The sequence below is a fragment of the Vibrio sp. A37 genome (genome assembly GCF_059777565.1).
The window spans coordinates 115,343-173,013 of the sequence record NZ_JBLNLI010000002.1 but is presented as its reverse complement, the minus strand read 5'-3'; the positions used below and the strand labels follow the sequence as shown (position 1 = coordinate 173,013).

Genomic DNA, 57,671 nt, shown 5'->3' with positions numbered 1-57,671 from the left:
GACGTTATTTTGAAGAAGCATTTGAAAATGAGTGGGTAAAAGCAGACAAAGGTATTCAGCCCCTTTCGCTATTAATGCTTGATTTGGACCATTTTAAGCGGTTCAACGATAACTACGGTCACGATGCGGGAGATTATGTACTCAAAGAAGTCTCTAACCTATTACAAAACGCCATAGGTGAAAACCACGTCGCATGTCGATTAGGGGGAGAAGAGCTGGCAGTAATTTCTCCAAATTGCTCAGTGGAAGAGTCTTTAGAACTAGCAAATAAGCTCGTCCGAGAAGTAAGAGAATTACACCTAGATATGAATGGATTATCCCTCGGTCAACTGGGTGTATCTATTGGGGTTACCACTTACCCAGATCTTCATGGCCAGCCGCAAGCGTTAATAAAGGCAGCAGATACAGCTTTATACCAAGCGAAAGCAAAAGGTCGAAATCGCGCCATTCATACACTTTTAGATGAAGAAAGCTCTCCGAGCAAACCAATGAGCTCTGATAATTCTTCAAGCCATATCCCTGAGATTTATAGTCCAGAAAATGTAGAACCCCTACATGCTCCAAACTCAAAATAGGCTGTTACCGTTGTTTAGTAGTAATCAACGGTAACAAACGATTATTTCGCTTTAATTGATAGATAATATAAATAAAATTATGGGAAATAAATTTATATTGTATATTGTTCAATTTTTTTCATTATAAGCTTATTAAATAAATGAGAACCAAAACAGTGCAATATGCATGTACGATCTCTTTTTATTTATTTTATACATTTCTCATTTACAAATTGCACAATAAGATTTCACATAAACAACACATTTATCATAAACATTTTTAATGTTATTTTTTGATTAAATATCAATATCTTACAAAAATAATCATTTCCACTTTATTTCAAAACCATTGTCTAGCATTGATAAATAACCATATCAATCTCACTATTTTGGAACATTATTGTTGCAGAATAGTGCCCCGTATAAACATGAGCAATGTATATTGAACGATTTATTAATTTAATATAGTTTTCTTGTAGCGGACGACAAAGAAACACAGCTTCTTGTTGAATACTTTCAAATGGATTTGAACTAAATTGCCAAACAACTTAAGAGTGTTAGTTGTATTTTACGTAATAACTTGGAGGCGACTGCCGTTTCAGCGTTCTAAACATCGTAAATTTAGGCCTAAATAAATGATAACAATATTAAAACTAATCGTTTATTCCGCAAATTGTAGGGAGCGAATATATAACGCTTGGCAAACATTACACAAATACAAGTTGCCTTTTCGCGTTAGATTTTGATTAACTTGGGAAGTTTTATGTCAACTCTATCTGCAAACACAGTGGAAACCTCGGTTTCCAATACAACATCAGCAACGTCACCCAAACGAATGGTTGGACTAACAAGTTTGACCATGATTTCAGTCGGTTCAATGGTAGGATCAGGATGGTTATTTGGTGCATACCGAGCCAGTGAAATTGCGGGGCCAGCCGCTATTTTCGCTTGGATAATTGGCGCATTTGCCGTCCTACTCACAGCGCTCACCTTTATGGAAGTGGCAACCGCATTACCTGTATCTGGAGGCCCTGTAAAATACCTAGAAAAAACACACGGCTCTGTTGTAGGTTTTATCGCTTCATGGGCAATTTGGCTTTCATTCGTTAGTGTTATACCTATCGAAGCGGAAGCTTCCGTGCAATATATGGCCTCTTGGCCTTGGGAGTGGGTGAAGCCATTAACCTCACACCTTTTTAACCCAGCAACAGGCGCGTTAACTTGGGCAGGTTTAAGCATAGCGGTAGTTTTAATGCTCGTTTATTTTTTCCTCAACTTCTGGAGTATCAACCTATTTACCAAGAGCGTTAATGCCATTACAACATACAAATTAGTAGTGCCTGTACTAACTGTTGCGCTCATTATCTACGCTGGCTTTCACCCTGGTAACTTTGAAGCAGTTAACCACACAATTGCACCCTTTGGCTGGGCAAGCGTGTTTACTGCCGTGGCTATTTCTGGAATCGTTTTTGCCTACAATGGTTTCCAAGCCGCACTATTTTTCTCAGGGGAAGCAAAAAATCCTGCGAAAAGCATACCTCGAGCCCTTATCTACTCTATCGGGTTCTGTGCAGTACTCTACGTTGGCCTGCAAATAGCGTTTATCGGCGGTGTCGACCCTTCAAAGCTTGCAGTAAACGGATGGCATTTAAATTTCAGTTCTCCTTTTGCAGAACTGGCGCTAATTTTAGGGCTTCACTTCTTAACGCTACTTTTATTTATCGATGCATTTATTTCCCCATCGGGTACTGGTATTGGTTATATGGGGACAGTTTCTCGTCAACTGTTTGGTATGAGTGAAAACGGATACATGCCTAAAAGCTGCAAGAAGTTAGACAAAAAATATGGTGTTCCTCGTACGGCAATGGTGATTAACTTCATTGTTGGCTTAATATTTTTAGATATGTTTCGTGGCTGGGGACAACTAGCAGCGGTGATATCTGTTGCGACGGTAATATCCTTTATGGTGGGCCCACTTACGTTTGGCTCGCTTCGTAAAATAGCACCGGATCTAAAACGTCCTGTTTATCTAAAGTGGGGGCACATAATTTCTCCATTAAGCTTCGTGATCTCTTCAGAGCTATTCTATTGGTCCACTTGGCCACTAACAGGAAAGGTCGTATTCGTCATTTTGATTGGCTTCTTATTGTTCAGTTACTTCCAAGTTAAAAAAGGCTTCGGCGGATTAGGACAACACTTACGCTCTTCTATTTGGATTATCGCGATGTTCGCCACCATGACTTTTATTTCCTATATAGGCAGCAGTAAGTTTGGTGGTCTCAACATACTGCATTACGGTTGGGATATGGTCGCTGTCGCCGTTGCCGCTTTGGTGTTTTACTACTGGGGAATCAACAGCGCTTGGGTAACGCCGATGCTACAAGAGACATTAGAAAAAGACCTACAGGCGAATCTTCATTAAATATACCAATCAGTTCAGTACTATAAAACAACGATATGGCTCAATACGGTTATTTATTCGACGCTTATTTTGTAGAGAAATTGAAAAGAGGGCCCTGCCCTCTTTCTTCCGTACAAGACGTTACTAACTCTCGTTTGATCAGATGATCTCCATTCTGAATTACTTTAATCCCCCTTGAGTCGTCAACACCTTGGTTCCCTCCCATACTGACAAATTCACCAACTTCGTATTTACGTCCATCAAATTCAAATATCTTCTTTTTAAGTGTTGCTTGAAACAAATACAGAATGGTAGATTTTAGAGTGATAATTATCGCTATGAAAACAATCTGTCCTATAGTTAATGTGCTGTCAAAGCAAACAAATCACCGACAAGGTAACTAATTCTTTCTAAAACCCAAAATATCAGTAAGGACGACGCAAATAATGTCAATAAATGAAGATATTGAAGAATGGAAACAGCAGATTGATTGGGGCCTAAAAGAGCGGCCGCTGGGTGGAGATATCATTCGACACAATATTGCCATACCAATCGGAACTGATTCTCCCGAAGACATGTCTAGCACCAAATCAGAGCTCCAAAAATATTTTGAGCAAAAGGGCTATGCTGTTGACTTCAAAGATGAAGAGCAGGAAACATTTAGTATTGTCATTTCAAAAAAACCCGCATAAGCGGGTTTTCTTAAATTAAGTCATTGCGTTTGAGTTTAATAGTAAACTCTGTGGTGGCGGGGAATAACTACTACTGCCCTCGGTCTGCGCTCTACAACCACAACGTGCCTTGGACGATAAGGGTGTACTGGCTTAACTACTACCAATGGAGCCGGACGTACCACAACTACCGGGGCTGGCTTCACTACCACAACAGCAGCATTTGCATATGCGGAACCGAAAATCATACTCATTGCCAATGCCACTACACTTAAAATTGTTTTCTTCATAATCGTTATCTTGCCTTACCAGTTGAAGAGCTCATAGTCTATTCCTTGGCATTAAAAAAAGGAATGGTTAAGAAGTAATCTTGACCAAAACCTGAAGAAATGAACACTGTTTTTTTACTTAAAACTGAAGTTGGTAACCTCGAATAACAATGAGAAAGTAGAATTTTTTACTGCACTTCAAACAATTATAATGTCTCTCCGTACGATCAAATCGTCAAAAAAATGCAGAGCTCCGAAAAGAGTTCTGCATTTTAAAACTTCGAAATTATGTACTAGATACTTAGCGTATCCGCCAAAACATAGTTTTTCTACTACTTGACTACGACAACCTTTGGCTCTCTTTTAACAACGACAACTTTTGGTTCTCTTTTGACAACCACGACCTTTGGCTCTTTCTTAACGACAACAACCTCTGGCTGTTTCTTAACTACGACGACTGCTGCATTTGCATAGGCAGAGCCCAAAATCATACTTAAAGCGAGTACAGCAGTACTTAGTATTGTTTTTTTCATAATCATTTTTTTCTTTAATAGTTCGAGAAGCCTGAGTCTATTCACTCGGGTCTAAGAAAGGAATGGCAATTCATTAATCTTGACTAAAAATTAATAAAACAACACTACTTAGACTCCCTATATCCAAGAAAAATTGCTAACAAGATGCCAAATTTAAGAAGAGTATACTGCACAACATAACGTTAAAATCTTCACACCGAACTGACCTATAGTAAACCCTACGAAAATAGAACAGCACCACGAAGGTATTAAAAGAGCCTGATAGATCAATTATCAGGCTCTTTACAACTATCGGTGATGCTTAGCTTCCGTTAAATGTCACCCGAGTTGAACTTTCTAAAGCTGGGCTTTTCGAGCTGCTAAATGACTTCTTCTCACCTTGAATAAAGAACACTTCTAAATGCTGTTTCTGTGCGACTTCTTTACCCTCTTTCGGCCCTAGACAAAGCATCGTTGTCGCCCAAGCATCACTGACGATTGGGTTGTGACCAAACACGGATGCTGACACCAAATCATGAGTCACTGGGGCTCCTGTTCTTGGGTCTAATATGTGAGAGTACTCTTTTCCTTTGTCGTCAAAGTAGTGATGATAAGTGCCAGATGTATTCAACGATACACCTGTTTCATCATTGATTGTCACTATACGATATGGTTTTACACCATCTTTTAGTGGTATAGGATCTTCAATAGCGATACGCCATTTTCCACCTTCCGGTTTGTGGCCTTGAATTTTCATATCACCACCAAACTCAACTAAGTAGTTTTTCACACCATCGGACTCTAATACTTGGCTTAACTTAGTAATTGCATACCCTTCACCCATAGATGATAAATCAAGCTGTAGCTTAGGTATCGTTTTTCGAATGCGCATGTGCTCTTGGTCGATTTCTATTTTATCGATACCCATGTCCGCTTTGGCTGCGGCAATTTGCTTTGCTGTTGGCACGTGTAAAATGTCTTTCTGGAATCCCCATAGCGCAAAAAGTGGTTCAATCGTTGGGTCATAGCAACCGTTGCTCTCACGATGCACTTTCTTGGCAATTAACAACATATCGATAAGGTCTTTCGAAGCTGGTTGCCAATCAGTCGACGTACTACGATTAAACTTGGAAATATAAGAGTCATCTCGATAGGTAGAAAATTCGAGGTCAATTTTGGCTAACGTCTGATTAAATTGCTGCTGCACTTTTTCAGTTGGCACCGCTTGCTTCGACCACCAGCTAACGTGGTAGCTAGTTCCTTCTGCAAAACCAGATAATTTTTCTATTTGTGGTGGCTTGCTACAACTCGTGAGCAATAAAGAAGTAGAAGCGATAAATGCTATGGCAACACCGCTTTTAAAAATTCTACCGAATGTTTTTGAAGGCATGTTCTTCATCTAATGTAACAAAAATTTGCGGCAGTTTATCAGTAGAATTTGCACAATACTATAGAGCTACTGAACTTTAAATCTTACTAGTACACGCAGCTAGGCTATGTCCTGCCAGCCATTGATGAGACTGATATTAACGGCATATTAAGCTCTACTATGAGATGATATTTTGCACCCTATCCTCAATTGCCTTAGCTGCCATTTTAACGGTTAACGGCAGGTGCGTTCGGTATGGATGAAGCAAATATATTGAGTTGGCTAACGTTGGTTTCACTTCTTCAATTGCTTCTATCCTCTCACAGTCCTTTAGTATAAAGTCTGGGACCAAGCCTACACCAAGATCCATTTCTAACATGGTAACCACATCAGAAACGGTATTGGCTTTGTGTTTTGCCACAAAAGTGAATGATTCTTCTAAATCCCCACGCACTATTTGGTGAACAATTGGATCAGCCTGCCAGTGCTGAGCAATATATGTACAGGATTCTAGCTTTGTAGATAGGTGTTTCGAACGGCACAACACGTCGTGAAATTGACCAATTTTTCGTTGTTTCAAATTTGAGTCTTTCGATGCACCTACACGGATAGCCAAATCGATATCTTGGTGCATAATATCGACATGTTGATCATCACTAATAAAGTTCAAGCTAACTTCAGAGTATGGGGAAAACAACTCAACTACAGCAGGTAATACAATACTTTTCATCAGAAGATGTGGAGCAGTGACGGTGATCTTTCCTGCAGGTTTTAAATTTGTATCAGCAGCAGTGAGCCAAGCCTCTTCCGCTTGCTTTGTCATTTGAGCACATTGCAAATAAAAACCTTCACCGACTGACGTTAATGACTGCTTTCTTGTCGTCCGTTTTAGTAAACACGTACCAAGTTCTCTTTCCAACTGTTTTAGTGCAGAGCTAATGACTGACTTCGACACGTCAAGTTTATCCGCTGCTTTGGAAATGGACCCACTTTCTACGATCTCAACAAACAAGGACATTAGGCGTAGCTTATTCATCTTACTCTCCGCAACATTTCTTTGTTCTATTATAGCGAACACTCTTTTCTTATTTGTTTGTTTTTCTCTGCTAATTGTCACTCTATGATGAATTTGTAAACTAATAAATAAGCAAAGGAAATCGAGATGACTCAATCAACTCTTAAAAGTGCTCAACAAGGTATTTCTGCTTGGCAAAACTCATTTAACAATCAAGATGCGGCCAGTTGCGCAGCTCAATATGCTGAGGATGCAGTGATGATTGCAAAGCCATTTGGCAAATTTGAAGGCAGAGAAGCAATCCAAGCTTTTTGGCAAAATATCATCGATCAAGGCTTTAACAATGTAGATTATACCGATGTTGAATGGCAGCAAGATAGTGAGAAAGGCTACATCCTATCTTCGAAGTGGACGATGAATAAAGCATTTGGTGTAGTGCACAAAGAGCTATGGGAGATGCAAAGCGATGGACTTGCTCGCTTAACTTACGACGAGTTTGAAGTGCTGGGTGAAAAATAGTTCCGGCTAATTTGGCAACGAAATAGCGAGAGAACAAGTTCATGTCTAAAAATGATTATGACCGTCAGTTTAATTTAAGGAAGCGGCATCCGTTTGCTCAGGTGCACCTTCTATCGAATGCAATACAAAGTAAAATTGCGAGGTTTAAACTAAAAAGCTCAATCGATATAAGCTACGGAGAGAGTCAAGGTGAGAAAATGGATATCTTCCCTGCCGATAAGCCAAACGCTCCTGTGTTTGTTTTTATTCACGGTGGCTATTTTCGCTCTCTTGATAAAAAACAGTACAGTTATATTGCAAAACCGTTGGTGAAACTTGGCTTTACCGTCGCAATCATCAACTATGATCTGGCGCCATCCGTTTCAGTGGAAACGATTACGAACCAATGTATCAACGCTTATTCATGGATACAGAATCACATTGGCGCTTGGAATGGAGACGCTCACAATATGATCTTATGTGGGCATTCGGTCGGGGCATTTTTAGTAGCTAAAGTCGTTGAATTTTCATGTAGTCGTGACAAGATTGATTCAATCACCAAAATCGTACTACTCAGTGGCTTATATGATTTAAGCAATATGAAAAAATCCTACCTTAACCAAGACTTAAACCTGTCAGATCATGAGGTGAGAACATTGAGTCCTCTACTTTCTAAATCCTATCAATTTCCAAATACCCTTGTCGCTGTAGGAGACAATGAAACAGAAGAGTTTTTACAACAGTCAGAGCACTATGTGAAAAAGTTAAAAAAGGCTGGAACACCCTGCGAGCATTTAATCTTAAAAAATAAAAACCATTATACGGTTTCTCGAATGCTTGCTACTCATAACAACTGTTTAATATCTAAGATACCGTCGATATACTCGGTTATCTAAAGCTGTTAGCGCAGACTTGGAAGATAAAATAATTACTAAAAACACCGCCCCGTTTATAGGGCGGTGTGGAATAGATAATTATTCAAAAGTGTAGCGGGCACCTACAAGGAAGCTGTCACCTACTGGGGCTTCATGGCTGCTGTTAGCATCAGCTGAAGTGGTACCAAAGTAATGCGTATAAGTTGTTTGAAGGCTCAGATCTTCATTTACTTTATAGTCCACACCAGCGCCTAGCAACGGCTTATATGCTGTTTCGGTTACTCCATTTGCCTCTGAGTGCATGTATGCCATACCGCCTTTACCAAACACCGCCCACTTTTCTGTAATGTGGTAAGTCCCCACACCTGCAAGATCAATAGTTTGGGTTTTTATTTTAAGCCCATCGATATCTGGGTTGCCTAAATAATTATAGCTAAGTTCGCCGCCAGCATCCCAATCAGAATTGATCGCTTGGGTATACCCAACACCAATATTTGCTGCTGCGTCAGTTTTACCTGATGAATTTGGCATCTTCTGTTGTGCAACACCCACGCCACCATTCACATAGATATTTCCAGCAAATGCAGACGCTGTTCCTGCAATAGATAATACTGAAGCTAATGCAACAAGTTTGGCAATATTTGTCTTTTTCATAAAATACTCCTGCTAAATACTTTTTAATTCAATTTATTAGTGAAATTTTTTATTCATTCACTTCACTGGTTACGAATAATAAAAGTGAAATATTACACTTTGATTTCACTTTTATTAAAAATAAAACAGTGTTCAATTGCAAGTGTTTTTTTAAGTTCTTTATTATTCGCCTCTACACCAATGAGTATTTGGACCAAAAACGACGTTTTTCTTGAACTAAAGAAGTCTTTTTATTTCACATGCAAGTAGTCTGTATGGCAATTAAATAAAGGCTTGAAGCTGAACGTACACTCAAAGAAAATACTGTATTTTAATAGCGTGTATTATGTATGAAATTTCTATATTTAATAGTAGTAAAACGATCTTTTATCTATCTAAAAACGCAAAATGTAAATCTAATGTTTCATTTATACCTTATCAATGTGAGAGTTGTTTGTTAATTAACTACCAATCTATAGACATCTAGAAGTTTGGATATGAAACATGACCCTGCTACTGTCAAAATATTAATAGCAATCATTTCTTTTTAGATAGGGATAAATGAAAATATGACTCTAGTGTTTAATTTTAAAATATTCACCAAGCGGTTGATTTGTAAGTTGAAACATAACAACTGATTATTTAATGATAAAAAATACTGCAAAATAAATTTATAAAACATTCATATATTGATAAGCCTCTGAAAATAAAAAGCCCGTCTAGACTCCATACTGATTATAAGGATAATCAGGCAAGCAATTGGAATAAAAATAAAAGGATTTTTCAATGACGCCATACAAGCTAAAACGTTGCTTCATATTATTGGCGTTTTTGAGCTTTAGTAGTCTTGCTCAAAGTAGCCTAATGCTTACTAGTCCCATAGCAAAAGATAACGGTATTTTACCAGATACATATACTTGTAAAGGTGATGGTATCTCTCCACCAATAGAATGGTCAGGTGTACCTAATAATGCCAAGTCAATAGTTGTGATTATGGATCACATCCCCTCACCCAATGCCTTAAAATGGTATTGGATAATGTACAACGCTCCAGCAAAAGATACCGTACTCCTCGCTGGAAAATCAGTCGGACAACTTGGAAGTAATGGAGAAAACCCAAATTTAAGCTATGCCCCTCCGTGTTCTAAAGGCCCTGGATATAAAAAATATACCATCCATGTCTACGCTCTAGATCAAAGGCTAAAGATTAACAATCCTCGACAGCTCACCCCCAAAAAGCTAAGAGATCAGATGAACGGAAAAGTTCTAGACCAAGCTTCACTGACTTTTTATTTTGAAAGAACCAAAGGACCGACAGACCAAAGAGACTTGCCACCTACTGTGACTAATAATACTGATTCTCGCCCTTCAAGACCGGATGACGGACATCGCCCCCCAAGACCTGGAGATGGAAATCGTCCACCAAGGCCCAGTGATACCTTTTGGGCTCATGGTAATCCTAATCAGGGGCCTCCTCCTCATGACGATGTCAAATTAACATTACCGACCCCTAGTGTTGATAGCCAAAGGTGTCTTGATATTAAAAGTTCGTTCTACGATGCTGGCTTTAAGAATATTCTTATATCTTGTGACCATGAGTATGCATACGTTCAATCCAACACTTACCCGAACCATGTTCTGATGGACGGTATTACTAGCACCAACGAGCAAGTCCCAGTGCCAACGTTTAATTATGTCGTACCTATTAAACTTCAACCAAAGCTTGCACAGAAGAAGACCACACGAGATGCAGCATTGGGTGTCGCCATCAATGGTGTACCAATCTATGATTATTCGTCTCAGGGTGAATTGAACATCAATCATTACGACCCGAAAAAAGATACAGTTCTATTAGGCCAACTCGATGAATGTGGTGGTCACGCAGGACGCGGGGATGATTATCATTACCACGCTAAACCGACCTGTATGATCAACGCCATGAAAAACAAGTCAGATGCGAGCATCATTGGTTGGGGCTTTGATGGCTTTCCTTTGTATGGGGACAACAACCCGAATGGAACAGAAATAGCAAAAGGTGAATTAGATGTGTGCAATGGTATAAAAGACCGCAACTTTGGCTATCGATACCACACGTCTAACTACGAGCCATATATTTTTCAGTGTCTCGTAGGTGAAGTGAATACATCAATATTACCTCGGGTCCCACCACTTAAAGGCAGCAAGATACGATCTGATTTGAGACCTCCGAGAGGCCATGTGCAAGACTTGAAATTTACAGAATCGAACGATGGCACTCGAACTCTTAGCTACCAATATAAAGGTAAAGCTTACTACACAAAATATACACCAACTGATGGCAAGTGCTTCCATTTCGAGCAGAAAACAATCAGCAATGGCGGGGCAATACAATCGGGTACATTTTGTCGATAAAGCCGATTTAATCTACAAACAAAATCATGCAGCAACTTCTCATAAAGCATTGGAGCCATACTTTGAAAACTTTTATAATCATCATCGTCAGCTTTTTTTGGACAGCTTTTGCTTGGTCACATGAGTTGCATGAAGCCAAGTCCAATATAATTCTTAGAGATGGCCAAGTAGAAATGAAGCTATATGTACCACTTGAACATTGGTTAGAAGTGGTACAAAACCCCGAATCTTGGTTGCTTCATAAATCTGATATCGTGATTACCAATGAAGATTTAGTTAACCCAAATAAATTAAAGATTTTTTCAGATAAAATAGCTAACCATATAATAGTTAAGCTAAATCACAATCAATCAACATTAATCTTTCACACTTATCGAATCAACGAATTAAGTGGCGGCATGGTTGAGTTTATATACTCTGCAAAAGACACCGTTGCCGACATAAGTTCCATAGAAGTGGCTTTTCCAAAGTCACTTGGCAACGTTCATCTATCATTAGTAAAGCCTGTATATCGGTATATTCGCTCAGGAGAGACCCAAAATATTCGTCTCAACTAATTACTGAATGCATTAACTCGTGGACGAGTAAAAACTTCAGCATACACGTTAATAACACTTCAACGACATTCATGTTCTAAGCCTGACATATCATGAGTTTGAATTTGCTATTAAATAGAGCGCAAATTATCTAGTTAAAAATATAGGAAGTAAAAATGAAACTTAGATTTGTGTTAACTGTAGCTCTCGCATCTCTCTCAGCAACCGCTATGGCAGCAACGGAAACAACTACACACTCCTCAGGAACACAAGCAATTCAGTTATCATTACCCAACAAAAACTTACCTGAAGGCAACGTAAACGGTGGACGACTAGCACTACTCTACGGCAAAACTGATAAAGTCACGGGCGTAAACTTAACTATCTTGGGTCTATCGGATGTAAATGAGTTTAAAGGTGCTCAGTTTGCCTTCTTGGGTGCGAACAGAAACCGAACAGATATGCAAGGTGCTCAGTTCGGTCTGGTCAACTGGAATGACAACAATGCATTAGGCGCAAGTTTTGGTTTATTAAACTATACCGGAGGCAAGTATACTGGTGCTCAATTTGGTTTAGTTAACTTCAATAAAGGACCGATGGAAGGTGCTCAGTTTGGCTTTGTTAACTTTGCCAATAACCTGACAGGTCTTCAGTTTGGTTTTGTCAACGCAACAAACCACATTGATGAAGGCGTACAAATTGGCCTAATCAACTACGATAAATCTGGTACTTTTGTAAGTAAAGACTTACCTGTATTCCCTATCATCAACGCTCGTTTCTAAATTTTAATATTACCATTCTTAGTAATATGGCAGCCAATTGGCTGCCATATTTTTTTATCATTCTTGATTTGGGTATAAACTAAACAGATAACCCTGTGTAAGAGGTTTAAGTGTTAATGGCCACGTTCAAGATGAATACGCTACAACTTTCAAATCACCACTTCCATATAAGTTCTTCGAAAAGTAAGCTTATTGTGGCTGTTTCCATATTGGCTGCGATAACTCTTATCCTTATGTCTCCAAGCCCGCAAACGGCTGTAATATCAGTGATTATCATCCTTGCCTTGGGCTGTTATGGCTACTATGTTGCCCTAAAGAGTAAAGTTTCTTACACCCTAACGGCTACCCATTTCCAACAACATTTATTCAAGGGTGGCTGGGTCGTTAAGTGGAACAACATTAGTAAAATCGGCTTATGCACCTACAATCAAGATGGCTGGCTTCAACCTTTACCTTGGGTCGGCATCAAACTAAAACACTACTCACCTTATATTGATAGCATTTGCCCACGTATCATATCTGAAATACTCATGAGTCAACGCTCACTGTTATACCTAGGTGCAAAACAACTTGGACGTGAGAACATTTTTGAAGACATAGTCTTAGACTCCGATCCTTACAAAACCGAGGATGGTACAAAATATCGTGGGCTACTGGCGATGCTTGCTAATAGAATGCAGCACCAAAGAGAGTTTCACGAGTACGATATATTTATTGCTGTGTCGGACTTAGATAGAAGCGGAGAAGAGTTTGTTGGACTGGCTCGACGCTATTTAGCCGCTGCCGAACCAGAACCGTGTCTAGATGAAGACTAACCCTTAGTACAAAGGCATTTCATCAGCAACAAATGGGTTTGATGCCCGTTCACGGCCAAATGTTGATTCTGGACCATGACCCGGAACAAAGCGTACTTCATTTCCTAAAGGCCATAACTTTGTTTTGATTGACGTAATTAGCGTATCAAAATCGCCCTTCGGAAAATCAGTGCGGCCAATACCACCGCTGAACAGGACATCTCCTACAAACGCCAATTCTGCTGATGAACTGTATAGAACAACATGCCCAGGTGTGTGACCAGGTGTGTGAATTACCTCTAACGTCTCATTACCAAATATTACTTTGTCACCCTCATTCAGCCATTTGCTAGGCTCGAATGCTTGAGTTGGAGGAAAACCAAACATCTGACTCTGACCATTGAGACTTTGTAACCAGAATCCATCATCTTCGTGAGGTCCTACGATTTCGATGCCGCCTAGAAGCTCAGCTAAAGGTTCAGTGCCACCCACGTGATCAAGATGACCATGCGTTAACACTAGTTTCTCAATTTGAATACCGTTGCTATCAATAGCCTTTTTCAAGGTTTCGATATCGCCGCCCGGATCAATCACTATGCCTTTAAGGGTTTCATCACACCACACAATGGAGCAATTTTGAGCAAAGGAAGTGACCGGAATAACTTGATATTTAAGGGACATATAAAACTCGTTAGCTTCTCAACAATTGGATGAACTATGACACTACTAATACGAATTTACAACTTCAGGCTAGGAAATCAAAGCTTCTGAGACCAGCTTCGAACAGGCCCAGTATCGATATGCACAAAGTTGCTTCTTGGATAGTACCCGACGCCACCTTGCTCTAACGCCAGCGCAGCCTCATGCACGTCAGCTAATGGCACTCCTTTGAGCCTGAAATCTATTGCTTGCCCTCGAGTATGATAGCTATGTTTTGCTACTCCACGAGAGTGAGCCCTAAGCGTATTATTGGTCACAAGAGAGCGATAACCTGATATCAGCTCAACTTCCGCGTCAGTCGCTAACAAAAGCTTTATTTGGTATATCAGGTCAAACAACTTTCTATCCATCACATAAACTTCATTACGCCGAAAATCGCGACAGAAATGGTTTAAATTGGTCAATACACTTTCAACATAGTTATTACCATCAAAGTAACAACAATCAATTCTTTCCTTGGTATGAAGGTTATAAAAAGCGATTGAACGAGGGTCAGTAGGACATTTGGCTACAGATAGTGTCTGAGCCTGAACTAAACGCGGCAATCCCGTCGCAAGAAGTAATCCACCAGCCGATAACTTTAAAAATTGACGACGAGAAAAAACCAATACTTTACCTATACTACATCATGGAACTAGGCGAGAAGATACAGAAGCAAAAACAGCTGGTCAATTAACCATGTTGCATATCAATTCGAACAAAAAAAACACTTTTATCGGTTAATATTTGAACAGTATAAGGAATTTAAATTTTGTGACATTAAAGCTTTTTGTTTAATTCTCAAAATTATCCTTTGGTATAGCTGTAACTATCGTGGTTATACACATCATCTCTGTACTGCACTTGTCCAGACTCAAACCAAACTGTTTGATAAATAATATGTACAGGAATAGCTTCCTTAAGAGGGATTGATTGATTTTCCATTTCTAAGTCACTTTTAGGCGTAGAAAGCACTTCTTCAACTTGAGTTTTGAGAAGCAAGTCAGCAAATAAGCTCGCTTTCTCTATGCGGACACATCCCGAGCTAAATGCTCGAATTTCTTTATCGAAAAGCTTTTTGCTTGGTGTGTCATGTAAAAAAATAGCCCTTGGGTTTGGAGTGTTAAATTTATATAAACCAAGAGCATTTACGTTTCCGGGCCTCTGACGCATTTTATATGGAAATTTATAAGGGTTAACTGTTGCCCATTGTATTTCTTCGGGACTAATGGTTTTTTCATCGGCCCACTCTTCTACGATTTCGATGCCATTTTCTATCAAGTAGTTGGTGTCTTTTTTAACTTTTGGAATAATATCAGCGACCATGATTTTCCAAGGAACATTCCACACAGGATTTAAAACCAATGAGTCCAAATTCGTTTCCATCACTGGCGTTTTGCGGCTTTTTCTTCCGACCACCACTCTCGATTCAAAAACCTCAACACCAGACCTCCAATACTTCATCGCAAAATTTGGCACATTGACAATAATTACACTGTCTTTTTGCTCAGGCCATATTCTCAATCTTTCAGCATTTAAGGCCAACATTGATAGCCTCTCTCTTACTGGAACGTTCAGCCATTTAACAGTGACAGGATCAATTTTACCGTCATCTTTTAAGCCATGAGCTTTTTGAAACTGGCGTACAGATTTGACTAAGTGGCGATCATAAATGTTATTGCTAACGCTCCTCTTGTCTATTTTGATATCAAGAAGCTTGAGCCGTTCTATAAGAATTGGTTTATTCGGTAAATTGTCGCCAGCTTTTTTTATGCCAACTTGCTTGTACTCATCAACCTCTTTGTCTTCAAATTGCTCTAGGTGTGCATAAGATCTTAGTAGTTCCTTGTATCCACCACTCGTGGGTGTATACATATTAATAATATCGTCTAGTTGATTGAGGTTTACAGCTATATAGAGAGAAAGAACCGCACTTTCACTTGGTCGTGGCAAAAAGCTTGCAAACTGTTTTTCAAAAAACCATCGAGAGCCATTAAGAGGAGCTTGCTCCGCATAACTCATGTATAACAACATAGTATCGGTAGCAAGCAAGTCATATTCGAACCAACGATTCGCTTTACGATAGAACTGCAAATAACTGAGCTGGCTAGAAAATAATGGACTTATTCTCGCTCTCTTTATCATTTCGAGCTGAAATTCAAAGCGCATAGCTTGGTTTAAATCGTACCAGATTAGGTTGTCGTTATTTTCTCGATAAACACGCTCAACTAGCTTGGGAAACTGAATTAAACTTATCACTGAAGAATCAGCGCTAATCCATTTCAGCTTCTCAAATCTATCCATAGCGATACTAGGCATAGATGTGACTAGTAGGCAAAGTGCCATGAGTAATAGCTTTTTAACCATAACCAAAGTTCATATGCAAACAATTAAATTAATTATGGCAGAGAAATGAATAATTAGTGATGAATTGAGACGTGAAGCGTATTGTGGCTGGAGAAAAGAAACACAAATAATATAGTTATCAACAATATATTTTAACTGTTGTAAATCTAAATATTTTTATGGCTTACCCAAGCACGATTGTGTTGCTTGGGTAATATCAAAGAACGTCAATTAGAATGCAAAAAATTAAAGCTTAAGATTGTGCTTACCGTGAGATATCTTAGCTTGCAAGTATTTTTCATTACCCGACTTTAGATAAGCGGAAGTATTGATTACTTCAATAATTTCAATTCCCTTGCCTTCTAGGTCATTTATCTTTTTGGGATTGTTTGTGATTAATCTGATTTTGTTGATATTCAATGCTTGCAGCATTTGAGCAGCTTCGCAGAAATCACGTAAGTCATCGCCAAAACCCAAGTGATTATTCGCTTCATAAGTATTCAAACCTTCGCTTTGAAGCTTATATGCATCTATTTTATTATAAAGCCCTATCCCTCTTCCTTCTTGGCGCAAATAAAGCAATACACCACCTTTTTCGGCCATCGTTTTTATTGTTTCTTCAAGCTGCTCACCACAGTCACAGCGTGAAGAGTGAAATACATCACCTGTTAAACACTCCGAATGCATTCTAACTAAGGGAGGCTCGTTTACTTTGTCTGCACTTTTAAAAATGACGGCTACGTGTTCTTTATCTGTTTTTAAACCATTAAATGAGAGTAGCTCTGCATCGATATTACTTTTCGGACCCACTTTGAAGTCCACTCTGGCTCGTACTTCCGCCATAATATTACTCACTTGGATATTACTTATGCTGAAAGGCACATCTGCTTTCTTTACTTTTGATTCGATCTTGGGGCAAATATTCGATTTTCAATGTGTAAGTGCAAATGGTTTGAATTGTTACATTATAACAATATTTAAAAGAATGAAAACCGACAAATAACCACAAATTATTATGGGTTTATAACAATTGACAGTACTTATCAGTCCCAATGTGAGCACACTCCTAGCAGTATGCTGTTCGACATTCTAGCACACTAAACTACGATTGATTTTGCTTCCATATACATAGCTCAATCCACACTGCTTCAAGCTCCTTTAGCTCCTCTTTGGTTAACAAAGTAAGAGTAGGAAGAGATTCACCGTTATGAACTTGCAAGGAATCAATCTGTGCGTAAAAGTCTTTCCTTAATTGCAATTCTAGGGTTTCCACTGCTTTGTCCCGAAAGCTAATCCTATTATTTATTACTTATTATGGTATGAATATTAACATATGACATATTCATACAACCACTAGTATAGGTGATAAAATAATATTCACAATATAATTACTAGCACACGCAATCATAAATAGATTCTAGCTCTAAAAAATTGGGTAATATATAAAATTACCATGTGAATGAAAGCTCTAGCATACTAGAAAGATCACTTAGCGACTGCTCGGTTATAATCATGTTTATCGATTATAGTCATCAAAAATACTGCCTAGGATCCTCAAAGATCATTCACGCAAGAATAAGCAGCCCTAATTAATACGGTTTTTCCTTAAATTAAATCCGCGTTAATAGGATATAGATTCAAATTTACCATTTTTTATGCTGATGGCTAAGAATGCCAAAAAATGGTTTAACGGTTCCCTAATTTCACAAAGCCACTCGAATCAAACCAGAGAGATTGCTTTCTCCGTCTAGCGACCAAAATTGGCCCATCATCGTAAAATAAAAAATTCTTCCAATGCTTCTTAAAAATCAGCCACTTAGTCTCTACGATGTTGTATTTTTCATAACAAAAGTAAACCGTGACATCATCTTGCCAGTCGATATGATCGAGCACTTCTTCTGGCAGACCCAAATTATCATCTTCCCAAGACTGCATCCAATCGACTTCTTGCAACCAGCTAGACGTCTTTTTTGGCCAATCCTGAGAACTCAAACGTTCGGCGTCTGGGCTTTGGGGGCTGATATTCTCTTTCCAGAATTGAGCCGCTCGTTGCGCCGTCATCGGTTTAATACAGACCAGATCCTTCTCTGGTATTGGCATTGACTGGTGGGTAAAAATCCACTTTCTTGGGTAATCTTCCAAAGATAGGTACGACATATCTGTTCTTAACTCTTTAGCCAACCTTTCTCGGTGGCGTCATCAATAACTTGTTTTGCTTTTTGCCACAAAGTTAACGAGCCGTGCTCAATTTTACTATTGATCTTCAAAGCTTTTTCTCGCTCCACACCGTTTTCAACCCACGATTGGCCATCATTGTGACTATTGAGAAGCATAGGTAACAGTCTGTCGAGGGCTTTGGCAAACTGTGCTTCAGCGCTTTGAGACTGCTCAAATTCCAACCAAGTAGCCATTAACTGCTCGCCTTGCTCTTTTGGCAACAGACCAAACAACCTTTCTGCAGCTTCCAGCTCTTTTTGATATTGCGTCTCTGCGGCCTGCACATCATAGACAAATGTATCTCCCGCATCAATTTCTACAATATCGTGTAGCAAAAGCATCTTTATGACTTTTGCTAAATTGACAGGCTGATTCGCATGTTCTTCCAGTAGAATTGCCATCATGCAGACATGCCAGCTATGCTCCGCGCTATTCTCATAACGCCCATTTGCCGACTTTATCTTTGTTCTTCTCAGAACCGATTTGAGTTTATCCAGTTCGATAAGCAATTCGAGTTGCTGGCTCAGTCTATCCGTCATCTTCTCTCATTTTTCCAGTTTGGGTTGGTTAGTGCAGTAAGAACATGATCTTGCCATTTTCCATCTATCAACAAGTATTCTTCGGCATACCCTTCTTTCTTAAAGCCCAGCTTTTTCAGCACAGCAGCACTACGTTCGTTAAACGGTAAATAACCAGCATTAATCCGGTGCATATTCTGAATAGAAAACATATACTCGACCGCCATGGCTAACGCGCGACTCATGATCCCTTTCCCTTGTTGACTTTCTGCAATCGAGTACCCAACAGAGCACGAGTACATAGGAAATCGGGACAGGTTGCTAAATGAAATCGTTCCTAACATTTCATCGTTATTTTTATCGATGATAAGCATGTAGTAGCCAAGCCCCAATTTGTGCAGCTCATTGAGTTTAACTAATTTTTTTTGCCAACCAACGCTAGTATAAAACGCGTCTTCTCTCTTGGGCTCCCATGGTTTCAAAAACGCTTTGTTGTTATAAAAGTACTGAGCGATTTTCTCAGCATCATACACTTGGGCGGTACGCAACAATACATCGCCATCAATTTCATAAACTTGGGTAGGCGTACTGACTTTATTCATCAATTTTTTCTAATTCCGTAATCACGTAGTTTATTAGCAATAGAGGTATGGGAAACATTAAGGCGCTTCGCTAACTTACGACTTGAAGGGAAAGATTGGTAAAGATGTTCAAGTATTTGAGATTCATACCCTTTCATAATCTCATCAAGCGAGCCGTCTAAATTAATATTCAACCCTCCAGTTGATACATTTTCATATTGAGGTAAATGGAATTGTTCAACAGATAACTCACCATCTTGCAGTTCAGTTAGTGCTCTCAACACCATATTATCTAACTGACGCATATTTCCTGGCCATTGATATTCTGCAAGTTGTTCCAGTAATTTGCTGCCGATTGTCGGTTTCGCGATACCAAGTTGCTTGGCATATTTATTTATAAATAGGTCTAGCAGCGGACCTATATCGTTTGCTCGGTCCCTTAAAGGCGGGATACGAAGAGTTAAAACATTGAGGCGATAAAATAGATCTTCTCTAAATGTTCCTGACTCAGCGAGCGAAGCAAGTTTATATCGAGTTGAGGCGATAACACGCACATCGACATGCACTTCATGTTCTTCACCTACTCGACGAAAAGTCCCATCTTGCAAAAATCTCAGCAGCTTGATCTGCAAATGTGGACTCATTTCACCAATTTCGTCTAGAAATACAGTTCCGCCGTTGGCTTGCTCAAATATTCCAGTATAACCAGCTTCATGGTTGAATGATCCGGGAGCATGACCAAATAGCTCAGTCTCTGCGACATCATCAGGCATAGAGGCGCAACTCAATATCAAGAATGGTGAAGCGGCTCGATGGGAACGGTTATGGCAAGCTCGTGCGAGCATTTCCTTACCAGTTCCCGTCTCGCCCTCTATTAACAATGGCTGATCGAGCATGGCTAGTTTTTTTGACTGACTAATCAAAGCTTTGTGACGGTTTGACACTCCAACAAAGTGTTCAAAACCTAATTTATGCTGTAATGGTAATGAGTCCTGAAATTCACCTTTGCCTTGAAGAGAGCGAATGATCATCACCATGCTGGCTAGAGTAGGCTCGTTTGATTCCCCAGGAATGTATACGGGTGTCACTTCAACAGAGTAATCGAGGCCATCGATAACCAAATCTTCGCGGTGACGAGTCACTTTACCCTCTGCCCACTTAGACAAGTTTGATGCAGGTAAAATCGCTGAAATTTGCTCACCAATGATGTCTTGCTCAGTTGTATTAAATAAGCTCAATGCAGCATGGTTAGCCATATCAATCGCACCTTTTAGGTCGATAGCTAATACAGGCTCAGGCAAGTTATTCAGCAATGAGATTAGCTCAGTATTATGACGCTCCATCGGCATAAATTGAATTTTGCGTACATCTTTGACGCCGGGAATCAAGCGAATACCAGCCATCAGATCGCTAAAAGTGTCAAAATCTATATCTGGACAGTTGAGGTAAATAATCCCCGTGACATCAATTTCAATCCCCCTGAGATCGATGTTGCGAGAGACAAGGATATCCAATAGCTCACGAGTTAAACCCAACCTATCTTCACATAAGACTTCTAAACGCACGGCTCAATCCTAATCAAAGTGTCACGAAAAGTTGACAGTAGTTTCGCCCAAGCTTTGTTATGCGTCAAGGTGCTTGATAACACAATGATTAAGACTTTATGCTAATTGACGCAATTTTCTGCGCAATTTGCTTGCGAATTGTACTGAGCTTAACTGCTTTTTCTTTTCTCCAAGGGATTGGCCTCAGAAGAGACATCGCTTTAATGCCGAGTCGTGCAGTCAAAATACCAATACCAATACCCTGTCCTGCTCTGGCAGAAACTCGTTTAGCTAAATCCATAGACATTAAATCCATACTCGCATCAATCACTAAATCTGTAGCACCTATCGCTGCCATGTTGATTAAGACTGACTTGAACAGTTTGAGTCTCGACCAATAACCAAGCTCGACTCCATAAATTTCGGCCAACGCATCAATCATTTTAAAGTTACGCCAAGCCACCAACAGCATATCCGCAATCGCCAACGGACTTACGGCAACTAAGGTGGCGGCTTCGGTTGCGTATTTGGATACCAGTTTTGAGGCTATTTTATCTTGCTCACAGACCACCATGGAATCGAACATGTCAACAACTTCTGCATCACTATGGTTCGCATTGACACACTCTTGCCAACGTTGGTAACTTGCCGATTGCTTGTTGATGCGACTGTATTTAACCACCGATTCGCAAAACTCGACGCCTTTACCAATACTATCGCTATTGAGTAGCTTCTCTCCCTGCTCCTGAATGTCAAAATGATCTCGCAGCGATCTTAACTTCCATAACTCTTTAAATATCGCCCCTATGCCAAGTGAAGCAACCCCAGCAATAAACGCAGCCCACCCAAGCGCGAGCCAATCTCCAGCTTGAATAGCCGTTACAAATGAATCAATTGCTTGCCAGCCCACTAAACCTGCAAAAGTAACAACGGCTCCAGTAAACAACCATTTCTTTCCTTTCTTCGGCCTGATTACCAGCTCGACATCTTGCTCTACTTTGCTTGGCTCCTGATTCTCCTCGCTCTCTTGAACTACAAAAGATTCAGAGCCGTCAAAGACTTTCTGCACCGTCAATTCTTCTTGTTCGGTTTTTGATTCATTGAGCGGAACATCGAACACTTTTTTACTTTTCAAATCGCTCATTTCAATTTGTCTCCGATGAGATACTCCAAAGCTTTATCAACGCGAATATGATCAATTGGGCTGTCTGGATCGTGTAGCTGGGGTCGAAAAGAAGTAAATTCAAACCCTTGCTGCTGCCAGTAGGATTCACTGGGTAACTTTTCGGGTACTTCTCCAGGAAAAACCGTCAATGGCTCGCCACCAATATTGATACCTTGGATTGCAGGGCAAGCTTCACCATTCGATTCGATAAAGCCAGATTGGGTCGCTTTAATAGAAGCGAGGCTGATACAATTCATATCGATATTTTCATAAGACGTCGCTTGCCATGCCGGATGAACGAGCTGACGGAGTAATGAAGTTAAATTAGGGTGTTGCTCCGGCGTAACGTGATCGGCCTTGGTAACAGCAAATAACACCTTGTCGATCTTTGGCGAAAAAAGCCGTTTGAGTACATTGCTATGTCCGTACTTAAAGCTTTTCATCACTTGCTCTAACGCCACTCTCATATCATGAAAAGCTTCAAACCCTGCATTTAAAGGTTGTAGACAGTCCACCAGCACAATCTGTCTGTCAAACGTAGCAAAGTGATGTTTATAAAATACTTTAACGACTTTTTGTTGGTACTCTTCGTAGCGTTTAGCAAGCATCGCTAAATTACTACCATTTTCAATTTTTCCACCACTTGAAAACTGGCACGGAAAAAACTGTAAAACAGGTGCACCTTCAAGCTCTCCCGGTAACACGAATCGTCCAGGTTGCACATAATGCAATCCAGAATCCTTACATTTGTGCAGATACTCTGTATACAGATCTGATACATTCTTAAGATGGTTTTCGTTGAGTTCAGCTGTCAATTCTAGGCTTTCGAGCGCTGTCAGCCAATTTTTAGCTAGTTCTAAACGCTTACCCTTTAAGCTTTTAAATTGCTCTTCTGACCACTGCTGGAACGACATGTTGAGTAAAGGTAGGTCTAGCAGCCACTCACCAGGATAATCAATGATATCAATATCCATCACAGATGATTTGCTGACGAGTTTTTTGTACCGCTTGGTCGGTTTATATTTGAGAGAAAGCCGTACTTCACTCACATCACGTGTTGGTTCCGGCCACTGAGCTGGATCACTGTTTAAGTATTCCATTGCTTCATCATAGCCAAAGCTAGGAACAAGCATATTCGTTTGAGGGACACGCCTAGCACCAATTAGCCTACCGTCTCTCGACGCGATAAATAGGGGTAAATTGTCATGAGTAGATGCATGAAGAAGCTGATTCACTAACGAAGTAATAAAGGCCGTTTTTCCTGCTCTAGAAAGCCCAGTCACAGCAATACGGACGTTAGAATCTAGGCCTCGACTAATAAAATCATTGAATTCCTGTTTTATTTTTCTCATTGATGCTTCTCGTTATTAAGATTCTATAGCTTGCCAAAATCAACATTAATCGTGGATGAATAATTGTTAAAAGTGATATACGAGATACAAATAAGCCCCTGAATGTTAGTCAGGGGCTTAGAATTTTTACAGTTAAAGAAACGTTACTTAGCGGCTTCCGCTATTTTCACTTTCCATACATCAGGACCTGTTTGGTGCGCATTTACACCATCAGAATCAACCGCGACGGTCACTGGCATATCCTCGACTTCAAACTCATAAATCGCTTCCATACCTAAGTCTTCAAATGCAACCACGCGAGCTTTTTTGATGGCTTTGGATACGAGATACGCCGCTCCACCAACCGCCATTAAGTAAACGGCTTTATGCTTCTTGATTGAGTCCACTGTTGCTGGCCCACGTTCCGCTTTACCAATCATACCCATGATGCCTGTTTTTTCTAGCATCATGTCGGTAAATTTATCCATACGTGTAGAAGTCGTCGGTCCCGCAGGCCCAACGACTTCGTCGCGAACTGCATCAACCGGGCCTACATAGTAAATAAACTTACCATTTAGGTCGACACCATCTGGCAAGCCTTCCCCACTTTCTAGCATGCCTTGAATCCGCTTATGAGCAGCATCACGGCCAGTTAAAATTTTGCCGTTAAGCAGGATTGTCTCACCCGTTTTCCACTCCTGTACGTCTTCTTTAGTAATAGTATCTAAATTGACTCGGCGCGTATTTTCATCTGCTTCCCAAGTGATATTCGGCCAGTCTTCAAGTTTTGGTGGAGTCAGCTCTGCAGGGCCTGAACCATCAAGCGTAAAATGAACATGACGCGTCGCCGCGCAGTTTGGTATTAAACACACTGGTTTTGAGGCCGCATGTGTTGGTGCTGTTTTAATTTTCACATCAACCACAGTGGTTAAACCACCTAAGCCTTGTGCACCGATACCTAAGCGATTAACACGATTAAAGATATCTAAACGAAGCTCTTCTTCTGCGTTTGATGGGCCGCGATCGATAAGCTCTTGAATATCAATATGCTCCATTAGAGACTCTTTCGCCAGAACAGCAGCCTTTTCTGCTGTACCACCAATCCCTATACCTAACATACCTGGAGGACACCAGCCTGCGCCCATCGTTGGCAGGGTTTTCTCAACCCATTCAGCCACATCATCAGAGGGGTTTAGCATCACCATCTTAGTCTTGTTCTCAGAGCCGCCACCTTTAGCCGCAATTTGGAACTCAACCTTATTACCCGGCACCATGTTAATATGAACCACAGCAGGTGTATTATCTTTTGTATTAATGCGCTTACCGGCTGGATCGAGCAAAATCGAAGCGCGGAGTGGGTTATCTGGGTTGGTGTAGGCTTGGCGAACACCTTCATCAATCATTTCTTGAACAGTTTGATCGGTATCCCACTTAACATCCATACCTATATTAACAAAACAAGTCACGATCCCTGTATCTTGGCAGAGTGGCCTACGCCCTTGAGCAGACATTCGAGAGTTAATGAGTATTTGAGCAATGGCGTCTTTTGCCGCTTTACTTTCTTCCTTGTGGTAAGCCTTTTCCAAAGCTTGTACAAAATCTAAAGGATGATAATAAGAAATATATTGAAGCGCATCAGCGACACTACTGATGACATCCTGTTTACGAATTGCGGTCATTACTTGCCTCGGTGTGTTGTTAGTGCGAATACGTTTAATAAGTATACAGTCTTTAAAGTAAACGCTTTTTAATAGTCAAATTATGATACTCTTGCTTTCCTTAACGCGCTATGCGGCTAATGAACTCTTTGTCACAAATTAAAAATGAACTACGACCAAATCAACGCAATTAGTCATCACTCTCTTGACTACCAACCTGACCTTTCCATTTCACTGTTCAATCGAATAGAGCACTTAAACTGGTCAATGTTGCTTCGCTCAGCATCGCAGGATCATATTGATAGCCGCTTTGATATTCTAGTCGCTCAGCCCATAGTGACAATAACGACCCACGGAAATACGTCTCATGTCGTAACCGACTCTTCAAGCTATGAAACTGAGCAAAATCCATTTGAGCTGATCGAAAATCTTCAACAAAAGCACCTCCCTAACCTTGATGTTGAATGTGAGCTTCCGTTTGTAGGCGGCGCTTTAGGATACTTTTCCTATGATTTAGGCCGTCGCATTGAAACGATGCCCACGATATCCAAAAACGAGCTTGTCACGCCAGATATGGCCATTGGCCTCTATGAATGGGCCGTCATCGTCGATCACAAACTGAAATCAGCCTGTATTGTTGGCCAAAATATAGAGAAGCACTGGCAATGGCTTCAAAAGCAGCATCCTTCATCCACTCAGCAATCGTTTACTCTAAAAAGTCCGTGGCAATCGAATATGGACAAGCAGAGTTATAAGGAAAAGTTTGACTCAGTGCAGAAATACATTCTTGAGGGTGATTGCTATCAAATCAATCTAGCGCAACGATTCCACGCTCACTATCAAGGCAGTGAGTGGCAAGCATATAAAAAGCTTGAAAAGTATAATTTGGCTCCCTTCTCTGCATTTATCCGTACGGACGATAGTGCCATCTTAAGTGTTTCGCCAGAAAGGTTTTTACAACTCGATAATCGGACCATCGAAACCAAACCAATCAAAGGTACCATGCCGCGCTCAAGCGAAGCGAATATCGATGAAGCGAATAAACAAAAACTTCAGAATTCAGAAAAAGACCAAGCTGAAAACCTAATGATTGTTGATTTGCTCAGAAATGATATTGGTCGGGTTGCTCAAGTTGGGTCGGTTCACGTACCAAAACTATTTGATATTGAAAGTTTTCCAGCAGTTCATCACCTAGTCAGCACCGTAAAAGCGGTACTTGACGATAAATACACGGCTACCGATTTACTTCGAGCGAGTTTCCCTGGGGGTTCGATCACTGGAGCCCCCAAAATTCGTGCAATGGAAATCATCGAAGAATTAGAACCGCACAGGCGCAACGTATACTGTGGCAGCATAGGCTACATTAGTCGCCATGGAAAAATGGATACAAGCATTACCATCCGAACACTGATAGCGGAAGATAATACTCTGTATACATGGGCTGGGGGCGGGCTTGTCTCGGATAGTCAGTGTGACGCTGAGTACCAAGAAACACTGGATAAACTGAGTAAGATACTGCCTATCTTGTAAGCAGAATGCTCATATAGATTATCCTTAAATCAAAGCGCGATTAAATAAATATGACTAATGAAAAAAGGAAATTATATTAGTTTTTTATAGCAACAAAGGACGTCTGCTGAGTATTGAACTAACATTATTGTGTAATGTGATGAAAATTTTGACATGATTTTAGGGTCTGTCTTGCCCCTGATATCTAACCTCTGATGTATGATAAGCCAAGTTGATTAGGTATCGCCTGTTTTCATAATTGTCTCGGAGGTGTCATGCTATCACACGTTAGTAAAAATTTAATTATTCGTAATTTCCAGTTTAATCAGCCTGTTGATTATGATGCCGTATCCATTCGTCGCGTCTCTCACCTAAAAAATAAGCCTCTTCGTAAAGCGTCGGTTCTAATCGGTTTCGTCGAAAGGCCACATGGCTTAAATATTGTTCTCACACGCCGTGCCAAACACTTGAAGCACCACCCCGGACAGGTGAGTTTTCCTGGCGGTAAATTTGAAGAATCTGATTCTTCACTGTTAGAAACAGCAATTCGCGAAGCGAATGAAGAGATTGGATTAAAACCAAACCTTGTAAAAGTACTAGGTCAAATGCCAGAGCTAATCACGATCAGCCATTTTTCTGTCACGCCAGTCATCGCAATTGTCGACCCTAGCTACTCAGTTATGATGGACAGAAATGAAGTAGACGAAGTATTCGAGGTTCCCGCCGAGCATATCTTGGACAGAGAAAAACTTATTAGTCATAACTTTACCGTGAACAAACAAAGCCATAGAGTGTTTGCAATCCCCTATAAAAGACATTTTATTTGGGGGATGACTGCACAAATTATTGAGGCCATGCAAAAACACCTCATGCATTAGTCTGTACAATTATTTAACTTAAAAATACTAATCTGAGCAACTCTTGAACAATACGTTTTTTTATAGTGGTTCGATTGCTAGACGGACTTTTTGCTAATTTTCGTGCAATACCCCTTATTCTTTACACAGTCGCGTAATCACTGCGTGAGAAATGCCAAATAATCCCCAATATGGGTATTGACAACCCACCTCAAATTGAAATCTGTTTAATAATCAAGAGTAATTAGAATTTCTAATCATCATCATTACTAATAATCATTTATTCTATCGCTATTTCGTGATAAAAAGCCGAGTTTTTAAAGTTCGTATTGTCAATTACGAAGATACAAGGTTTTGATCAATTTTTTTTGCAAATTATATTGCAAGAATCTGCCGTCAATTAATCACAAACAATATTACGGGTATCAAACTATGACCACAGCAAATGCTTCAGTCGCCAGTAGCCGAGCTTCTTCAAAATGGACTTATCACGATTTCACTTGGTGTTTATCTCTATTCGGTACGGCGGTTGGAGCGGGAGTTCTCTTCCTGCCTATTAAAGCAGGCGCAGGTGGCTTTTGGCCTCTAGTCGTTTTAGCACTTATTGCAGCACCGATGACTTGGCTTGCTCACAAAGGCTTAGCACGGTTTGTGCTCTCAGCAAAAAACTCAGAAGCGGACATTACTGATGCGGTAGAAGAACATTTTGGTAAAACTGGTGCGAATATCATTACGCTTGCATATTTTTTTGCAATTTATCCGATTGTACTTATCTACGGTGTGGGGATCACTAATACCGTAGATTCATTTCTGGTACACCAAATGGGAATAACCTCAATTCCTCGCTGGCTACTGTCTGGAGTTCTTATCGCTACAATGACTGGCTGTGTTGTGTATGGTAAAGAGTTAATGCTAAAAGTAACATCGGCTATGGTATATCCACTAGTATTTATATTACTGGCACTATCAATATATTTAATACCAGATTGGAATACTTCAATGGTAGAAGTCACACCAGATTGGTCTACGTTCCCTTCTGTCATCTGGCTAGCCATTCCTCTTATTGTGTTCTCATTTAACCACAGCCCAATTATTAGCCAATTCTCTAAAGAACAACACAGAATATACGGAGACAAAGCGGTAGAAAAAACAGATATGATCACTGGTGGCGCGTCACTGATGTTGATGGCGTTTGTCATGTTCTTTGTCTTCTCAGTCGTGCTTTCACTGTCACCAGCCCAACTTGATATTGCGAGTAGCGAAAATATTTCAATTTTGTCTTACTTAGCGAATACGCATTCCGCTCCGATCATCTCTTACTGTGGGCCACTGGTTGCATTTGCCGCGATTACGTCTAGTTACTTTGGGCACTTTTTAGGTGCACATGAAGGCCTATCTGGATTAATCAAATCACAATTAAAAGCTTCAAAGTCAAAAGTAGAAAAGATCTCTTTGGCGTTTATTGTGATCACCACATGGATTGTTGCTATCGCCAACCCAAGTATCCTAGGAATGATCGAAAGTATGGGTGCGCCAATGATTGCAGCAATACTTTTCCTAATGCCTATTTTTGCAATGCGCAAGGTTCCGGCTATGCAAAAATACAAAACTTCCACTAAAGCTCAAATATTTACAGCTATTTGTGGCATTGCAGCAATGACCTCTGTTATATATGGTGCGCTCTAAATTCATCTGCCTTTGGCGACTCAACCTGAAGATGTGATTCAAACAACTCCTAACGCATCTTCAGGTGAAATAAGGTAATACAATTAAAACTATAAAAAATCACCTCCTACCCTACTCTGGAGGCGAACTATTGAGGAATTCAATATGATCAGCGTTTTCGACATCTATAAGATTGGTGTTGGCCCTTCTAGTTCACATACCGTCGGACCAATGAAAGCTGGTAAACAATTTGTGGACGATCTCGTTGCCCAAGATAAGTTAAAACAAACAACGAAGGTCACAGTAGACGTATATGGCTCACTCTCTCTGACAGGTAAAGGCCACCATACGGATATCGCCATAATTATGGGACTTGCAGGAAACGAACCGGAAACGATAGAAATAGATTCCATCCCAAATTTCGTTAAGCGAGTAGAAGAAACCGAAATCCTTCCTATTGGTAGCACTCAGCATGAAGTGAGCTTTCCGAAAAATGACGGTATGACATTTCATCAACACAACTTAGAACTGCATGAAAATGGAATGCAGGTTCATGCATGGAGCGGTGAAGAGTTGCTCTACTCAAAAACTTATTACTCCATTGGCGGTGGGTTTATTGTTGATGAGGAAAGCTTTGGCCAAGAGTCTAAACTCAAAACTGAAGTCCCGTTTGAATTCACCAGTGCAGAGCAACTTGTCACGTTATGTAACGAAAATGGATTATCTGTCAGTGCCTTAGTGATGGAAAACCAAAAAGTACTTTCCTCAGAGCAAGAGTCTAAAGACGCTTTCGCTAAGATTTGGCAAACCATGCAAGAGTGCATGGAAAGAGGCATGAACACTGAAGGACTTCTTCCTGGGCCGTTACGAGTACCAAGAAGAGCGTTTGCACTTCGTCGCCAGCTCATTACCTCTGAGAAGACCAGCAATGACCCTATGTCTGTGGTTGATTGGGTTAATATGTTTGCATTTGCAGTCAACGAAGAGAATGCTGCCGGAGGGCGAGTTGTCACCGCTCCAACCAACGGTGCTTGTGGAATCATTCCAGCGGTTTTAGCTTACTATGATAAGTTTATCCATCCAGTCACAGAGAAAGACTACATCCGTTACTTTGCTGCTTCTGGGGCAATTGGGGGCTTGTACAAGAGAAATGCTTCCATATCTGGCGCCGAAGTGGGTTGCCAAGGAGAAGTTGGTGTGGCCTGCTCAATGGCTGCTGCCGGTTTAGCCGAACTTATGGGCGCAAACCCTGAGCAAGTTTGTATGGCTGCAGAGATTGCGATGGAACACAACCTTGGATTAACTTGCGACCCTGTCGCAGGCTTGGTTCAAGTTCCTTGTATTGAACGCAATGGCATTGCCGCCGTGAAAGCGATTAATTCGACGCGTATGGCAATGCGCCGCTCTTCAACGCCAACCGTTTCATTAGATAAAGTCATTGAGACGATGTTGGAGACAGGTAAAGATATGAATGCTAAATACCGGGAAACTTCGCAAGGTGGTTTAGCAGTTAAAATTGTCTGTTAGATAGATTTCACTTCAATGCCCGATAGCAACATCGGGCATATTTATTATTTAATATCAGATAATTAGTTTACATCTACTCCATCGTCAAAATATTTTAATACTTTATAACTCAGCGATGAATGAGTAAATTTAGTCACTTCGATCTTAGCGCCTTTGTAGTTAACAATATGAGATTTATTCATATCAAACTTCATACTATCAACGACAGGCTTTGCTCCATTTAACTCAAAGTAGGAAAGGAAAATAGTGTTTCCTTGAGAGCCGTTATATTTCAGCGTCTTTGTTACACTAGGGTTAGCGTTGTGCACTTTCGTGACTAACTTGTAGCTTGCGTCGTTGTAACAATAAGCCTCTAAACCCATTGACACCATAAACTGCAAGTCTTGGTGTCGAACAATACAGATACCTTTGTGCTTGCTTCGAACTTTCAATGCTACAGAATCATTAATGAGTCCACTAACGTAACCACCATCATTAGAAGTGGTAGAAAAGTAGCGACTACCTTGTTTGTCTTGCCCCAACATGGGGTAGCTTCCTTTACGAATTTGGTAATAAAATCCATCTACATACTTTTCTACCAAAAGATAACGCTCTTCAGCTTGAGAATGCTCAGTCAATATCGCCCCACCAAAGACAACTTGTGTGGCTTGATTTAGGTTTGGTGTATCAACACTTTTTACTTTGGTCTCTGCATTTCTTGGTATGCTAGCACATCCATATAATAAGAATGCTAACATTATTATTGTCACTCGTTTTATCATAAATCATTAAGCCTACAAATCTTTAAGCTAATAAGTAAACGGTTAATCGCTATAATTACCTTTATTTATTCCGAAAAAATAAAAGGTACGGATACCGTAAACACTATACGTATCGAGTGGCAAATTGTTAGTTATATATTTATTCCTATCATTGATAAAGCCAGACAAGAACTACCTTATCTGGCTTTAAAATTACATTTAGTTGACGAAATTAGTTTAAATTGTTTTATATAAAATTGTATCCACTACAGCATTTCGAGCCTACTAAGCTTTAGCGATTTGTTTTATTTCTTTTATACGCCAAGTAGATTGAATCAGTAACAGTGCTAATAACGCGGCACCTGCAGTGATATAAAATGGAACATTTAGGCTTATTGCCATTAAAGCTCCACCAACCATCGAAGACATTCCTGCTGCCAACGTAAAGCCTGCTGTGGTCACTCCCATAACCCAGCCCTGCTCATCATCATTCACACTACCGGAGAATAAATTTAGAATGGCTGGATATGCGACACCAAAGCTTAGATAGAACAAAGCTATAAAGACGTAACAATACATAGGATCAGGACTGGCAATAAAGCCTAAAGTGCTGAGCGCCATGATGAAGGTGACAACAGATACCACTTTTATTTTTTCATAACGTTTTAAAACAGGCCCAACTAAGAAAATACTTGATCCCGCCAGCGCCAGTCCAAGTATCACCATTTCCAAGTTAGTTCCGAAAAGACCAACATGAAAACGACTTGTCATATAGTTGGTCATAAAGACAAAGAAAGCGTTGTTCGCGACCATGAAAGCGAAATAAGCAACAAACAACCTCGCGACGACTGGCTTGTGGCGAATGTGTAGCAGCTGAGTAAACACATCAGAAATTCGGATTTTCACGCTATGAGTCGGCGTTTTAGTATCAAAATAGAAACGTTGTATAAGCAAAATAGTGGCAACAACTAATAAAGTGGCAATATAGAACGGTAACTTAAGGCTTGCGTAGTGACCCAATATTGTTGAGTCAGAGAACAGCGCACCAATTATCGGCCCAGCGACCATACCTGCACTAATTCCAGCGACAACCAAACCCATATTCTTTGCTTTCTCTTGCTCGCTTTTACTTGCGTCAATCATTGCAGCTTGAGCGATCGGTTGGTTTCCTGCAGTAAATCCACTAATTGCGCGCCCTAAGACAAGGAGCCATAGGCTATTCATAAATAGCGATAAGATCGTAAGTAAATACCCAATGAGCGCACCAAACAAGCAAATGATAATACCCTTTTTACGGCCAATACTATCGGAGAGCTTAGCTATGTATATCGCACCAAAAAACCAAGCAAGAAAGAAAATTCCTATACATAGACCATAATAGAAATGGCGTTCTGCTTGCGAAGTTGCAGCAGGTAAAAAGTCAAGGTGAGTAGACATAATCAATTCATTAATGATAGGAAATACTAAGCCTTGACCTATTAAATCAATAAATACAACCGCAAGAAGGGCTATACGAGAAAATATAGACATGTATATCTCAGTGAGTGTCGAAATTAAATTTCGGCTATTCGAACAGAATATTAAACCTATGACAACTAATTATTTAACAATTAAACACTACCAATACAAATATTTAAATATTACAACGAGATATGACGTAATAAAGATTTAGAATATAAAGCCGAAACTTATATTCTTTTAATGAAAGGTTAATACCTTATAAAGTCATCGTTATATTTCATCAAGTGTCATACAGGAATTATGATATAGATGAAGTTTCCAATAACTACAACCCAAGCCAGTAGAGTAACCACAACGTTCCCATACCCGCAATTAAGGTAATAAATACATTTCGCCAGCGCCACGCTGCGATTGACGCAGCAACACCCGCAAGTAATTGAGGGTTGCTCCAATTACCAGAAACCATTGCTGGATGAATAATTGCAGGTGCAACCAAGGCGGCAAGTACTGCAGGTGGTACGTACTTTAAGACTTCCAGCAATCGTTCAGGCATAGCATAACGATTAGACAACCAAAAAAAAGAATAACGAAAAACGAATGTGCCCAAAGCACCGAATGCAATGATGAGCAATATTTCTGTTTGACTCACTTTCTACTTCCTACTGCTTTTCGGAGCGAAATCGACTACAAGCATAACCTGCTCCTACCCCACCAATAGCCGCAATAAATAGCCCGATATTATAAGGCAGTGAATAACATGCAACCGATAATAGAGCTCCGGTAAGGGCAGCAACTATGGTTGGCCAATTCTTTAGTGCCGGGATCAATAGTGCAAGAAAGCACAGTGGTACTGCAAAATCTAATCGCCAAGCAGCTGGTACAACTTGACCAAAATAAATCCCTAATCCTGTTGATATTTGCCAACAAAGCCAGGCTGTAAAGCCTGCTCCTAGATAAAACAGCGCTTTTTCTCGCCCATTTAACCGAACACTATCAAAATGAATATGTGCTAATGCGTATGATTGATCGACCAATAGACATGCTCCGCAAACTCTCTGCCACGGAGACAACTCCATTTTGTGCTGGGAAAGTGAAGCACTATACATGACAAAACGAAAGTTAATGATCAATATTGTGAAGACCACAATAATCGCTGGTGTATGCTTGGCAATAAGTGCAGCAGCGGCAATTTGAGAGGCGCCCGCAAACATTAATAACGAAGATGTCTGGGCAACAACAGGTGACATTCCTGCTTGAATGTTTGCCATGCCTGTAACAAGGCCAAAAGGTATCATCCCAGTTAATAGAGGAATAGTAGCGAAAACTCCAGTTTGGAATGGGGAACGATTCAAAAGGAAACCTTGAAGTCTGAAAAATAAGTAGAGCGAATTAAATCACAGTTGGTTGGAGGATAACAATAATAACTGGACCAAGCCTAGTCGAGTGCTAGGCCTAGTAAGTAAAGGGGATCAACTATGTTTATTCGCCACGATAAACACATCCAGCAGTACAAGTTTCCTTGATCTCAATTTTACTTAGCAGTGGCAAACCTGGCTTAAGACGCTTCCAAATCCACTTTGCAATAACTTCACTGGTCGGGTTTTCCAGCCCTTCGATTTCATTTAGATAGTAGTGATCTAATTGGCTATAAATTGGCTTAAACGCTTCTTTGATTTCAGCAAAATCGATAACCCAGCCTGTATGCGGGTCTACTTCACCTTCTACGTAAACTCGAACCAGAAAAGAATGTCCATGCAAGCGCCCACACTTATGCCCTTCCGGTACGTTTGGAAGATGGTGCGCTGCTTCAAACATAAAGTCTTTATACAATTCTGTTTTCATCATTTTACTCAGGCTCAAAAAAAGACACGCAATACTAAGGAATATCGCCCTTGGTGACAAGTTTAGGCGAAAGTTTTCTAACAATTAATTTTATTCATTATCAACCAAGATTCATATAGTTAGTGCAGTCAAGCTTTCAAAACGCAATTTTCTCCTCGCTTCACAATCACTTTATGCTAAATAGCGCTTATGTTTTCGCTGAAAATAGCCTCATTCAACTCAAGAAAAAGGCACAATGATGTCTATTTCAGCATTTAAGCGTAATTAAAGGTTGAAGCTAGCAATATGACAGGTAATATGTGCTTTGATCGAAAGATTTCGACCTACTAACGGCTCATTTTGCTTGAGACGTTATGTCATTTATCCCTCTTAATGGAGAAAATAATAAATTATGACTTACGCGCCTGTAACTGACGTACTAAGCGGTAAGCTCGCAGTAGACAGTGAAGTAACTGTCCGCGGCTGGATCCGTTCACGTCGTGATTCCAAAGCTGGAATCTCTTTCCTTGCCATTTACGACGGCTCTTGTTTCGACCCGATTCAGGCCGTGGTCCCTAATAATTTAAATAATTACAACGATGAAGTCCTAAAGCTAACGACGGGCTGCTCTGTTGAGGTAACTGGCACTATCGTCGAATCTCCAGCGAAAGGCCAAGACTATGAGCTAGCTGCTACAAATGTAAAAGTAGTTGGTTGGGTTGAAGATGCCGATACTTACCCAATGGCAAAAACACGCCACTCTATCGAATACCTTCGTGAAGTAGCGCACCTACGCCCACGCACAAATGTCATTGGTGCCGTGGCCCGTGTTCGTAACTGTTTGTCGCAAGCCATCCACCGCTTCTATCATGAACAAGGGTACTATTGGATGTCAGCTCCGCTTATTACCGCTGCTGACGCTGAGGGGGCAGGTGAAATGTTCCGCGTCTCTACGCTAGACATGGCCAACCTACCACTCGACGATAAAGGCAATGTTGATTTCAACGAGGACTTCTTCGGCAAAGAAACATTCTTGACGGTATCAGGGCAGTTGAACGCTGAAGCTTACGCTTGTGCGCTGAGCAAAGTCTACACATTTGGCCCAACGTTCCGTGCAGAGAACTCAAATACAAGCCGCCACCTAGCCGAGTTTTGGATGGTTGAGCCTGAAGTTGCCTTCGCTGACTTAGACGATGTAGCCAAACTTTCTGAAGATATGCTGAAGTATGTTTTCAAAGCGGTGTTGGAAGAGCGTCGTGACGACTTAGAGTTCTTCGCGCAGCGAATCAACAAAGAAGCCATCACTCGTTTAGAGAAATTTGTAGATTCCGACTTTGCTCAGGTCGACTACACTGACGCTATCGAAATCCTTCTTGCTTCTGGTCGCGAGTTTGAATTCCCAGTTGAATGGGGTATCGACCTGTCATCCGAGCATGAGCGCTACTTAGCTGAAGAGCATTTCCAAGCTCCTGTTATCGTTAAAAACTATCCAAAAGATATTAAAGCGTTCTATATGCGTCTGAATGACGATGGTAAAACTGTCGCTGCAATGGACGTTCTGGCACCGGGTATCGGCGAAATCATCGGTGGCTCACAACGTGAAGAGCGCCTAGATATATTAGATGCACGTATGCGTGAAATTGGTATCGACCCGGAGCACATGGACTGGTACCGCGACTTACGTCGCTACGGCACTGTTCCACACGCAGGTTTCGGTTTAGGTTTTGAGCGTTTAGTGTCTTATGTGACAGGCATGGCAAACGTACGTGATGTGATTCCATTCCCACGTGTACCAAGAAGCGCTAATTTCTAAGCACTTTTGCAAACGCATGTGAAGACTTCAGTTCTGGAAGTCTCCATTGACAATAATCCCTCGCAACCGCGAGGGATTTTTTCAGTTAATAAATGCACCTTAAAGAATCGCACCAATGCTGAGCGCAATAATATTAAAGACAACCAAAATGCCAATTAATGGCATTACCCATTTAATCCATCGCACATAAGGAACGTGAGCAATGGCAAGCCCACCCATAACAACCGCAGAGGTTGGAGTAATAAGGTTAACTATCCCTGAAGCCGATTGATAAGCCGTCACTACTAACTCTCTACCTACTCCAGCAAAGTCGGCAAGAGGCGCTAAAATGGGCATAGTCAATACAGCAAGCCCTGAAGTAGAAGGTACTAAGAAAGACAATAAAATTTCTAGAAAGTACATTACGTTGATAAATATAACGGAAGACAAGCCGCTGATTGTGGTTTCTGCTGAATGTAGGATAGTGTCTGTAATCATGCCATGATCCATTACGACGACGATTCCCCTAGCGATGCCAATGATGAGTGCGACACCTAACAAGTCTCTAGAGCCCTCAATAAAACTATCGATAAACTCTTCTTCACTCATTCTCGCAACGAAGCCCACAACGATAGCAGCCGCAAGAAACAGAGCAGATATTTTAGCCATCCACCACCCTGCAACCGCCACTCCGTAAATCATCACCGCGAAAGATCCACCGAAGATATAAAGGATCAGTTTGCGTGTTGTTGTAAACTCCAGCGATTCATCTCCGTTTTTACCTAGGAAATGAGCTTTATTCTCTTCATATTTGTCATAGACTATGGATTTGCTTTGATCTTGCCTGACCATTTTGGCGTAGCGCATAACGTAAGTTACACATATCACCCAACCTATGATCAATATAGCTAACCTTAGCCAAATACCGTTGGTAAAAGGTATAGACGCAGCGTTTGCAGCTATCACGGTCGCAAATGGATTGATGGTGGAGCCTAAACATCCAATGCCTGCCCCCAGCAAAACTGTTGCTGCAGCAACAAGAGGATCAAACCGAGCAGCAATCATGACTGGCACCAGCAGCGAATAGAATGGTAAAGATTCTTCCGCCATACCATATATCGTTCCACCTGCAGCAAAAAGTGCCATTAAGATGGGTATCATGAGCTCTTCTCTGCCTTTCAAACGTGCGGTTACTCGTTCAATTCCAGCGTCAATAGCACCCGTTTTTCCTACAGTACCTAAAAACCCACCGATAATTAAAACAAACAGTGATACATCAATTGCACCAGCTTTATATGTAGTATGGTCATAAAAACCATCAATAGGAGCAAGGAAAACATCGATAATCCCTTGAGGATGGCTAGCTACTTGTTTGTAAGTTCCAGAAACAGGGACTTCCTGCCCCAAGGTACTATTCATCACCCTATCGTATTGCCCCGCAGGTACAACCCAAGTAAGGGCTGCGACCACTGCGATAAGGATAAACAAAATTGTATAAGCGGACGGAAATTTCAGGTTCGCAAAGAACCGTTTCTTCTTGTGCTCATTGGGTAAAGTTTGGCTTGTCATGATGATATCCTTGGGCTTTACTAATTCTAAAATTTTAAAAAGTCTGAAATAGCAAATTCTAGATTTATAATATTAATTTAAAAATCACGAATATTGGTATCTTATTCGCTATATTCTATTTTCTATATTTGATGGTAACATAGTTCCAAATCACAAATTCAAACCTGCCACAGATAAAAGACTAACACCATAAAAATAATTAAATCAGTTTGTATGGATAAATATTCTTATTCACGTATTTTTTAATTATAAACTATACCATCGATCAATAGCTAACCGACCTAAAGTTAAGATTTCAGAAGAATAATATTCAACAAACAAGAATAAAAATAAATGAACTTTTATTGACAAAAATCAATTTAATTAGGGTGTAATAGATCACCACCATACCCAATACTTACTTAAGTTAAATGAAATAACCAATAAAATTCAATAATTTAAATAACAACAAAACCTAATAAGCTTCCATTCTTCTATGGTAGCACCTATTTACCTACAACTAGTTAGGCCAGGTTTCATTCAGCGTATTATTCTCACTCTAGAGCTAATATGAATACTATCTCACTATATTCCATATTATCTATTATCTCTAATAATTTACGATATAAAATCCCGTAAAAATTGAATAAATTGTCAAAGACTAAAATACAACCAGTATTAAAACCGATTACCAATATTCAAATAAGATTAATTTTGTGACTAACATTCAAGAAATAAGCAGCTCTCAGCGTATTATGACTTTCAAATCAGAAGTCACTAACGCTTATTATTTATAAGCCCAACATTATTCATTCCAAATTATTAAATAAAATTTAACGAATAAGAGAGATTTAAAAATGAGTAAGTTCTATGTTGGTTCCGAAATAGGTCAATTGCGTCGAGTATTAGTTCATCGACCAAGGCGAGCCCTCACTCACTTAACGCCTTCAAATTGCCGCGATTTGCTGTTCGATGATGTGCTTGCTGTCGATCGCGCTGGCCAAGAACATGATGCATTTACCCAAACACTCAGAGAGCAAGGTGTTGAAGTACTATTACTAACGAACCTTTTAACAGAAACTCTTGCCATCCCTGAAGCGAAGAATTGGCTTCTTAACACGCAAATCTCGGACTACCGGTTTGGCGCTACTTTTGCGAACGATGTGCGCTGCTATTTGGGAGACCTACCTAATGAGACTGTTGCGAAAATCCTAACTGGTGGCTTGGCATACTGTGAAATGCCATTTAAATCTTCCGCCATGATACAGGCAATGCATAAGCCGACAGATTTCATTATAGAGCCGCTACCTAACCACCTATTTACCCGAGACACCTCTTGCTGGGTTTACGGCGGTGTTTCAATTAACCCAATGGCGAAGGTAGCGAGACAAAGAGAAACCAATCATCTACGAGCAATTTATCGTTGGCACCCGGCTTTTTCTGAACAAGACTTCGTCAAATATTACGGCGATGAGAATTATACGTATGACCGCTCCACCATTGAAGGTGGCGACGTACTTGTTATCGGCAATGGAGCCGTATTGATTGGTATGTCAGAGCGCACGACACCGCAAGGAGTCGAACATCTCGCTTCCAATCTATTTAAGCACGACCAAGCTAAGCAAGTCATCGCTTTAGAGCTACCAAAAGATCGGTCATGCATGCATTTAGACACTGTAATGACACACATGAGAAAAGATACCTTCTCCATCTATCCAAACGTCATTCCAGATGACGTGAAGTGTTGGCGTCTAGTCAGCAACGGCAGCGGTGGAGTCAAAGCAGCTGAACAAAGAAGCTATATCCACACAATTGAGAAAGCACTTCACGTCGATAAGCTCAACTTAATCACCACAGGTGGCGACAGCTTTGAAGCTGAACGCGAACAATGGAATGACGCCAATAACGTGTTGACCGTCAAACCTGGTGTCGTAGTGGGATACGAGCGAAATAGTTGTACAAACGAAAAATATGACAAAGCCGGAATCACTGTACTACCCATCCCCGGTGACGAATTAGGCCGTGGACGTGGCGGTGCTCGATGCATGAGCTGTCCTATCGAACGAGATGATATTTAACGTAACTTGACAAAAAAGTTGAGGATTTGTCCTCAACCACCAATGAGAGAAACAGATATGACTAAGAAAACTGTTGTTGTTGCGCTCGGTGGAAATGCGCTTTTACGTCGAGGTGAGCCACTAGAAGCAGACGTTCAACGTCGTAATATAGAATTAGCGGTAAAAACCGTATCTGAGATCGCTCAGGAATACAATGTTGTTCTTGTGCATGGCAATGGGCCTCAAGTTGGCTTACTTGCATTACAGGGCCTTGAATACAAAAAAGTGACACCGTACCCTCTAGACGTGCTTGGTAGTGAAACCCAAGGCATGATTGGATACATGCTAATGCAGGAGTTCAAAAACCAAATGCCTGAGCGTCAAATCTCTTGCATGCTCACTCAAATGAACGTAGACCCAACCGATCCCGCATTTGACAACCCAACTAAACCTATCGGCCCGATATACACTGAAGCCGAAGCTCGACAATTGGCCGAAAAATATCACTGGACGGTCAAGCCAGATGGCAAGCATTTTCGACGCGTTGTTCCTAGCCCTCAACCAACTGGCATCATTGAGCATGAGGCCATCACTAAACTGATCAAAGAAGATCATTTAGTCATTTGTGCAGGTGGTGGTGGCATTCCCGTCATAAAAGAAAACAGTAAGTTGATTGGCATAGAAGCCGTTATTGACAAAGACATGTCTGCGGCTTATTTGGCGAAACAACTCAAGGCAGACGCGCTACTTATCCTGACAGATGCCGATGCCGTTTATCAAGATTGGGGTGAACCAACCCAACACGCGTTGAGACACACGACACCAGACAAGCTGTCTCAAATGAAGTTTGATGAAGGTTCTATGGGCCCGAAAATTAGCGCTTCATGTGAGTTTATTAAACAAGGTGGGGAGTTAGTGGGTATTGGCGCACTAAAAGATGGCCTACAAATTCTACGCGGTGAAGCGGGAACCAATATTACTAAAGACTCACACACTCACTGATTTGTTCAGATAACCAAACGAATAACAATTTATCTGAAGACTTTTACTCTTTTATGGTGCAACAAAAAGCACGAAAACAAAAAGAAGGATTACACAATGGCTTTCAATCTACGTAACCGCAACTTCTTAAAACTATTAGATTTTACCCCACGTGAAATTCAACACCTGTTAGAACTTTCAGCGGAGCTGAAAAAAGCAAAATACAACGGATACGAACAACCACGCTTAGTGGGCAAAAATATCGCATTAATTTTTGAGAAATCTTCAACCCGTACACGTTGTGCATTTGAGGTAGCAGCGTATGACCAAGGGGCGAAAGTCTCATACTTAGGCCCATCAGGCTCTCAAATCGGTCACAAGGAATCAATGAAGGATACGGCTCGAGTGCTTGGACGTATGTATGATGGTATTGAATATCGCGGATTCGGCCAAAACATCGTTGAAGAGTTAGGTGCTCACGCTGGCGTCCCTGTTTGGAACGGATTAACCGACGAGTTTCATCCAACACAGATTTTGGCAGACTTCCTGACCATAATGGAGCACAGTGAAGGCAAACAATTAAGTGAGATAAAGTTTGCATATCTCGGTGATGCTCGTAACAACATGGGCAACTCATTAATGGTTGGCGCCGCTAAAATGGGCATGGAGATCCGACTAGTATCACCAAAACAATTTTGGCCAGACGATAATTTATTAGCCCAATGTCGTAACATCGCAGAGAAAACCGGAGCGAAAATAACACTAACCGAAGATGTTTCCGAAGGGGTTCAAGGGTGTGATTTCCTATATACCGATGTATGGGTATCAATGGGGGAATCAAAAGAAGCTTGGGATGAACGAGTTAAGTTGATGACGCCATATCAGGTTAACTTAGACATGATTAAAGCGACAGGTAACCCTAATGTAAAATTCATGCACTGCCTTCCTGCCTTCCACAATGACGAAACCAGTGTGGGTAAAGAAGTAGCAGAAAAATACGGCATGGCTGGTCTTGAAGTGACAGAAGAGGTCTTTGAATCCGATCACTCCATTGTTTTTGACGAAGCTGAAAACAGAATGCACACAATTAAGGCGGTGATGGTTGCCACTTTAGGTAGCTAAGTTGACTTAAATATTTTTGCCTGCCGCTTTTTAACACCGACAGACGTGTAAAGAGCGGCTTAGCTTATCCGAAAGTAAGGTTATTCACCCTTACCTAGAAGGCTTTTTTGAAGTATCTAAGGAAAGACCATTATGGCGCATTCACTATATAACAAGCACATCATTTCTATCCCTGAGCTCAGTCGACCAGAACTTGAGCAGATAATCTATACCGCTACACGACTAAAGTCAGAACCTAATCCAACCTTGCTGAAAGATAAAGTGGTAGCAAGTTGCTTCTTTGAACCCTCTACTCGAACCCGATTATCATTCGAAACCGCGATCCAACGTTTAGGTGGCACTGTGATTGGTTTCGACAATGGAGGCAATACGTCACTTGCAAAAAAAGGTGAAACACTCGCCGACTCTGTGCAAGTGATTTCCTCGTATATTGATGCATTTGTTATGCGTCACCCAAAGGAAGGAGCGGCACGTTTAGCCTCCGAGTTTTCTAACGGTGTTCCGATTATAAATGGCGGTGATGGTGCCAATCAGCATCCGACCCAAACGTTACTCGACTTATTTTCTATCTACGAAACCCAAGGAACACTCGACAATCTCAACATCGCACTGGTTGGCGACTTAAAATACGGCCGAACAGTACACTCTCTGACGCAAGCTCTGGCAAAGTTTGATAACAATCGCTTTTTCTTTATCGCGCCTGAAGCTTTGGCAATGCCTAACTATATCTGCGAAGAGTTGAACGAAGCCGATATTCAATACAGTTTGCACTCTTCTATCGAAGATGTCGTCCCTGAGCTCGATATTCTGTACATGACGCGTGTTCAACGAGAACGTTTTGACGAATCAGAGTATGCCCACTTGAAGTCAGCATTCATTCTTTCCGCCGATATTCTAAAAAATGCCCGAAACAACTTGAAGGTATTGCACCCTTTACCTCGCATAGATGAAATCACAACTGATGTAGACAACACACCTTTCGCCTATTACTTCGAACAAGCAGAAAATGGCGTGTATGCACGTGAAGCACTTTTAGCCTTGGTTTTAAATGACAACCTATAAATATAAGGATCGACCATGATTAAGGAAACAAAGCTCCAAGTTGAAGCGATTCGAAATGGTAGCGTTATTGACCATATCCCAGCGAATGTCGGCATCAAGATATTAAAGCTGTTTGACATGCACAATGCGGATGAACGCATCACGATTGGTTTGAACTTACCTTCTATGGCTTTAGGACATAAAGATATCATTAAGATAGAAAACATTTACCTTAGTACAGAGCAAGCGAATCAACTTGCTCTCTATGCCCCGCAAGCAACCGTCAACCAAATCGAAGAGTATGCTGTCGTCAATAAACTTACTGTCACTCTTCCCGACAGTATTAAGAGCGTATTTGAATGCCCGAACAGTAATTGTATTTCTCATGGAGAACCAGTTGAAAGCCAATTTAGTGTGAAACTAAAACAAGAGAAAGCCGTACTGAAGTGCCATTACTGTGAAAAAGTCTTCTCGAGAGATGTTGTTACCGAGCATAAGTAACCATCCACTTCCAATGCTGAACGTCATATAGGTATAAGCTCGGTTCGATTTCTAAAGCTTTTAAAAAGCCTTGAAATCGAACCTTAAATATAACGCCTAGTTCTCACCTCTACACAACTCAATGGCCAAAAACTAATCGCCCTAATGCACTCTAAGCAGCGCTCCTTCAGCAAAAAATCCAGTATGGTACCAGCAATTTTTGAAAGTGATGATCTCTCTCATCGTTGGAATATTTGCCTAATGATATCCTTGGATATAGAGCAAAACGCTAATGCAGCCTACAAGCGCAATGCGATCATTCCACTACGTGAATTTTGATAGTGGTCAAACTTTAAGGATATATGTTCAATGACGTCAAATAAAAATAGCTTACCCTCGCAAAATAATATTACTGACAGCAACCAAGTAACAATTGAAGATAAAACTTTGTCTAGTGCATGTAAGAGGTTGCTCCAGCAGCAAAGCTTTTCGACACAAAAAGAGTTGCGTGAAAAACTGGTTGAGATTGGTTTTAAAGGGTTAAGCCAATCAACGGTATCTCGTCTATTGTGTCAGCTAGGCATTAACAAAGTACACAATTCGAGCGGCAAAAAAGTGTATTGCATGACGGTTGAAAGTACCTCTGTACGAACCAGTTCATCTATTTCTTCTCAAATCGAGTTTATTACTCATAACCAGTCCACAGTTATTGTTAAAACGCACCCAGGTAGTGCGCAATTGATTGCCAGACTAATTGATACTGATCCTCACAGCGAAATATTAGGCACTGTGGGTGGCAACGACACTGTTCTCATTGTGCCAAAAGACATCAAAAATATAGATATTTGCGAACAGGTCGTTAAACAGCGCCTTGGAAGTTAAAAAGAGAGTATATATTTAACTAAAACGATATTAACACGCTAAAAAGCAAGAAAATCACACGAAAAGCCGACAAAGCAGGACTATATTTTCAACATAGCAAAAGGATTTGCTGATCATTATAAAAACGGTAAAAGCGTCAGTGTCTTTTGGAAGTATGTTCATGCCATCGAACGAGAGGCACGCTAGATAAAATCTTTCAGTCTCACCTATTTAAGGTAACGAATCTTGTCAAGATTAAGATATTGGCTTGATGAGTTGCACAATCTAAGTACTGCATATGAAATAGAATCTCAATTTAAGCGGTCTTTGTCTAAACTACACTTAACCATTAAATACTGTTGCATAGCAACTAATATCACTAAGTGATAAAGAGGGAGCAGAGACAGCATATGGATATCAATCATTACAACGCGAAACTGACGTTTCAACTTTATCTTGTTGCTGGTTTATTATTCGGTTATTACGGAAGTACAGTATGTCCAATGCTCGATACTTTGTCTGCTAACCAAATACTGTTTCATGTCGCGGTCACCTTTGGCTGTCTGTTTTTATTTCGTCACTTTCTACTCAACAACCACTCTTTACTAAAAGAGCAAAAAATTGCCCAACTCGATACCACCCTATTTTTTATCGCGAGTATCCCTCTTGCGCTATTTTATAACCTTCACTTTAGCTTCCCTTTAGATAGCAACCTCAAAGTTATATTTGGTATGACCTTGTTTGGTTTTTTTACAGGAACCATCTTGCAACTGACCTCCAAGTTGACAAGCTTTGACTCAAAATCAGCTTCTATTCAGAACAGATACTATATTGAAGAGCAAAGGAGCTCAATGGTGAAACAACTCATTGTTCTCATCGTGATGTTAATCACCACACTGACGCTCATTCTTATCATGGTCTCTATTAAAGATCTAATGTGGTTAGAAATGAATCCAGAGCGAATTGCCGATGGGTCTGGCAAAATCAGCATCATCAAAGAGTTTATTTATATATCAGCCATCCTCTCAAGTTACGCCCTAACCATCATGTATTTGTGGAGTCGCTTGATGAAAAAAGTATTACATTCTCACGAGTCTACATTGGTGAAAATTACTCAAGGCGACATGAGTCAGCGATTGCATGTCCACAATCATGATGAGCTTGGTTCAGTCGCCGCCCTGACTAACAAAATGTTAAACAGCCTCGAGTCAGCGCACAATGAACTACAAACAACCCGCGATGTGGCGATTGTAAGCCTCTCAGCGTTGGCAGAATCGCGAGATAATGAGACGGGAGCCCATATTTTAAGGACTCAAGAATACGTTAAAGCGCTTGCACTCCACCTAAGTCAATTTGATAAGTACAGCGCCCTGCTTACTCCACAGTATATTGAGTTGTTGCACAAGTCCGCTCCATTACATGACATCGGTAAAGTTGGTATTCCGGATAACGTGTTACTAAAACCCGCAAAATTAACCAATGACGAATTTGAAATAATGAAACGTCATCCGCAAATTGGTGCCGAAGCCTTATCTACTGCAGAAAAACAGTTAGGCAGCAGCTCATTTTTACGCGTTGCAAAAGAGATATCTCTTACCCACCATGAAAAGTGGGATGGAAGCGGTTACCCCAACCAACTCTCTGGAGAAGACATTCCGCTTTCTGGACGACTGATGGCGCTTGCAGATGTGTATGATGCACTCATTTCCAAACGCGTTTATAAGCCTGCATTTAGTCATGAGAAAGCCAAATCAATCATCTTAGAAGGATCGGGGAGTCACTTCGATCCTAAAGTCGTTGACGCTTTCTTATCCATTGAACATACGTTCGTCGAAATCGCAGCAAAACATCAAGATGAAGAAGCTCACGAAGAAATAGCGTAAGTTTACTCAACTCATGTGCCAACTTACATTTTGATAGAATGAAGCTTTCTGAGTTGCTAAACATAACATGAGTTACTTTCCACACCTCACTTATTATTAAGTGGTTGTCACACCTCTCTTTGAGAGGTATAAATACTCGTTGCAAATACAACTACTACCTTCAATCTAAATGGACCCAGACTATGTTTGAAAAAATCCTTGCCGCTCCTGCTGATCCAATTCTTGGCCTAAATGAAGAGTTTAAGAAAGACTCTCGCGACAACAAAATCAACCTAGGTGTTGGCGTTTTCAAGAACGAGGACGGTGTAACTCCTGTTCTTAAAACAGTAAAAAAAGCAGAAGAAGCGATTCTAGCCACCGAAAAAACTAAGTCTTATTTGACCATTGAAGGCACTCCAGAGTACGGCTTAGCAGTACAAAAACTACTGTTTGGTGCAGATTCAGACGTAGTTGCTCAAAAGCGAGCAAAAACTGCTCAAGCACCTGGTGGAACAGGTGCACTTCGTGTTGCTGGAGAGTTCATAAAAAGACAAATTGGTGACGTTAAGGTTTGGATAAGCAACCCTACTTGGGCGAACCATGTCAGTGTATTTACTTCTGCAGGGCTCGAAACAAAGCAATACACCTATTACAACGCTGAAACGAAAGCGAAAGACTTCGACGCAATGGTTGCTGATCTTAACAATGCTTCGGCTGGCGACATTGTGTTGCTGCACGGTTGCTGTCATAACCCAACAGGGATTGACCCAACAGAACAAGAATGGGAAACATTAGCTAAGCTTGCTGCTGAGAAAGGCTTATTACCTCTGTTTGATTTTGCATACCAAGGCTTTGCGCAAGGTGTTGAAGAAGATGCAGTTGGCCTGCGTATTTTTGCCAAATATAACGAAGAGCTGCTAGTTGCTAGCTCATTTTCGAAAAACTTTGGCTTATACAATGAGCGCGTAGGTGCATTTACGCTTGTCTCTAAATCAGAAGATATTTCAGCGACCGCGTTCTCACAAGTCAAAACGATTATCCGCTCTATTTACTCCAACCCACCAGCTCACGGCAGTGCTATCGTGACTCATATTCTAAACGACGCAACACTTCGCGCAGAATGGGAAGCGGAAGTTGCGGAAATGAGAAGCCGTATCCATGACATGCGTAAGCTGTTTGTTGCCACTCTGAAAGAAAGAGGCGTAACCGCAGACTTTAGTTTCATCGAACATCAAAACGGCATGTTCTCTTTCTCAGGACTATCTAAGGAACAAGTCCAACGCCTGAAAGAAGAGTTTGCGATATATATCGTTGGCTCAGGTCGTATAAGTGTAGCGGGCATGACACGCGAGAATATGGAACCACTTTGCGCAGGCATCGCTGGCGTTCTCTAAAGTTCGAAAATTAAAGATTAAAAGCGCTCAAATAATACTGAGCGCTTTTTTGTTTTTAGATTAAGACCACTCGATAGGACTACTCCCCTCTGAGGCAACTGTATACCGAGCGGATCAGTGGGAACGTGTGGTCGCTATATGTTCCTTGGTGATCATCGTTAGTAATAGACCAGAGCATTCCACCCGCTAGATCTCTTTCTTTCACCATTTGACATTTAACATCCAATGACTCCTCATTATCATAACCAACCCAATGTTGTTTATCGATGTGGTATAAATACGGCGTTAGCGTATCTTCGTCATAAGTGGATGTGTAGCCAGAGTTAAGCAACGACTGAATCTCAAAATAGGTGGATAGTCCATATTCTCCCGTCGATTCACCAGCGAAACCTGTGCCCGGAGCACTGAGCCCTGAGCCTGTCCCGTCGTTTGTCCCAGTCCCATTGAAAATAACACCACTCATGTTGCGACCGTAAGTCGCCATTCCCAATATTAGCTTACTCGGATCGATACCGGCGCTAATGTAACGATTAATCGTAGCTTCAACGTTAAAACCTTGGTTAATTTCTTGGTTAGTATTCGGATTGATTACGGCATATGGGGGAGTGTTTGGCCCAGTAACACCGGTCCAATTTCCATAGAAGTCATAAGTCATCATGCCAATCCAATCAACATAAGTTTGTAGCTGGGCATAAGCTTTAAATAGGCTTTCTTCATCCGCGTAGTCCGCACACATATTGCTTGGGACGGCAGCACCTGTTGCAATAGTGAGAAGCAGAGGATTTTGCCCAGTTTGAGTCGCTTCTAAATCAATGGCAGCACGGAACTCCATAAGGAAGTCATGATAGTTATCAAAATCTTCACAAGTTCCGCCACGAGTTAACACTCCAGGATACTCCCAATCCAAGTCAATACCATCTAACTCATGCTCTCGAAGGAACTGGATAGCAGAGTCAATAAATTGAGCTCGTGACGTGGTCGGGTTACCTTCATCATCCGTTAAAGCAATACAATCATTGCCTGACACTTGTAAGCCAGTACAAGAAACAGCCGTGAAGTTCTCATCACCTTGATAGTGGGCAACGCCAACGTCTGCAATCATATCGCTAAATAGGTAATTGGTTTTATCGCTATAAATATATTCTGAAGTTGCTGCATCCGCCGCTGGCAAGTTAAAGTTCCAACCTCCTAGAGCAATGATAATTTTCAGGTTTGGATTCTGTTGCTTAAGCGCTTTCATCTCATCTATGCGGGCAATGTCATTGTCTTCCCAAACTTTAATTCTGTAATCACCTGTATTGTGAGGGTTCTTCCGAAGAGCGACCCCATTTTCGTCGAAGTCAAATATTTCGAAGCCAAAGGACAAGAATGCGAAGTTAATATGGGTCAGTATGGTTGGGTCGATATCTGCAGGCACCATCATACTTCGATATCCGTCGGCTAAGTTTGTGCGCCATTGGGCCCAGCTTTCATAATACCCAATCACCTTTTTGCCAGTGTCTGCCGTTGGACAACCCGTTTCATCGACGAGACGTCCGTATGCTGTATCTGGGCACTGATCGACACTATTTAATACACCATCACCGTCACTATCATTCACAGGACATCCGTTAACATCAACATCCGTTCCTGCAACAGTATCTGGACATTGATCTATCGAATCCAAAATACCATCACTGTCGCTATCAGGATCTTCGACTTCAACGCACACCGCTTCGGAATAACTTAATATCTCAATAGTGATAGCGTTAGAAATCACTTTACACTGTTCTCTACCTGTTCTTTGCCAATCTTCCAAATTTACAAAGCCATCGGTAACCGTCACATTATTCACGGTAGTAGGTAGCCCGTTCGTATTGGCTACAGCTTTTTCGTCAATTAAAGCTGAAGCGTATGCTGAAGCCTCATTAAAGTTAACTGTTAGCTGGGAAATAACCTCAGTGGTTTCACTAGCAGAAGAATTATTTTCATCGGTTGTACCCCCACCTTCTCCAGAAGATGAGCCGGAGCATGTATCTGTTGTTGGCTGGTAAATACTCCACACGATACTTGGATACCAGTTATAAACTGAAACATGATCGCTAAGGAGTTTATAGTTAGTGCCTTCGTAACTGACGATATCGCCAGCTTGATACCTGATACCACTTCCATCCCAATCAGCGACTTCGCAACTATTGCCATTCGTTTCTTCTCCGCCTTCGCCAGGCGAGTTATCTGTCGAGCCATCACCTTCAACACAAACTACCTGACTAAAACTTAAAATCTCAATATCGACTCTATTATCGTCATCGATTGAACATGCAACACTAGAGGTTCGATCCCAAGACTCAACCGTGACGGACCCATTGTTAGTCGTAACATTGGAAATCGTCACTTGATTGCCTTGATTTAATGCCACAGGTTTAACGTCAACCAAAGCCGCTAAGTTATTGGATGGGCCAGTTATATTTACGGTTAGTTCGGGAATGACTTCAGCGCTAGCATGCTGCATAGCAAACGCGAAGGGAATAGCGAGTATTCCGCACTTAAGCGAGTGTTTCATTATTTGCTCCATCGATAAATATCGCGATAATCCATATCGCTCGTTAATTTCTCCTCAATCTAGTGAATGAATAAATGGTACTTCGTACGTAAATAAACAATTTTGATATTGTGGGAAATAATATTTGCCACACTAATAGAACAGACAATTATTCTGCCGGGTATAGTAATATATTCCACCCAGTCTTAAGTTATATTAATCAATAAGTTATTTAAAATTCGAATGGAGGATCAGCGAAAAAATACGGTATTCATTTTGACTAAGTTCATGATTACGCTAGCCAGACAAAAAAGCAGCAACATTTAAAATAGAACAAAACTGTACCCAGCTAGAGCGAGAAAAACGCGCCTTTGATGGTAACGCTTTGCTAGGTATTGATGGTTGTTAGATCTACTTGCCAATGTACTTGCACAAAGCGTACACCGACTAGCATCATTCAGCTTATATTCATGTTCAACTGCCATAATGACACATAATTTAGAATTGATTCTTTTAAATATCGGGGGTGGTTTTATATTAGATAGTTAAAAATAATTAACTAATTTATACGTTTAATTTAAATTGATGTTGTTTGATAGGCTGAAAAATATTAAATTCATAACTAGGAAAACAACCAAATACACAGTTGCATACTTACAGTGAATAATTCCATTTTACCTTACTAAAAGCATGGTTTTCTTTGCTAGCCTAAATTTAAACCAATTCCAAAGTACTAAAATTATAGGAATTTTCATGTCATTACAGTCTTATACTCTTTTCTTGCGTGCTTTCGCTACCAACCCCAAGTCGGTTGGCGCCTTATTTCCGAGTGCTCCATCTCTCTCACGCAGCATGACTGGGCATCTGAACTTCACACCAAACGATAGCGTTGTCGAGTTAGGCCCCGGAACAGGAAGCTTCACCCGTTATATTCTTGCTAAATTAGCTTCCCCACACCAATATCTTGGCGTAGAACTCAATGCGGATTTCACAAAAGAGCTACAGAAGCAATTCCCATACGCTTCATTTAGCTGTGGTCGTGCAGAAGAAATACAAACATTCTTAAAATACCACGGTCATCAATCCATCGATCATCTTGTTTCTGGATTGCCATTTGCTTCATTAGATGCAGAAGCGACATCAAAAATTATCGAATCTGTTACCGCGTGTTGTAGTCATGGAGCCACTTTCACCACGTTCCAATATTTGCATGCTTTTAAGTTTGAGAAAGCAAAGCAGTTCCGAGCACAAATGAAACAAATATTTGGCCCTTGTGTTCGAGCAAGAGTTGTCATGCTCAACTTGTTTCCCGCCGTTGTTTTAACGTGGAAAAAAGCGGAAAGATAAAGAGAGTCAAAGGCGTGGGCTTGGACCCCGCCTTTGACAATTAATCTTACATTGCTACGTTACGCTTCGATTAATATAGAATATTTACCCCCCATACTTTTAAGTAGTTCTCTGAAGATCAAATCTTCATCCATAACACATCCATTCAAGATTTATTTGCCACTAACTCTCAAGCACCAAGCTCCCATATACGGTTATTGCTAAAGCTCTGTTTGGTTACTATTGTTTTTATACATCCATAGATAGCCATCTCAACGATAGAAGAGACCTGTATATGAGAATAAAAAAGCAACCATCGATTATTAACCTTACGTATCTCAGTCTATCAATGTTATTTGTTAACACTGATAGCATCGCTCACTCAATGAATCCGCCACAAGGTCAAGGCCCGGGTGGACCACCGCCGGAAGGAAGCGAAGAAATACAAGCTCGACTAGGGGATACTAGTACCTTAATGGGGTCAATTGCGATTCCTTCTTCCGTCGACAGTTGTAATACCAACACCGGACATTCGCGCTTATTGTGCATCATCGACCTACTGAAAGCAGATATCTCCGAAGATCAATCAAAACTGATCCAATTAGACTACTCTCTTGCTGAAGCAAAAAATTGGAGCAACTTACCTGCTGGTGCATTTCCAGCAAGGCCAGGAATTTTCTTAGGTGAACTTAACGTAAAGCAACGTGGAATAGTCAAAGCAATACTAATGCAAGCAGCAAGCCTAAACGAAAATGAAGGTTTTGACGAAATGCTGCAGACGCTGAATGCCGATGATTACATTGAGACAGTCAGTACCGATTATAAAGCTGGCTACTCCTCCTTCAATTCTAAGATCGCGTTTTTAGGAAAGCCGTCAAAGCAAGGAACATGGCAACTCTATTATGGTGGACATCATTTTGCATTCTCTAATACCTACACTGATGGTCAGCTCGTAGGAGCCACTCCTTCATTTAGAGGAATCGAACCTTTCCCTTCTTTCGAAATGAATGGACGTGTCAACATCCCACTACTACAAGAAAGGGATGCTTTTGCCGCTTTGCTCAACTCACTTACAAAAAACCAAAGAACTGCCGCCACTCTCAAGGGAAAATACAGAGATATTCTTGCTGGACCGCAAGCTGATGATGCTATTCCAAAAGTGCAAGAAGGTTTGCAAGTCTCAGAGTTAAACGATAAGCAAAAAGCACTACTACTGGCTGCTATTGAAACGTATGTTGGAGACATCGATAAAGCGAATGCCAAAAAGTATATGGCAAAATATACGGCTGAACTCCCAAATACGGTGATTGGTTTTTCAGGCACTACGGATTTAAATAGTGAAGACGATTACATTAGAGTACACGGCCCTTCGCTATGGATTGAGTTTTCGCTGCAGTCCAATAAATCAACCAATAAAGTAGGTAATCACCCCCACTCTGTTTGGCGTGATCAAACGGATGATTATGGAGGACAAAAGAAATGATAACGGATAATTAAACATTATGTAATGTTAAATAGTTATTAGAAATTATCACTATATAGATTTATAATAATTTTTTGTTATGTAAATTTATTATAGAACCATGCTTAATCCTCTATGGCTAAATACATTTAAGACGCTAGTAGACGTCGGTCACTTTACAAAAACTGCAGAAAAACTGTATATGACACAGCCGGGAGTTTCTCAACATTTACAAAAGTTGGAAAAGGCTTGTGGCCATACATTAATAAAAAAACAGGGGAAAAGCTTTGAGCTGACCGAACAAGGTAGGCTCGTCTACCAGTACGCGATTAAGCTGGAAAAAAACGAGTCGAAACTATTAGAAGAATTAAGTTTCGATGACCCATATTCTGGACAGTGCATGCTGTCTTGCTCTGGCTCCTTGGCGCTGAAACTTTACCCTAAAATGCTAGAGCTACAACAGTGCCATACAAACTTAAGTATTCAATTAGAGGTCGCTCCGAATCAGAAAATTTTAGCTGATATCCAATCTGGAGAAACTTCGCTTGGTATTGTTACTGAACAACCAAGCAGTAGCTTATATAAAATCCAACAACTTGGTAGTGAACAACTCTGCTTAGTACTTCCCAAAACATACGGTTGTGAGCCAGTGAACAGAGATCTATTGTTGGATATTGGGCTCATTGCCCATCCAGACGCAGCACATTACCTATCACTTTATTTAGACTTGTGTGGAAACTCAGAGCTTGAGAACATAAATATCAATGAGATGCCAAGATCGGGGTATATTAATCAAATCAACCAAATACTATCGCCTGTCGCGAAAGGATTAGGATTTACTGTGTTACCCAAAAGCGCGATAGATAAATTTGATGACATTCAAAGCCTACATATTGTAGAGACAGAATCTACCGTCGAAGAAACTCTTTTCTTAGTTCAAAAACGGCATCGAATATTGCCACAACGTTATAGCGTCATCCATCAACTACTTATGGATAATCTGGCATAACTTTAAAGTGTTACCGTACACAAACTACAGTTGTATAGTGATAGATAAATCGAAATATCCTAATATGCAAAAAGGGTTAGCTCTATCGCTAACCCTTTCAAATTGCACTTAATCGTTATTCGTAGTCAGAAGAATAAGTTTCTTCATAAGTGTGAGAATAAAGTTCGAATAGGTTACCAAACGGGTCTTCTAGATAAACCATTTTGTAAGGTCTATTGTCATCTTCTGGATGGTAGCGCATGATGTCCATACGCGCTTTACCACCAAACTTTTCAACTTTTTCAATCACACCTTCAAAGTCATCAGTTTGTAAGCAGAAGTGGAAGATACCAAGTCGAGAGAAGTCAACTTCGTGACGATCTTGACGATCTTTCATCTCAAAAAGCTCAACACCGATACCATCTGTAGTCACTAAGTGCGCGATGTTAAAACCTTTGAAGCCTTCACCAAATACCGCGATACACATTCTTCCTATCGCTGATTCGCGCTCTTCGATGACTTTAGTGTTGTTCATAATTACTCGTAAGCCTAGAGCTTCTTTGTAAAACTCTACTGCTTGGTCCATATCACCGACCATAATACCGACATGATTCATTTTCATAATACGTTTCCTAAGTTAGTTGTTAGTTGGGGGCGTTTTGTTTCGATGAGTGCAGTATATGTTTATGGCAACATTATATGAAATTATTATATTTTATATTTTTAATAATGAATAATTATCATTTTCTTTAGTTAATCTGAAGTCAAGGGCTATTACAATCTATTATCTAGTCACTTATCTTATTCGGACGTACTTATGCTCTTGTCACTGCTTCCAATGACAAGAGGGTATGACTAAAACTTGGGGAAACTACACCTGTTTTCTCTCGCTATAAGTCCGAAGAGAAACGTAAGCTTTAAGCCAAACGTATTCGACTCTCTGGCTAACAACCAAGCTGACTAGTAATCAACTGTGCTGTTTCTTGTAGCTTGTTGATGAGCTCTTCTGAGTCCACACTATTAGACAAAGGTGAAGGGAGCGTTGAAATTGAAAGGGAAGCGATAACCAGCCCTTCTGAGTGACCAATCAATGTCGAGTAATCCTCGACACCAGCAACAAACGGACTTGGAGCGACCAAATACCCCTTATCTCGAATCATCTCAAGTTCCGCAAATAGCATATCACGCTTTGCTTGAGACATTTTGCGAAAAGCGTCATCCCGTTCAAGAATCATTTCTTTCACTTCTTGTTTGCTGTTTGCCAGTAAAATTTTTCCTGGGCAAGTAGACATCGTCGGAATTAATGTCCCTTCAGCAATTGTCATAGAAACAGGCTCATGGCTAGATGCGTGGACAATTACCATAGTTTGGCTTTGATACAGCATAGTAAGATAGCAAGAACAGCCAGAAGTGAATGCCATATCTTCCATATGAGGGATAGCACACTGGCGGATCTTATCTACTGGGTTTATACGCCTTGACAAATTATACAGCTTCAACGAGACACGATATTTGCCTGAGACTTCCTCTCGATGTAAGTAACCTCTCGCTTCTAAGCCGACTAATACTCGATAGATTTCGTTGGCACTTCGATCCAGTGCTAGCGAGATTTCCGCTTGTGAGCGAGGAGCATCTTGGGATGCTAAATATTCAAGTATATCTAGACCCTTATCGAGAGCTGGCACTGCGTATTTGTTGGTGGGGGATTTTGTTGTCATTGACTTCCTATAGGAGCATAAAAGCTGAGAGATGGCTCCCTCAGCTTTTCAATCATTTGGGGCTAAAATAATTTAAATCTCAACACTATATGTCATTTACATGACCTAGCTTGATTTCGCCACACTCTGATTGTTTGGTCAAGTACTTCTAATCTAGCAATACTCTACCATTATCTCCTTGCTCATAGATACACAAGCTCACTCTCGATAACGCTTCTATCTCTTCTAATGAAACCACCAATGAAGGATTGCCATTCGCCATATTATGTTTCATGCGATCAACTAGAGCCATGATGATTGGTAAGTCTTGTTTCGCTTTAGGTACTCGATTACGAATGAAGTTAAACCATTTTTCACTCATGTTGCGATTAACTTTCGCAAGAACTTCATGATTGGTAATGGTGAAAGGCTGATCTAGAGAACCGCCATCACGTAATATATCGTAAATAATATGGCCGTTCTTTTTTGCGACAATCATGTTACGTGTATTCAGTTGAAGCTCACCAATATGACCATTACTCATCTTCAAAAAGAATTTTATATCTTTGTATCCCGCATCCGTTGCACCGCAATTAAACTTTGCGTCGTCGCCGGTACTCGTCCCATAGCGATCTTTCATTGCAGATTGGTGGTGTTGTAATTGGGTAAATTCCTCTGTCAGACGTATCAAGGCTTTAGCGGCGACCATATCATCAAGTGTCTCGAAAATAATGGTCATACGTGCTGCGTCTTTAAGATCACCAATATCATAATGGCGCTTCCTGTTTGTTATTTTGTCTAACGCACCGTGAAAGTCCTTTACACCAAAATACGCACCTGGAGGCTGCTTAACAGTACCGTTTGTTGTTGATGCAACAGTGACTGAAAACTCCTTCAATTCTTCTTGAGCCTCGGTAATTTCCATAAACATTAGAAATAGTTGCTTCTTTTTTAGCTGTGCATTTGCTAATTGGTTTTTTGAGTGGAAGTCTGCTGTTCCTGATTTTAGCTTTTGAGAGGTTTCCTGCTCTAGGTAGTTATTTATCTTTCCGGTATTCGTCATGATGTCTAGAATGACTTCATCTTGGTGTTTATTCGCCTCATTCACATAGTCATAAGACTCCAACTTTCTCTTTAATTCCAATAACTTTTTTTGATACTGTTTCACATTCACCAAGCGAAAACCTTGAGACATATTCCGTTGCTGATTTATCTTTGCTAATACCTTAGCTTTGTTTTTCCTAACCTGTGCTTCTGTAACTGGTATATCTTCATGAGTCGGCATTGATTCTCTCCATGCATGGCAATCTTTGATTAATATAATTAATTGTACCGACATTAATCTTAGGACAAATTTCAACTAGGGGTTAACAAAAAGAAACTAATAAGAATTGATGGAACGAAAATCCCAATCGCCTATCTGGGCAATTAGCTAAATGTTTATGTCGCAATAAGGCTTGGACTTCAGGCGTTGAGATACGAGCTTTGCAGTTGTTGTTGACGACGTTCAACAAGTTTTCTAGCTACATGGCAGAAACCGAATATCAATACTACTCGGAGTAAAAACGTTTCAGCAGGTTAGAGCATGTTAATCTATGTC

Annotated in this window: 53 protein-coding genes (2 of these 53 running past the window's edge); 25 read left to right on the top strand and 28 right to left on the bottom strand. The window is 40.6% G+C overall.

Annotation, left to right across the window (positions count from 1 at the left end; genetic code table 11):
• The 3 genes from ACM2FC_RS04480 to ACM2FC_RS04470 form a co-directional block, all read left to right on the top strand.
• On the top strand, positions 1-575 hold the final stretch of the coding sequence (locus ACM2FC_RS04480) for a sensor domain-containing diguanylate cyclase (protein ID WP_498479657.1). It extends 1,186 nt beyond the left edge of the window; 575 of the gene's 1,761 nt are visible here — the last part of the coding sequence; the start codon falls outside the window, past its left edge; it ends in the stop codon at positions 573-575.
• A gap of 742 nt (positions 576-1,317) precedes the next feature.
• Positions 1,318-2,976 (top strand): APC family permease, encoded by a 1,659-nt coding sequence (locus ACM2FC_RS04475; protein WP_498479656.1) that lies wholly within the window; start codon positions 1,318-1,320, stop codon positions 2,974-2,976.
• Positions 2,977-3,401: 425 nt separating this feature from the next.
• Positions 3,402-3,647, top strand: coding sequence for a hypothetical protein (locus tag ACM2FC_RS04470; RefSeq protein ID WP_498479655.1), 246 nt, complete (start codon positions 3,402-3,404; stop codon positions 3,645-3,647).
• 35 nt (positions 3,648-3,682) lie between these two features.
• On the opposite strand, the gene ACM2FC_RS04465 is transcribed toward ACM2FC_RS04470, so the two are convergent.
• From ACM2FC_RS04465 to ACM2FC_RS04450, 4 genes are all read right to left on the bottom strand, one after another.
• On the bottom strand, positions 3,683-3,880 hold the full coding sequence (locus ACM2FC_RS04465) for a hypothetical protein (RefSeq protein WP_498479654.1): 198 nt from the start codon (positions 3,878-3,880) through the stop codon (positions 3,683-3,685).
• A 347-nt stretch (positions 3,881-4,227) separates the two neighbouring features.
• Positions 4,228-4,428 (bottom strand): hypothetical protein, encoded by a 201-nt coding sequence (locus tag ACM2FC_RS04460; protein WP_498479653.1) that lies wholly within the window; start codon positions 4,426-4,428, stop codon positions 4,228-4,230.
• A 301-nt stretch (positions 4,429-4,729) separates the two neighbouring features.
• Positions 4,730-5,797, bottom strand: a complete 1,068-nt coding sequence (locus tag ACM2FC_RS04455) for an FAD:protein FMN transferase (protein WP_498479652.1) — start codon at positions 5,795-5,797, stop codon at positions 4,730-4,732.
• Positions 5,798-5,954: 157 nt separating this feature from the next.
• On the bottom strand, positions 5,955-6,812 hold the full coding sequence (locus ACM2FC_RS04450) for a LysR family transcriptional regulator (protein WP_498479651.1): 858 nt from the start codon (positions 6,810-6,812) through the stop codon (positions 5,955-5,957).
• Between the two features lie 126 nt (positions 6,813-6,938).
• Between ACM2FC_RS04450 and ACM2FC_RS04445 the strand changes: the two genes are divergently transcribed.
• Positions 6,939-7,310 carry a YybH family protein gene (locus ACM2FC_RS04445; protein ID WP_498479650.1) on the top strand — a complete coding sequence of 124 codons (372 nt, stop codon included), beginning with the start codon at positions 6,939-6,941 and terminating at the stop codon, positions 7,308-7,310.
• 41 nt (positions 7,311-7,351) lie between these two features.
• Positions 7,352-8,185: an alpha/beta hydrolase gene (locus ACM2FC_RS04440; protein WP_498479649.1), complete on the top strand. Its 834-nt coding sequence runs from the start codon at positions 7,352-7,354 to the stop codon at positions 8,183-8,185.
• 78 nt (positions 8,186-8,263) lie between these two features.
• Here the strand turns inward: ACM2FC_RS04440 and ACM2FC_RS04435 are convergent, their stop codons facing one another.
• Complete coding sequence (locus tag ACM2FC_RS04435; RefSeq protein WP_498479648.1) at positions 8,264-8,818, bottom strand: outer membrane protein; 555 nt, start codon at positions 8,816-8,818, stop codon at positions 8,264-8,266.
• Positions 8,819-9,583: 765 nt separating this feature from the next.
• Here ACM2FC_RS04435 and ACM2FC_RS04430 point away from each other — a divergent pair.
• The 4 genes from ACM2FC_RS04430 to ACM2FC_RS04415 all read left to right on the top strand — a co-directional run bounded on the left by ACM2FC_RS04430 (position 9,584) and on the right by ACM2FC_RS04415 (position 13,321).
• Positions 9,584-11,188 carry a YbhB/YbcL family Raf kinase inhibitor-like protein gene (locus ACM2FC_RS04430; protein WP_498479647.1) on the top strand — a complete coding sequence of 535 codons (1,605 nt, stop codon included), beginning with the start codon at positions 9,584-9,586 and terminating at the stop codon, positions 11,186-11,188.
• Positions 11,189-11,250: 62 nt separating this feature from the next.
• Positions 11,251-11,745 carry a hypothetical protein gene (locus ACM2FC_RS04425; RefSeq protein WP_498479646.1) on the top strand — a complete coding sequence of 165 codons (495 nt, stop codon included), beginning with the start codon at positions 11,251-11,253 and terminating at the stop codon, positions 11,743-11,745.
• 155 nt (positions 11,746-11,900) lie between these two features.
• A complete protein-coding gene (locus ACM2FC_RS04420) occupies positions 11,901-12,506 on the top strand; it encodes an LA_2272 family surface repeat-containing protein (protein WP_498479645.1) in 606 nt (201 codons plus the stop codon).
• A gap of 131 nt (positions 12,507-12,637) precedes the next feature.
• A complete protein-coding gene (locus ACM2FC_RS04415; RefSeq protein ID WP_498479972.1) occupies positions 12,638-13,321 on the top strand; it encodes a DUF2982 domain-containing protein in 684 nt (227 codons plus the stop codon).
• Positions 13,322-13,324: 3 nt separating this feature from the next.
• Here ACM2FC_RS04415 and ACM2FC_RS04410 read toward each other — a convergent pair whose 3' ends face one another.
• From ACM2FC_RS04410 to ACM2FC_RS04355, 12 genes are all read right to left on the bottom strand, one after another.
• Positions 13,325-13,981, bottom strand: coding sequence for an MBL fold metallo-hydrolase (locus tag ACM2FC_RS04410; protein ID WP_498479644.1), 657 nt, complete (start codon positions 13,979-13,981; stop codon positions 13,325-13,327).
• A gap of 77 nt (positions 13,982-14,058) precedes the next feature.
• Positions 14,059-14,628, bottom strand: coding sequence for a peptidoglycan L,D-endopeptidase MepK (mepK, locus tag ACM2FC_RS04405; protein WP_498479643.1), 570 nt, complete (start codon positions 14,626-14,628; stop codon positions 14,059-14,061).
• A 178-nt stretch (positions 14,629-14,806) separates the two neighbouring features.
• Positions 14,807-16,366 (bottom strand): L,D-transpeptidase family protein, encoded by a 1,560-nt coding sequence (locus ACM2FC_RS04400; protein ID WP_498479642.1) that lies wholly within the window; start codon positions 16,364-16,366, stop codon positions 14,807-14,809.
• 225 nt (positions 16,367-16,591) lie between these two features.
• Entirely contained in the window at positions 16,592-17,188 is a 597-nt protein-coding gene (locus ACM2FC_RS04395; RefSeq protein ID WP_498479641.1) for a GTP cyclohydrolase II, read from the bottom strand.
• Between the two features lie 259 nt (positions 17,189-17,447).
• Positions 17,448-17,618 (bottom strand): hypothetical protein, encoded by a 171-nt coding sequence (locus tag ACM2FC_RS04390; RefSeq protein WP_498479640.1) that lies wholly within the window; start codon positions 17,616-17,618, stop codon positions 17,448-17,450.
• A 413-nt stretch (positions 17,619-18,031) separates the two neighbouring features.
• Positions 18,032-18,502, bottom strand: a complete 471-nt coding sequence (locus ACM2FC_RS04385) for a DUF2947 domain-containing protein (protein WP_498479639.1) — start codon at positions 18,500-18,502, stop codon at positions 18,032-18,034.
• An 8-nt stretch (positions 18,503-18,510) separates the two neighbouring features.
• Entirely contained in the window at positions 18,511-19,101 is a 591-nt protein-coding gene (locus ACM2FC_RS04380; protein WP_498479638.1) for an HD domain-containing protein, read from the bottom strand.
• The gene (gene rimJ / locus ACM2FC_RS04375; RefSeq protein WP_498479637.1) at positions 19,098-19,682 is read right to left on the bottom strand and encodes a ribosomal protein S5-alanine N-acetyltransferase; all 585 of its coding nucleotides are present in this window, start codon (positions 19,680-19,682) and stop codon (positions 19,098-19,100) included. The genes ACM2FC_RS04380 and rimJ overlap by 4 nt, the downstream gene beginning before the upstream one ends.
• On the bottom strand, positions 19,682-21,226 hold the full coding sequence (gene tyrR, locus ACM2FC_RS04370) for a transcriptional regulator TyrR (protein ID WP_498479636.1): 1,545 nt from the start codon (positions 21,224-21,226) through the stop codon (positions 19,682-19,684). Before tyrR ends, rimJ begins: the two co-directional genes overlap by 1 nt.
• Positions 21,227-21,314: 88 nt before the next feature.
• Entirely contained in the window at positions 21,315-22,349 is a 1,035-nt protein-coding gene (locus ACM2FC_RS04365; protein WP_498479635.1) for a YcjF family protein, read from the bottom strand.
• Positions 22,346-23,722 carry a YcjX family GTP-binding protein gene (locus tag ACM2FC_RS04360; protein ID WP_498479634.1) on the bottom strand — a complete coding sequence of 459 codons (1,377 nt, stop codon included), beginning with the start codon at positions 23,720-23,722 and terminating at the stop codon, positions 22,346-22,348. The genes ACM2FC_RS04365 and ACM2FC_RS04360 overlap by 4 nt, the downstream gene beginning before the upstream one ends.
• 143 nt (positions 23,723-23,865) lie before the next feature.
• On the bottom strand, positions 23,866-25,380 hold the full coding sequence (locus tag ACM2FC_RS04355; protein ID WP_498479633.1) for a fumarate hydratase: 1,515 nt from the start codon (positions 25,378-25,380) through the stop codon (positions 23,866-23,868).
• Between the two features lie 144 nt (positions 25,381-25,524).
• Between ACM2FC_RS04355 and pabB the strand changes: the two genes are divergently transcribed.
• The 4 genes from pabB (at position 25,525) to ACM2FC_RS04335 (ending at position 30,917) form a co-directional block, all read left to right on the top strand.
• Positions 25,525-26,889 carry an aminodeoxychorismate synthase component I gene (gene pabB / locus ACM2FC_RS04350; RefSeq protein WP_498479632.1) on the top strand — a complete coding sequence of 455 codons (1,365 nt, stop codon included), beginning with the start codon at positions 25,525-25,527 and terminating at the stop codon, positions 26,887-26,889.
• A gap of 254 nt (positions 26,890-27,143) precedes the next feature.
• Positions 27,144-27,746, top strand: a complete 603-nt coding sequence (locus ACM2FC_RS04345) for a CoA pyrophosphatase (protein WP_498479631.1) — start codon at positions 27,144-27,146, stop codon at positions 27,744-27,746.
• 411 nt (positions 27,747-28,157) lie between these two features.
• A complete protein-coding gene (locus ACM2FC_RS04340) occupies positions 28,158-29,411 on the top strand; it encodes an aromatic amino acid transport family protein (protein ID WP_498479630.1) in 1,254 nt (417 codons plus the stop codon).
• A gap of 144 nt (positions 29,412-29,555) precedes the next feature.
• On the top strand, positions 29,556-30,917 hold the full coding sequence (locus tag ACM2FC_RS04335; RefSeq protein ID WP_498479629.1) for an L-serine ammonia-lyase: 1,362 nt from the start codon (positions 29,556-29,558) through the stop codon (positions 30,915-30,917).
• Between the two features lie 62 nt (positions 30,918-30,979).
• On the opposite strand, the gene ACM2FC_RS04330 is transcribed toward ACM2FC_RS04335, so the two are convergent.
• From ACM2FC_RS04330 to queD, 5 genes are all read right to left on the bottom strand, one after another.
• Positions 30,980-31,654 (bottom strand): hypothetical protein, encoded by a 675-nt coding sequence (locus ACM2FC_RS04330; protein WP_498479628.1) that lies wholly within the window; start codon positions 31,652-31,654, stop codon positions 30,980-30,982.
• 288 nt (positions 31,655-31,942) lie between these two features.
• The gene (locus ACM2FC_RS04325; RefSeq protein WP_498479627.1) at positions 31,943-33,187 is read right to left on the bottom strand and encodes an MFS transporter; all 1,245 of its coding nucleotides are present in this window, start codon (positions 33,185-33,187) and stop codon (positions 31,943-31,945) included.
• A 256-nt stretch (positions 33,188-33,443) separates the two neighbouring features.
• Positions 33,444-33,767 (bottom strand): AzlD domain-containing protein, encoded by a 324-nt coding sequence (locus ACM2FC_RS04320; protein WP_498479626.1) that lies wholly within the window; start codon positions 33,765-33,767, stop codon positions 33,444-33,446.
• A 10-nt stretch (positions 33,768-33,777) separates the two neighbouring features.
• Positions 33,778-34,470: an AzlC family ABC transporter permease gene (locus ACM2FC_RS04315; protein ID WP_498479625.1), complete on the bottom strand. Its 693-nt coding sequence runs from the start codon at positions 34,468-34,470 to the stop codon at positions 33,778-33,780.
• A 127-nt stretch (positions 34,471-34,597) separates the two neighbouring features.
• Complete coding sequence (gene queD / locus ACM2FC_RS04310; protein ID WP_498479971.1) at positions 34,598-34,960, bottom strand: 6-carboxytetrahydropterin synthase QueD; 363 nt, start codon at positions 34,958-34,960, stop codon at positions 34,598-34,600.
• A 391-nt stretch (positions 34,961-35,351) separates the two neighbouring features.
• Here queD and asnS point away from each other — a divergent pair, with 391 nt between their 5' ends.
• Positions 35,352-36,752: an asparagine--tRNA ligase gene (gene asnS, locus ACM2FC_RS04305; protein WP_498479624.1), complete on the top strand. Its 1,401-nt coding sequence runs from the start codon at positions 35,352-35,354 to the stop codon at positions 36,750-36,752.
• A 99-nt stretch (positions 36,753-36,851) separates the two neighbouring features.
• On the opposite strand, the gene ACM2FC_RS04300 is transcribed toward asnS, so the two are convergent.
• Positions 36,852-38,300 carry a YfcC family protein gene (locus tag ACM2FC_RS04300; protein ID WP_498479623.1) on the bottom strand — a complete coding sequence of 483 codons (1,449 nt, stop codon included), beginning with the start codon at positions 38,298-38,300 and terminating at the stop codon, positions 36,852-36,854.
• Positions 38,301-39,136: 836 nt separating this feature from the next.
• On the opposite strand from ACM2FC_RS04300, the gene arcA reads away from it, so the two are divergent.
• From arcA to ACM2FC_RS04260, 8 genes are all read left to right on the top strand, one after another.
• Positions 39,137-40,357 (top strand): arginine deiminase, encoded by a 1,221-nt coding sequence (gene arcA, locus ACM2FC_RS04295; RefSeq protein ID WP_498479622.1) that lies wholly within the window; start codon positions 39,137-39,139, stop codon positions 40,355-40,357.
• A gap of 57 nt (positions 40,358-40,414) precedes the next feature.
• Positions 40,415-41,338, top strand: coding sequence for a carbamate kinase (gene arcC / locus ACM2FC_RS04290; protein WP_498479621.1), 924 nt, complete (start codon positions 40,415-40,417; stop codon positions 41,336-41,338).
• A 96-nt stretch (positions 41,339-41,434) separates the two neighbouring features.
• Positions 41,435-42,439 carry an ornithine carbamoyltransferase gene (argF, locus tag ACM2FC_RS04285; RefSeq protein WP_498479620.1) on the top strand — a complete coding sequence of 335 codons (1,005 nt, stop codon included), beginning with the start codon at positions 41,435-41,437 and terminating at the stop codon, positions 42,437-42,439.
• A 132-nt stretch (positions 42,440-42,571) separates the two neighbouring features.
• Positions 42,572-43,501, top strand: a complete 930-nt coding sequence (pyrB, locus tag ACM2FC_RS04280) for an aspartate carbamoyltransferase (RefSeq protein ID WP_498479619.1) — start codon at positions 42,572-42,574, stop codon at positions 43,499-43,501.
• A 15-nt stretch (positions 43,502-43,516) separates the two neighbouring features.
• The gene (pyrI, locus tag ACM2FC_RS04275) at positions 43,517-43,981 is read left to right on the top strand and encodes an aspartate carbamoyltransferase regulatory subunit (RefSeq protein ID WP_498479618.1); all 465 of its coding nucleotides are present in this window, start codon (positions 43,517-43,519) and stop codon (positions 43,979-43,981) included.
• 348 nt (positions 43,982-44,329) lie between these two features.
• A complete protein-coding gene (locus ACM2FC_RS04270; protein WP_498479617.1) occupies positions 44,330-44,842 on the top strand; it encodes an arginine repressor in 513 nt (170 codons plus the stop codon).
• Positions 44,843-45,231: 389 nt separating this feature from the next.
• A complete protein-coding gene (locus ACM2FC_RS04265; protein ID WP_498479616.1) occupies positions 45,232-46,704 on the top strand; it encodes an HD domain-containing phosphohydrolase in 1,473 nt (490 codons plus the stop codon).
• A 182-nt stretch (positions 46,705-46,886) separates the two neighbouring features.
• Positions 46,887-48,077, top strand: coding sequence for an amino acid aminotransferase (locus tag ACM2FC_RS04260; protein ID WP_498479615.1), 1,191 nt, complete (start codon positions 46,887-46,889; stop codon positions 48,075-48,077).
• Between the two features lie 79 nt (positions 48,078-48,156).
• Here the strand turns inward: ACM2FC_RS04260 and ACM2FC_RS04255 are convergent, their stop codons facing one another.
• Positions 48,157-50,619, bottom strand: coding sequence for a glycosyl hydrolase family 18 protein (locus ACM2FC_RS04255; RefSeq protein WP_498479614.1), 2,463 nt, complete (start codon positions 50,617-50,619; stop codon positions 48,157-48,159).
• A 732-nt stretch (positions 50,620-51,351) separates the two neighbouring features.
• Here ACM2FC_RS04255 and ACM2FC_RS04250 point away from each other — a divergent pair.
• The 3 genes from ACM2FC_RS04250 to ACM2FC_RS04240 all read left to right on the top strand — a co-directional run bounded on the left by ACM2FC_RS04250 (position 51,352) and on the right by ACM2FC_RS04240 (position 54,395).
• Positions 51,352-51,945 (top strand): class I SAM-dependent methyltransferase, encoded by a 594-nt coding sequence (locus ACM2FC_RS04250; RefSeq protein ID WP_498479613.1) that lies wholly within the window; start codon positions 51,352-51,354, stop codon positions 51,943-51,945.
• A gap of 274 nt (positions 51,946-52,219) precedes the next feature.
• Positions 52,220-53,407: a DUF3500 domain-containing protein gene (locus ACM2FC_RS04245; protein WP_498479612.1), complete on the top strand. Its 1,188-nt coding sequence runs from the start codon at positions 52,220-52,222 to the stop codon at positions 53,405-53,407.
• Positions 53,408-53,507: 100 nt separating this feature from the next.
• Complete coding sequence (locus ACM2FC_RS04240; protein WP_498479611.1) at positions 53,508-54,395, top strand: LysR family transcriptional regulator; 888 nt, start codon at positions 53,508-53,510, stop codon at positions 54,393-54,395.
• 115 nt (positions 54,396-54,510) lie between these two features.
• Here ACM2FC_RS04240 and ACM2FC_RS04235 read toward each other — a convergent pair whose 3' ends face one another.
• The 4 genes from ACM2FC_RS04235 to ACM2FC_RS04220 form a co-directional block, all read right to left on the bottom strand.
• A complete protein-coding gene (locus tag ACM2FC_RS04235) occupies positions 54,511-54,996 on the bottom strand; it encodes a VOC family protein (RefSeq protein ID WP_498479610.1) in 486 nt (161 codons plus the stop codon).
• A 322-nt stretch (positions 54,997-55,318) separates the two neighbouring features.
• The gene (locus tag ACM2FC_RS04230; RefSeq protein ID WP_498479609.1) at positions 55,319-56,092 is read right to left on the bottom strand and encodes an IclR family transcriptional regulator; all 774 of its coding nucleotides are present in this window, start codon (positions 56,090-56,092) and stop codon (positions 55,319-55,321) included.
• A 148-nt stretch (positions 56,093-56,240) separates the two neighbouring features.
• Positions 56,241-57,356, bottom strand: a complete 1,116-nt coding sequence (locus ACM2FC_RS04225; protein ID WP_498479608.1) for a hypothetical protein — start codon at positions 57,354-57,356, stop codon at positions 56,241-56,243.
• Positions 57,357-57,669: 313 nt separating this feature from the next.
• A protein-coding gene (locus tag ACM2FC_RS04220) for a hypothetical protein (RefSeq protein WP_498479607.1) crosses the window boundary here: on the bottom strand, positions 57,670-57,671 show a 2-nt sliver of it. It continues 829 nt past the right edge of the window; only 2 of the gene's 831 nt are visible here; its start codon lies beyond the right edge, outside the window; its stop codon straddles the right edge of the window (only 2 of its three bases are visible, at positions 57,670-57,671).

Coding starts and splice junctions, on each gene's coding strand:
- ACM2FC_RS04435 (WP_498479648.1), bottom strand. CDS start 8,818: ATGAAAAAGACAAATATTGCCAAACTTGTTGCATTAGCTTCAGTATTA.
- asnS (WP_498479624.1), top strand. CDS start 35,352: ATGACTTACGCGCCTGTAACTGACGTACTAAGCGGTAAGCTCGCAGTA.
- ACM2FC_RS04355 (WP_498479633.1), bottom strand. CDS start 25,380: ATGACCGCAATTCGTAAACAGGATGTCATCAGTAGTGTCGCTGATGCG.
- ACM2FC_RS04225 (WP_498479608.1), bottom strand. CDS start 57,356: ATGCCGACTCATGAAGATATACCAGTTACAGAAGCACAGGTTAGGAAA.
- ACM2FC_RS04270 (WP_498479617.1), top strand. CDS start 44,330: ATGACGTCAAATAAAAATAGCTTACCCTCGCAAAATAATATTACTGAC.
- ACM2FC_RS04450 (WP_498479651.1), bottom strand. CDS start 6,812: ATGAATAAGCTACGCCTAATGTCCTTGTTTGTTGAGATCGTAGAAAGT.
- rimJ (WP_498479637.1), bottom strand. CDS start 19,682: ATGAATAAAGTCAGTACGCCTACCCAAGTTTATGAAATTGATGGCGAT.
- ACM2FC_RS04380 (WP_498479638.1), bottom strand. CDS start 19,101: ATGACGGATAGACTGAGCCAGCAACTCGAATTGCTTATCGAACTGGAT.
- ACM2FC_RS04415 (WP_498479972.1), top strand. CDS start 12,638: ATGAATACGCTACAACTTTCAAATCACCACTTCCATATAAGTTCTTCG.
- ACM2FC_RS04230 (WP_498479609.1), bottom strand. CDS start 56,092: ATGACAACAAAATCCCCCACCAACAAATACGCAGTGCCAGCTCTCGAT.
- ACM2FC_RS04475 (WP_498479656.1), top strand. CDS start 1,318: ATGTCAACTCTATCTGCAAACACAGTGGAAACCTCGGTTTCCAATACA.
- ACM2FC_RS04240 (WP_498479611.1), top strand. CDS start 53,508: ATGCTTAATCCTCTATGGCTAAATACATTTAAGACGCTAGTAGACGTC.
- ACM2FC_RS04300 (WP_498479623.1), bottom strand. CDS start 38,300: ATGACAAGCCAAACTTTACCCAATGAGCACAAGAAGAAACGGTTCTTT.
- pyrB (WP_498479619.1), top strand. CDS start 42,572: ATGGCGCATTCACTATATAACAAGCACATCATTTCTATCCCTGAGCTC.
- ACM2FC_RS04440 (WP_498479649.1), top strand. CDS start 7,352: ATGTCTAAAAATGATTATGACCGTCAGTTTAATTTAAGGAAGCGGCAT.
- arcA (WP_498479622.1), top strand. CDS start 39,137: ATGAGTAAGTTCTATGTTGGTTCCGAAATAGGTCAATTGCGTCGAGTA.
- ACM2FC_RS04345 (WP_498479631.1), top strand. CDS start 27,144: ATGCTATCACACGTTAGTAAAAATTTAATTATTCGTAATTTCCAGTTT.
- ACM2FC_RS04265 (WP_498479616.1), top strand. CDS start 45,232: ATGGATATCAATCATTACAACGCGAAACTGACGTTTCAACTTTATCTT.
- argF (WP_498479620.1), top strand. CDS start 41,435: ATGGCTTTCAATCTACGTAACCGCAACTTCTTAAAACTATTAGATTTT.
- ACM2FC_RS04335 (WP_498479629.1), top strand. CDS start 29,556: ATGATCAGCGTTTTCGACATCTATAAGATTGGTGTTGGCCCTTCTAGT.
- ACM2FC_RS04400 (WP_498479642.1), bottom strand. CDS start 16,366: ATGGTTAAAAAGCTATTACTCATGGCACTTTGCCTACTAGTCACATCT.
- ACM2FC_RS04365 (WP_498479635.1), bottom strand. CDS start 22,349: ATGAGCGATTTGAAAAGTAAAAAAGTGTTCGATGTTCCGCTCAATGAA.
- arcC (WP_498479621.1), top strand. CDS start 40,415: ATGACTAAGAAAACTGTTGTTGTTGCGCTCGGTGGAAATGCGCTTTTA.
- ACM2FC_RS04410 (WP_498479644.1), bottom strand. CDS start 13,981: ATGTCCCTTAAATATCAAGTTATTCCGGTCACTTCCTTTGCTCAAAAT.
- pabB (WP_498479632.1), top strand. CDS start 25,525: ATGAACTACGACCAAATCAACGCAATTAGTCATCACTCTCTTGACTAC.
- queD (WP_498479971.1), bottom strand. CDS start 34,960: ATGAAAACAGAATTGTATAAAGACTTTATGTTTGAAGCAGCGCACCAT.
- ACM2FC_RS04470 (WP_498479655.1), top strand. CDS start 3,402: ATGTCAATAAATGAAGATATTGAAGAATGGAAACAGCAGATTGATTGG.
- ACM2FC_RS04325 (WP_498479627.1), bottom strand. CDS start 33,187: ATGTCTATATTTTCTCGTATAGCCCTTCTTGCGGTTGTATTTATTGAT.
- pyrI (WP_498479618.1), top strand. CDS start 43,517: ATGATTAAGGAAACAAAGCTCCAAGTTGAAGCGATTCGAAATGGTAGC.
- ACM2FC_RS04420 (WP_498479645.1), top strand. CDS start 11,901: ATGAAACTTAGATTTGTGTTAACTGTAGCTCTCGCATCTCTCTCAGCA.
- ACM2FC_RS04385 (WP_498479639.1), bottom strand. CDS start 18,502: ATGTCGTACCTATCTTTGGAAGATTACCCAAGAAAGTGGATTTTTACC.
- ACM2FC_RS04430 (WP_498479647.1), top strand. CDS start 9,584: ATGACGCCATACAAGCTAAAACGTTGCTTCATATTATTGGCGTTTTTG.
- ACM2FC_RS04340 (WP_498479630.1), top strand. CDS start 28,158: ATGACCACAGCAAATGCTTCAGTCGCCAGTAGCCGAGCTTCTTCAAAA.
- ACM2FC_RS04445 (WP_498479650.1), top strand. CDS start 6,939: ATGACTCAATCAACTCTTAAAAGTGCTCAACAAGGTATTTCTGCTTGG.
- ACM2FC_RS04360 (WP_498479634.1), bottom strand. CDS start 23,722: ATGAGAAAAATAAAACAGGAATTCAATGATTTTATTAGTCGAGGCCTA.
- ACM2FC_RS04245 (WP_498479612.1), top strand. CDS start 52,220: ATGAGAATAAAAAAGCAACCATCGATTATTAACCTTACGTATCTCAGT.
- ACM2FC_RS04460 (WP_498479653.1), bottom strand. CDS start 4,428: ATGAAAAAAACAATACTAAGTACTGCTGTACTCGCTTTAAGTATGATT.
- ACM2FC_RS04465 (WP_498479654.1), bottom strand. CDS start 3,880: ATGAGTATGATTTTCGGTTCCGCATATGCAAATGCTGCTGTTGTGGTA.
- ACM2FC_RS04395 (WP_498479641.1), bottom strand. CDS start 17,188: ATGGCGGAAGTACGAGCCAGAGTGGACTTCAAAGTGGGTCCGAAAAGT.
- ACM2FC_RS04255 (WP_498479614.1), bottom strand. CDS start 50,619: ATGAAACACTCGCTTAAGTGCGGAATACTCGCTATTCCCTTCGCGTTT.
- ACM2FC_RS04455 (WP_498479652.1), bottom strand. CDS start 5,797: ATGCCTTCAAAAACATTCGGTAGAATTTTTAAAAGCGGTGTTGCCATA.
- ACM2FC_RS04330 (WP_498479628.1), bottom strand. CDS start 31,654: ATGTTAGCATTCTTATTATATGGATGTGCTAGCATACCAAGAAATGCA.
- ACM2FC_RS04250 (WP_498479613.1), top strand. CDS start 51,352: ATGTCATTACAGTCTTATACTCTTTTCTTGCGTGCTTTCGCTACCAAC.
- ACM2FC_RS04235 (WP_498479610.1), bottom strand. CDS start 54,996: ATGAAAATGAATCATGTCGGTATTATGGTCGGTGATATGGACCAAGCA.
- ACM2FC_RS04260 (WP_498479615.1), top strand. CDS start 46,887: ATGTTTGAAAAAATCCTTGCCGCTCCTGCTGATCCAATTCTTGGCCTA.